The following is a 57150-nucleotide window of genomic DNA, read 5'->3' as shown; positions in this document are numbered from 1 at the left end:
ACGATAGTTATCGCGAGAATTTTCTGCCGACCGTATTTATCGCCCAGCATCCCGAAGAACAGGCCGCCCAGCGGACGAATTAAAAATGGAACGGAGAAGGTACCGAGTGCGGCAATCATCTGCACGCTTGGGTTGGCATCGGGGAAGAAGACTTTACCTAAGGCGTAGGCCACAAAGCCGTAGACGCCGAAATCGAACCACTCCATCGCGTTGCCCAGAGAGGCCGCGGTGATCGCCTTTTTCAGTTTACCATCGTCGATGATGGTCACATCCTTAAGGGTGATGGGCTTTATTTTTTTCCTTTTAAGCATATTTTTCCTCTGCTACTCCGCCTTGAATGCACGTCTCTTCGCCGAATGGCAAAGCCATTCGCAACGTGCGTCAGGAGCGGTGAATTGCTGTGCTCCTCATTTCAAGCGTAGCAGGTTTGCCTGCACTGTCTGCTGACAGAATGTACAACCGAACCTGTTGACGCCTGCTGTGGCTACTGGTGAATAAATGGAGCGGCTCATCGTCATAATTGATGAAATTGACCTGCTCCCCTTTTTTACCCTAACAGTGTTTATATCTGCGATCAACTTCACATAAATTTACCGCCTAATTACAGAGTCCCAGAAAATAAATAAGTTCATTTCCTGCCGTTTGCCCGGAAATTATTTCGTCGGTGTTGTTCCATCGCCGGCGGTTAATTTCAGCAATTATTCGGTTCTTCCCGGAATAGCGCCCCGGCTATTTTTTAGCAAAAAAACACCCGACAAAAGTGGGTGATTGCGCTATAATCATAGCCACTTTCGGCTCTCAGCCGCTGTTTAAAGGACCAACGTCCTGTTTTTCGACGACATCACGAGGAACGTCATGCAACTGCCACACTGCCCAAAATGCGATTCGACTTACACTTATGAAGACAACGGCATGTACATCTGCCCGGAATGCGCCCATGAGTGGAACCCTGCCGAAGCCACGGAAGAAAACGACGTTCTGATCGTTAAAGATGCCAATGGCAATTTACTGGCCGATGGCGACAGCGTCACGGTAGTGAAAGATCTGAAGGTTAAAGGCAGCTCTTCGATGCTGAAAATCGGCACCAAAGTGAAGAATATCCGTCTGGTCGAAGGCGATCACAATATTGACTGCAAAATTGACGGTTTTGGCCCGATGAAGCTGAAATCTGAATTCGTCAAAAAGAACTGATTTATTTCCGGGCAGGCGACGCGATTATTTTCCCCTATCGCCGTCGCCGCTCCCGATATCCTCACTGCCCTTCGCCTCCCTGCGCATCCGGTTATTTATCCCGCCAGCCGCCGCTATTTACGCTGCCGCCTGCAGCACTATTCCCGCCCCATTTTCGCGCTGCCGTCTGGCTCAATCCCGCTGTGGGCGACTACGCTTTACGGGTTACGGTCACTGAGGTATTCACCATGTCCTTAAGTCCCTACCTTGCCTTTGCGGGCAACTGCGCCGAGGCGATCGCCTTCTATCAGCAGACGCTGGGCGCCGAGCTGATGTTTAAAATGACCTTTGGCGAAATGCCGCCTTCGGCGCAGGAAGCCTCTGACGGCTGCCCGTCTGGCCAGAAGATGGCGGATGACGCCATCGCCCACGCCAGCCTGCGCATCGGCAACGGCGAGCTGATGCTAAGCGACAGCGCCTTCGGGCCCGATGTGCATTACGCCGGCTTCACCCTCGTCCTCGATCCCAACGATGTCGCTGAAGGCCAGCGCTGGTTCGACGCGCTGGCGGTCGGCGGGCGCATTGAGATGGCCTGGCAGGAAACCTTCTGGGCCCACGGCTTCGGCAAAGTCGTCGATCGCTTTGGCGTCCCATGGATGATCAACGTGGTCAAACAAGGCTGACCCCGCCAGGGCGGCCTGGCCGCCCTGTCATCCGTCTGGCATTAACTCTTCATCCTTTAGTCATCATCACTTAACAGAACTGCAACATAAACCGGTCAGGATCGGCTCACAACGCGAGGAGGCTCCTCGCCTATGCTGTGTGAGGCTTGATGACCATGCACCTGTCCAGACATCCGACCAGTTATCCCACGCGCTATCAGGAAATCGCCGCCCGGCTTGAGCAGGAGCTGCGCCACCACTATCGCTGCGGCGACTATCTGCCCGCCGAGCAGCAGCTGGCGACGCGCTTCGACGTAAACCGCCATACCCTGCGTCGGGCTATCGACCAGTTGGTTGAGCGCGGCTGGGTACAACGCCGTCAGGGCGTCGGCGTGCTGGTGCTGATGCGGCCGATCGATTACCCGCTCAACGCCCAGGCGCGGTTCAGCCAGAACCTGCTGGAACAAGGCAGCGATCCCACCAGCGAAAAACTGCTGTCGGTACTGCGCCCCGCCAGCGCGCACGTTGCCGAGGCCTTTGGCATTAGCGAGGGCGAGAATGTCATCCACCTGCGCACCCTGCGCCGGGTCAATGGCGTCGCCCTGTGCCTGATTGACCACTACTTTGCCGACCTGCGCTTCTGGCCGGTGTTGCAGACCTTCAGCCACGGCTCGCTGCACAACCTGCTCCGCGATCGGCTTGACGTCGAACTGACCCGGGTGCGTACCAAAATCAGCGCCCGTCGCGCGCAGGCGAAAGAGAGCAAGCTGCTGGAGATCCCCAATATGGCGCCGCTGCTCTGCGTGCGCACCCTCAACAGCCGCCAGGGCGAGCAGGCCGTCACCGAATACTCCGTCAGCCTGACCCGCGCCGACATGATTGAATTCACCATGGAGCACTGAATGCACTTCGATACCGCCACCCGCCAGCGCTGGATGTCCGTGCTGGCCCACAGTGAACCGCAAGATCTTCTGGCACGCATGCACGCCCTGCAGCTGGCGCCGGAGTATGAGCTGATCCGCTCTCCCGAGACAGGCCTGGTGCAGCTTCAGGCCCGGATGGGCGGTATCGGCGACCGTTTCTTCGCCGGCGACGCCACGCTCACCCGGGCGGCGGTACGTCTGGCCGATGGTACGCTCGGCTACAGCTGGATCTTAGGCCGCGACCGCCCGCACGCCGAACGCTGCGCGGCCATCGACGCCCTGCTGCAGTCGCCCCGCCATTTTCACAATTTAATGGAAACCCTGATAACCCCGCTGGAAGCGCTACGCAGCGCGCGCATTGAAGCCCGACGCGCCGAAGTCAACGCCAGCCGGGTCGACTTCTTTACCCTGGTTCGCGGAGATAACGCATGACCTTACAACCCGCTTTTACCCTGGCTGTGCAGGATGCCCAACACAGTTTTCGTCGCCTGCTGAAAGCGATGAGCGAGCCGGGGGTGATTGTCTCCCTGCAGCAGTTGCAGCACGGCTGGCAGCCGCTGAACGTCGCCTCCACCAGCCTGCTGTTGACCCTTGCCGATCACGAAACGCCGGTCTGGCTCGCCAGCGCCCTGCATAACGATCTGGTGGGACAGAATCTGCGCTTCCATACCGGCGCGCCGCTGGTGGACCAGCCGCAGCAGGCGGTCTTTGCGGTCGCCAATGACGGCATCAGCGCCGAGCAGCTCAACGTCCTCTCCGCGGGCACCGTCACCGCCCCGGAGACCGGCGTCACGCTGATCGTCCAGCTCGCCAGCCTGAGCGGCGGGCGCATGCTGCGCCTGACCGGGGCAGGCATTGCCGAAGAGCGAATGATCGCCCCTCAGCTGCCGGACTGCATCATTGACGAACTGACGGAGCGCCCGCACCCGTTCCCGCTGGGCATTGACCTGATCCTCACCTGCGGCGAGCGCCTGCTGGCGATCCCGCGCACCACCCACGTGGAGGTTTGCTAAATGTACGTTGCCGTCAAGGGCGGCGAGAAGGCGATCCGCGCCGCTCACGCCTTACAGGAACAGAAACGACGGGGCGATGGACGGCTTCCCGAACTGAGCGTTGACCAGATAAGTGACCAGCTCAATCTGGCGGTGGACCGGGTGATGACCGAGGGCGGCATCGCCGATCGCGAACTGGCGGCGCTGGCGCTCAAGCAGGCCAGCGGCGATAACGTCGAAGCGATCTTCCTGCTGCGCGCCTACCGCACCACCCTGCCGCGGCTGGCGATTAGCGAACCGATCGACACCGCCGGAATGCGTCTCGAACGCCGCATCTCGGCAGTGTACAAAGATATCCCCGGCGGCCAGCTGCTGGGCCCCACTTACGACTACACCCACCGCCTGCTCGATTTTACCCTGCTGGCAAACGGCGAAGCGCCTTCTGTGCAGCAAGCCGAGTGCGACACGCAGCCGACGCCGCACGTCTTTAGCCTGCTCACGCAGCAGGGGCTGGCGAAGGCCGAGGAAGATCGCGGCACACCGCCCGACGATATCACCCGCACCCCGCCGGTCTACCCCTGCTCGCGTTCTTCGCGCCTGCAGCAGCTGATGCGCGGCGATGAAGGCTACCTGCTGGCGCTGGCCTATTCGACTCAGCGCGGCTATGGCCGCAACCATCCGTTTGCCGGCGAGATCCGCAGCGGCTACGTGCAGGTGGAGATTGTCCCGGAAGAGCTGGGCTTTAGCGTCAATATTGGCGAGCTGCTGCTGACCGAATGCGAAATGGTCAACGGCTTCGTCGCCCCGCAGGATGAACCGCCGCACTTCACCCGCGGCTACGGTCTGACCTTCGGCATGAGCGAGCGCAAAGCGATGGCCATGGCCCTCGTCGACCGCGCCCTGCAGGCGGCGGACTATGACGAAGAGATTGCCGGTCCCGCCCAGGATGAAGAGTTTGTGCTGGCCCACGCCGATAACGTTGAAGCCGCCGGCTTCGTCTCGCATCTGAAGCTACCGCACTATGTCGATTTCCAGGCCGAACTGGCGCTGCTGAAACGCCTGCAACGGGAGAACGAACGTGGCTAACCCACTGACTGGCTATAACTTTGCTTATCTCGACGAGCAAACCAAGCGCATGATCCGCCGGGCTATTCTCAAAGCGGTAGCCATTCCCGGCTATCAGGTGCCGTTCGGCGGTCGCGAAATGCCGATGCCCTACGGCTGGGGCACTGGCGGCATCCAGCTGACCGCCAGCGTCATCGGCGAGAACGACGTGCTGAAGGTGATTGACCAGGGCGCCGATGACACCACCAACGCGGTGTCGATCCGCCAGTTCTTTAAGCGCGTGACCGGCGTCGCCACCACTGAGCGCACTGAAGACGCCACCCTGATCCAGACCCGCCACCGCATCCCGGAGACGCCGCTGGTGGAGGATCAGATCCTGATCTATCAGGTGCCGATCCCGGAGCCGCTGCGCTTTATCGAGCCGCGCGAAACCGAAACCCGCACTATGCACGCCCTGGAAGAGTACGGCGTGATGCAGGTGAAACTGTATGAAGATATCGCCCGCTTCGGCCATATCGCCACCACCTACGCCTACCCGGTGAAGGTCAATGGCCGCTACGTGATGGACCCCTCGCCGATCCCGAAATTCGATAACCCGAAAATGCACATGATGCCGGCGCTGCAGCTGTTCGGCGCCGGGCGCGAAAAGCGGATCTACGCCGTGCCGCCCTATACCCCGGTGGAAAGTCTCGATTTCGACGACCATCCGTTTACCGTCCAGGAGTGGGATGAGCCTTGCGCCATCTGCGGCTCGCGCCACAGCTACCTCGACGAAGTGGTGCTGGATGACAGCGGCCAGCGGATGTTTGTCTGCTCCGATACCGACTATTGCCGCCAGCAGAGCGAGGGGCAGAAAAAATGAGCCAGCCGTTACTTGCCGTCAATCACCTGACCCATCTCTATGCCCCGGATAAAGGCTTCCGCGACGTCTCCTTCGAACTGTGGCCGGGGGAAGTGCTCGGCATCGTTGGGGAGTCCGGATCCGGTAAAACCACCCTGCTGAAGGCGATTTCCGCCCGCCTGACGCCGCAGCGGGGCGAGGTGCTGTACCAGCAGCGCTCGCTGTACGCCATGAGCGAAGCCGAACGCCGCCGCCTGCTGCGCACCGAATGGGGGGTGGTGCATCAGCACCCGATGGACGGCCTGCGTCGCCAGGTCTCCGCCGGGGGCAACATCGGCGAACGGCTGATGGCCACCGGCGCCCGCCACTACGGCAACATTCGCGCCACCGCCGAAAAGTGGCTGCAGGAAGTGGAGATCCCGCCCTCGCGCATCGACGACCTGCCCACCACCTTTTCCGGCGGCATGCAGCAGCGTCTGCAGATCGCCCGCAATCTCGTCACCCAGCCGAAGCTGGTGTTTATGGATGAACCTACCGGCGGGCTGGATGTGTCCGTGCAGGCGCGGCTGCTTGACCTGCTGCGCGGCCTGGCGGTGGAGCTGAATCTGGCGGTAGTGATTGTCACCCACGATCTCGGCGTCGCCCGCCTGCTGGCGAACCGACTGCTGGTGATGAAGCAGGGCCAGGTGGTGGAGAGTGGCTTAACCGACCGGGTGCTCGACGATCCGCATCACCCTTACACCCAGCTGTTGGTGTCGTCGGTATTGCAGAACTGACGCTGTTTTGCCGGGCGGCGGCGGCGCCTTACCCGGCCTGCAGATACGTTATTCGTAGGCCGGGTCAGCGAAGCGCCTCCCGGCAACTCAACCCCGTGAGGGCTAACATGATCCGCGTTGAAAACATTCATAAAACCTTTGTTCTGCACCAGCAGCACGGCGTGCGTCTGCCGGTGCTGGCCGACGCCTCGCTGACCGTTAACGCCGGGGAGTGCGTGGTGCTCCACGGCCACTCCGGCAGCGGCAAATCGACCCTGCTGCGCTCGCTGTACGCCAACTATCTGCCGGACAGCGGCCATATTCATATCCGCCACGGCGACGAATGGGTCGATCTGGTCACTGCCACACCGCGCAAGGTGCTGGAAGTGCGTCAAACCACCATCGGCTGGGTCAGCCAGTTTCTGCGGGTGATCCCGCGCATTTCGGCGCTGGAGGTGGTGATGCAGCCGCTGCTCGACCTCGGGACGCCGCGTGAAGCGAGCGCCGCCAAAGCCGCCCAGCTGCTGACCCGCCTTAACGTTCCCGAACGTCTGTGGCATCTTGCGCCGTCGACCTTTTCCGGCGGCGAACAGCAGCGGGTCAATATCGCCCGCGGTTTTGCGGTCGACTATCCGATCCTGCTCCTCGATGAACCCACCGCCTCACTGGATGCCAAAAACAGTGCTGCCGTGGTCGACCTGATCCACGATGCCAAAGCGCGCGGCGCGGCCATCGTCGGGATTTTCCATGACGAAGGGGTACGCCGCCAGGTCGCCGACCGGCTGCACCCCATGGGAATGACAGCATGATTATCAATAACGTAAATCTGGTTCTCGATGACGACGTGGTACACGGTTCGCTGGAAGTCCAGGGCGGTCGCATTCTCGCCTTCGCGGAAAGCCAGAGCCGGCTGCCGCAGGCGCTGGATGGCGAAGGCGGCTGGCTGCTGCCGGGCCTTATCGAACTGCATACCGATAACCTCGACAAATTCTTTACCCCGCGACCGAAGGTGGACTGGCCGGCCCACTCGGCGATGAGCAGCCACGATGCAATGATGGTCGCCAGCGGCATCACCACCGTGCTCGACGCCGTGGCGATTGGCGACGTGCGCGATGGCGGCGATCGTCTTGAGAATCTGGAGAAGATGGTCAATGCGGTGGAAGAGACGCAAAAGCGTGGTCTTAACCGCGCCGAGCACCGCCTGCACCTGCGCTGCGAGCTGCCGCATCACACCACGCTACCGCTGTTTGAAAAGCTCATTGACCGCGAGTCAGTGAGCATGGTCTCGCTGATGGATCACTCCCCGGGCCAGCGCCAGTATGCCGATCGCAGCAAGTACCGCGATTACTATCAGGGAAAGTACCATCTGACGCATGACGAGATGGATCGGTTTGAAGCCGAGCAGATGGCCCTGGCCGCCACCTGGTCGCAGCCCAATCGCCAGACCATTGCCGCCATGTGCCGCGCCCGCCGTATCGCCCTCGCCAGCCACGACGACGCCACCGAGGCGCATGTGGCTGAATCCCACCAGTTGGGTAGCGTGATCGCCGAGTTTCCTACCACCCTGGCCGCGGCGCAGGCTTCACGTCAGCACGGGATGCACGTCCTGATGGGGGCGCCGAATATCGTGCGCGGCGGTTCCCACTCCGGCAACGTCGCCGCCCACCAGCTGGCGAACCACGGTTTGCTCGACATTCTCTCTTCCGACTACTACCCCGCCAGCCTGCTGGATGCCGCATTCCGCATCGCCGACGCCGAGGATAACGCCTTCACCCTGGCGCAGGCGATCCGTCTGGTCAGCAAACATCCGGCGCAGGCGCTGGGCCTTGACGATCGCGGCGTCATCGCCGAGGGGAAACGCGCCGACCTGGTGCTGGCGCACCGTCGCGGCGAGCATGTCCACATCGACCATGTCTGGCGCCAGGGAAGGAGGGTCTTTTAATGCCGGGGAAACTGATTTGGCTGGTGGGGCCCTCCGGCTCCGGTAAAGACAGCCTGCTGGCGGCGCTGCGCCAGCGCGAGCACCCGCAGCTGCTGGTGGCGCATCGTTACATTACCCGGCCCTTTAACGCCGGTAACGAAAACCATATCGCCCTCAGCGAACATGAATTTTTTACCCGCGCCGAGCAGCATCTCTTTGCCCTCAGCTGGCACGCCAACCATACTTACTATGGCATTGGCGTGGAGATCGACCTCTGGCTGCACGCCGGCTTCGACGTGGTGGCCAATGGCTCCCGCGCCCATCTGGCGCTGGCGCGGGAACGCTACGGCGAGGTGCTGGTGCCGATCTGTCTCGCCGTCTCGCCGCCGGTGCTGCGCCAGCGGCTGGAGCAGCGCGGCCGGGAAAATGCGGTGGATATCGCCCAGCGTCTGGACCGCGCCGCGCGCTATAAGCCGGACGATTGCCTGACGCTGAATAACGACGGCAGTCTCCGACAATCGGTCGATGAATTTTTCCGCCTGCTGCGCAGCCACGCGGTGCGCGAAGCGGATCCGCTGGTATAAACCAAAGGTGACACGATGAGCCTGACCCTCCGCTTAACCGGCACCGGCGGCGCTCAGCTGGTGCCGGCCTTTGGCTGCGATTGCGCGGCCTGCCGCCGCGCCCGCCGCGAGGAAAGCCATCGCCGACGCCCCTGCAGCGGGGTGGTGACGTTCAACAGCGCAGTGACGCTGCTGGACGCCGGCAGACCGGATCTGATGGAACATCATCCCGCCGGCAGCTTTCAGCAGGTGCTGCTAACCCACTATCACCTGGATCATGTGCAGGGGCTGTTTCCGCTGCGCTGGGGCGTGGGCGCGCCGATCCCGGTCTACGGCCCGCCGGACGACGCCGGCTGCGACGATCTGCTCAAGCACCCCGGCCTGCTCGACTTCAGCCATACCGTCACGCCGTTTGTGGTGTTTGAGCTGCAGGGCCTGCGGGTAACGCCCCTGCCGCTCAACCATTCGAAGCTCACCTTCGGTTATCTGCTGGAGTCGGCCCACAGTCGGGTAGCCTGGCTCTCGGATACCGCCGGGCTGCCGGACAAGACGCTGAAGTTTTTACTCAGCAACCGCCCGCAGGCGATGATCATCGACTGCAGCCATGAGCCGCGGGCGCAGACCCCGCGTAACCATAACGATTTCAATACCGTTCGCGCCCTTAACCAGGCGATAGGCTGTCCGCGGGTGATCCTCACCCATATCAGCCATCAGTTTGACGTCTGGATGATGGATAACCCGCTACCGGAAGGTTTCGAAGCGGGTTATGACGGGATGGAAATCGTGCTGGATTAGGCGTCGGTCTGCTGCGGGGCGATCAATAGTCATCGTCCAGACGACGCTGATCGCTTTCTAACTGGCGGCGATCGCGATCGAGCTGGCGCTGGCGTTCATCCAGCTGACGGCGGCGATCGTCCAGCTGGCGTTGCCGATCGTCATGCTGACGCTGGCTGTCACGGCTCTGCTGGCGACTTCCCTGATAGCGCCCGTCATCATACCGGCCATCGTCATCGTATCTGTCGTCGTCATCAGAGCGACTGCTACCCGGGTTATAGGCGTCGTTAATGGCTTGCTGAATATTGCCGATCGCGTCATCGATAATATCGGCGCGGGCGGCCAGGCTGGTCAGCGACAGAGTGCAAAAGAGCAGTGCGATTGCGTAACGTTTCATCGGGGCCAATCTCATCAGAGTCCTGCCGCTACCTTAATCATCGGCATGCCGCCCGGGTAGCGGAGGAATCTCAAATCCTCGCGTACGCTGCACTCAGCGCCTGCGCCAGCTGGGTGCGGGTAAAGGGCTTACGCAGCCACTCCACCTCCGGCAGGGCCGGGTTCTGCGCCGGGCGCAAATCCTGACCGCTGATCAGCAGCACCGGCAGCGCCGGAAAGCGGCGTCGGGCGGTATGGATCACATCGGCGCCGCTCAGCGCGCCGGGCAGCATCAAATCGCTGATCAACAGGGCGATATCCGGCGAGGCCTCCAGCAGCTGCAGCGCCTCTTCCCCGCTGGCGGTTTCCAGCGTCAGCCAGCCCAGCTGATGCAGCTGTTCGCACAGCGTCTGGCGAACATCCTCTTCATCCTCCAGCACCAGCGCCAGCCGCTCTCCCGCCGGGATGGGTTCGTCTTCCACCGGCGCCACCGCCTTCCCGACCTCGGTCATCGCCCGGGGCAGCTGCAGCCGCACCGTCGTCCCCTGCCCCGGCGCGCTCTCCAGCGCCACCCTGCCGCCCGACTGGCGCACAAAGCCATACACCATCGACAGCCCCAGGCCGCTGCCGCTGCCGGTGGCTTTGGTGGTGAAGAAGGGTTCAAACACCCGGGCTTTCACCGCCTGCGACATGCCGCTGCCGTGATCGATCACCTCCAGGGCCACCATATCCTGCCGCTGGCCGCTGCTGCGAGTGACCCGCTGATTCCAGGTGCGAATTTTAATGACGCCCGTGCGCCCGGCCATGGCGTCGCGGGCGTTCATCACCAGGTTGATCAGGGCGTTTTCCAACTGGCCGACGTCTATCCATGCCGGCCATGCCGGCGACTGCGCCTCAATCTCCAGGCTCAAGGTCGCCGGCAGGGAGTGGCGCATCAGCTCGCTGAGGTTCTCCAGCAGCGGCGCCATCGCCACCGCCTGGGGATGCAGCGCCTGCTTGCGCGAAAAGGCCAGCAGCCGCTGGGTCAGAAGCGCCCCGCGTTCCGCCGCCTTCAGCGCCCTGGTGAGGCGCGGCGCATCCTGCGCATTCGGCTCCACCAGCTCAAGGCTGCCGATGATCACCGCCAGCAGGTTGTTAAAATCATGCGCCAGGCCTCCGGTCAGCTGGCCGACGGCCTTCATCTTCTGGCTGTGCAGCAGCGCCTCCTCCAGCTCCTGGCGCTTAATCCGATCGATCTCCATTTGGGTGGTCTTCTCTTTCAGCAGCCGGGTGGTATGCTCCAGCGACGCCGTATTGCGGGCGAAAACGTTAAAGGCGCGCGCCAGTTCGCCCAGCTCGTCGCGCCGCTGCAGGGCCGGCACCGAGACGTTCGGCTCTCCCTGAGCCAGCCGCGACATCGCCCGCGAGATAGCGGTCAGGTTAGAGCCCAGGTTACGGTAGATGTACCACCCGGCGCAGCCGGTGATCGCCAGCGCCAGCAGCGCGGAAAGCAGAATAAACATGCTGATGGAGCGCAGCTCCCGATGGCTCTGCGCCGCCCGCTGTTCGGAGGCTTCCGCCACCCGGGTCACGTACTGATTGATGTCGTCGTTAAGTAGCGCGACCAGCGCTTTGATGTGGTACATGTACCAGCTGATCGTCAGGTCGCTCTCCTCCAGCTGGGCCGACAGCGGGGCAAGTTTCGCCAGCTCCCGGGTGACGTCGGGGAGAACAAACGCCAGCGCGGGATCGGCGCTATGGGCCGGCAGGTCGCCGCGCAGCTGGTCGAGCTGCAGGACGATCGACCGCGGCGTGACGGTATGGATCGCGGCGACGATCAGCCGGTCCATCTCGGCCAGCCGGCGAGGATCGATCGCCCGCTCCCCGCCGCGATCGTTAAGATCGGCGAGATGGCGCAGGTTGCTCTGATTCTGGTAAAGCGAACTCAGCAGCGCATTGCGCTGCAGATGGCGGCGCTGGCCGCGCTCCAGCATCTCCGCCACGCTCTGCTGCAGCGCGTTGCTGCGGCGAATAATACTGGCCACCAGCGCCTGCTCCTGCTGCGCCAGCGGGGCCGCCGCCAGCTGGGCCAGCGAGTGCTTCAGCGCCTGCTGCGTCGCCAGCAGCCGTTCCGCTTCGCTTTTGTACTCCAGCGCGCCCACCACCTGCGACAGGCGCACCGCGGCCGTGGCGACATTCGCCGTGTCCCGCGCCAGATCCATACTGCCGCGCATATCGTTGAGGGTCTGGCGCTGCACCTGCTCCTGCAGCTGGCTGGCGTGGTGAAAGCCGAACACCGCCACGCCGCTCACCAGCAGGGTGACGACCACCATCAGCAGATTAAAGGAGAGCAGGCGGCCACGGGCGCTGGTGAAAAACGGGTGTCGGCGAGCGGTCATAGCAACTCCGGTGAAGGAACGGTCGGCATATAGGCGTGACGGTGCAGAAAATGACGCCGCGTAACTGTGATCGCGGTTAACTATTTATCACTATGACAAATATGAATGGATTCTGACATCCTGCATTTATTTTCCGGTGGTGGACTGCTGCTATTGTTCTCGCAGACAGGAGCGCCGTGATGACCGCCACCCCGGTACTGGAAATGCGCCATATCGCCAAAGCTTTTGGCAAATTCTACGCGCTAAAGGGCGTCGACCTGACGGTCTGGCCCGGCGAGATCCACGCCCTGATGGGGGAGAACGGCGCCGGAAAAAGCACGCTGATGAAGATCCTCGCCGGCGCCTATACCGCCACCAGCGGCGAGATCCTGATCGACGGAAAACCGCAAACGATCCGCGGCCCCAAGGACGCGCTGGCCGCCGGGATCACGTTGATCTACCAGGAGATGCAGCTGGCGCCGAACCTGACCGTCGCGGAAAACATTTTCCTCGGCAGCGAGCTGGCGCGCGGTGGCCTGGTGCAGCGCAAAGCGATGCTCAGCCAGGCGCAGGCGGTGATCGACCGTCTCGGCGCCCAGTTCAAGGCCAGCGACCGGGTGATGACCCTGACCATCGCCGAACAGCAGCAGGTGGAGATCGCCCGCGCTCTGCACCGTCAAAGCCGCATTCTGGTGATGGATGAACCCACCGCCGCCCTCTCCTCGCGAGAAACCCAGCGCCTGTTCGACCTCATCCTGCGCCTGCGTGACGAGGGGATGGCGATCATCTATATCAGCCACCGTATGGCGGAAGTGTATGAGCTCTCCGACCGGGTCAGCGTCCTGCGCGATGGGCAGTATGTCGGCAGCCTGGTGCGCGACAAGCTCAATGCGCCGGAGCTGGTGCGCATGATGGTCGGCCGTCCGCTCAGCGATCTGTTCAATAAAGCGCGCGATATTCCCCGCGGCCAGCCGCGCCTGCGGGTCGAAGACCTGACCGATGGCGGCAAGGTTAAGCCCAGCAGCCTGGTGGTGCATGCTGGCGAAATCGTCGGCCTCGCCGGGCTGGTCGGCGCCGGACGCTCCGAGCTGGCGCAGCTGATCTTTGGCGTGCGCAAAGCCACCGGCGGGGTGATCGAGATCGACGGCGAGCCGGTGGTGATCCACTCGCCGCGCGAAGCCATCGACCATGGAATCGGCTTTCTGACCGAAAATCGCAAAGAGCAGGGCCTGTTTCTCGAACTGGCGGCCCAGGAAAACATCACCATGGCGACGCTGGAGCGCGACGCGACCTGGGGGATGCTCAATCGCCGTAAGGCGCAAACTATTTCCGATGACGCCATCCAGCTGCTGAACATCCGCGTGCCTCACGCCCAGGTGCGCGCCGGCGGACTGTCCGGCGGCAACCAGCAGAAGCTGTTAATTTCGCGCTGGGTGGCGATTGGCCCACGCATTCTGATCCTCGATGAACCCACCCGCGGCGTCGACGTCGGCGCGAAAAGCGAGATTTACCGCATCATGAACGACATGGCGCGCCAGGGCGTCGCTATTCTGATGATCTCCAGCGAACTGCCTGAAGTGGTGGGCATGAGCGACCGGGTCTATGTGATGCGCGAAGGGACTATCGCCGGCGAGCTGCAGTCCGGCGATATCAGCCAGGAACAGATCATGACGCTGGCCACCGGCGTGAACGATTCTCACCTTAAGGCAGGGCAACTATGAGCATACCGAAAGAGACCTCCGCGCCGGTCGCGACATCCGCTTCGGCGAAAAAAATGCTGATGGGCGACCTGATGCAGACCGTCGGCATTCTGCCGATCCTCATCCTGATCGTCGCCGTTTTCGGCTTTATCGCCCCCAACTTCTTCACGGAAAGCAATCTGCTGAATATCACCCGCCAGGCCTCGATCAACATTGTGCTGGCGGCGGGAATGACCTTCATCATCCTCACCGGCGGCATTGACCTCTCCGTCGGCTCCATTCTCGGCACCACCGCGGTGGCGGCAATGGTGGTCTCGCTGATCCCGGAGTTGGCGTTGCTGTCGATTCCGGCGGCGCTGATGCTCGGCCTGCTGCTTGGGCTGTTCAACGGCGCGCTGGTGGCCTTCGCCGGGCTACCGCCGTTTATCGTCACCCTCGGCACTTACACGGCGCTGCGCGGCGCCGCCTATCTGCTGGCCGACGGCACCACGGTAATCAACTCCGATATCAGCTTCGAGTGGATCGGCAATGACTACCTCGGCCCGGTGCCGTGGCTGGTGGTCATCGCCCTGGCGGTTATCGCGGTGTGCTGGTTTATCCTGCGCCGAACCACCCTTGGGGTGCATATCTACGCGGTGGGCGGCAACATGCAGGCGGCGCGGCTGACCGGCATCAAAGTCTGGCTGGTGCTGCTGTTTGTCTATGGCATGAGCGGCCTGCTCTCCGGCCTTGGCGGGGTGATGAGCGCCTCCCGGCTGTACAGCGCCAACGGCAACCTCGGGGTCGGCTACGAGCTGGACGCCATCGCCGCGGTCATTCTCGGCGGCACCAGCTTCGTCGGCGGCATCGGCACCATCACCGGTACGCTGGTGGGGGCGCTGATTATCGCCACCCTCAATAACGGTATGACCCTGATGGGGGTCTCCTACTTCTGGCAACTGGTGATCAAAGGGGCGGTGATCATCATTGCGGTGCTGATCGACAAATACCGTACCCGACACCATCAAAGTGCATAACAACACCATCTTACCTGCGAGGAAAAGCGAATGCGTTTAAAACCGATAGTCACCGCGCTGTGTGCTGGCGCGCTACTGGCCGCCTCCCCCTTTGCGTCGGCCAAAGAGCTGAAAGCGATAGGCGTGACAGTGGGCGACCTTGCCAACCCGTTTTTTGTGCAGATCACCAAGGGCGCGGAGCTGGAAGCCCGCAAGCTGGCGGGGGATAACGTCAAAGTGACGCTGGTCTCCAGCGGCTACGACCTGGGCCAGCAGGTGGCGCAGATCGACAACTTTATCGCCGCCAGGGTCGATATGATTATCCTCAACGCCGCCGATTCGAAAGGCATTGGCCCGGCGGTGAAGCGGGCCAAAGAGGCCGGGATCGTGGTGGTGGCGGTTGACGTTGCCGCCGAAGGGGCCGACGCCACCATCACCTCCGATAACACCCAGGCGGGCGAGCTGGCCTGTAAATACATTAGCGACCGTCTGAACAACAAAGGCAACGTGGTGATCATCAACGGGCCGCCGGTCTCCGCCGTACAAAACCGCGTCGAAGGCTGCGAAACGGAGTTCAAAAAACACCCGGATATTAAAATTTTGTCCTCCAACCAGAACGCGAAAGGCAGCCGGGAAGGCGGACTGGAGGTGATGACCTCCCTGCTGGCGGCCAATCCGAAGATTGACGGCGTGTTCGCGATCAACGATCCGACGGCGATTGGCGCCGATCTGGCGGCGAAACAGGCGCAGCGCAGCGAGTTCTTCATCGTCGGCGTCGACGGCAGCCCGGACGGCGAAGAGGCGCTGAAGCGTAAGAACTCGCTGTTCGTCGCGACGCCAGCGCAGGATCCGCAGGTGATGGCGGCGAAGGCGGTGGAGATTGGCTACAACATCCTGCAGGGCAAACCGGCCCCAACCGCGCCGGTGCTGATCCCGGTGACCATGATCGACAAAAACAACGTCAGCTCTTACAAAGGCTGGACCGTGAAATAAGCGTAACCCGGCGCACAATCGTTCCGCCGATTGTGCGCTACGCTTAACGAGTATGACGGCGCGGAGTAGCGATCATGGAACGTAAAGGGATTATTGCCGCAGGCAACATGCTGGTCGATCATGTCCATCAGATCAGACAGTGGCCGGAGCGCGGCTGGCTGGTGGAAATTATTCACAGCGAACGCGCCACCGGCGGCGCGCCGCTGAATGTCCTGCTGACCCTGGCCAAAATGCACGCCGGACTGCCGCTGCAGGCGGTCGGCCTGATTGGCGAGGATAACGATGGCGACTATATTACCGCCATGCTCGATCAGTACCATATCAATCGCCAGCTTGTGCAGCGCACCAGCTCCGCCCCCACCTCGATGACTCAGGTGATGACCGACGCCGAAGGCCAGCGTACCTTCTTTCACTCTCCCGGCGCCAACCGCCTGCTTGACCTTCCGGCCTTTGAGCCGCTGGATGCGCCGCTGAAAATTTTCCATCTCGGCTATCTGCTGCTGCTTGAGAGTCTCGATCGCCCCGACGAAGAGTACGGCACCCGCAGCGCGCGGTTGCTGGCGCAGATGCGCGAGCGAGGCTATGAGGTTTCCCTCGATCTGGTGTCGCGCAAGGGCGACCCGCGCTACCGCCCGCTGGTCCTGCCGGCGCTGGCGCATCTTGACTACCTGACCATCAATGAGCTGGAAGCCAGCGAGTTTAGCGGGCTGGAGATTCGTCTACCCAACGGCGAGCCGCACGTCGCCCATATCGCCCGCGCCGCCAGCGCATTGCTTGACGCAGGCGTGCGCCAGCGAGTGGTGATCCACTGTCCGGAGGGGGCATGGGGCGTCTCCCGTACCGAAGCCGGGCGCTGGGTACCGTCATGGCGGCTGCCGCCGGAGGAGATTGTCGGCAGCGTCGGCGCCGGAGATGCCTTCTGCGCCGGCCTGCTGTACGGCAGCCACGAACGCTGGCCGTTAACCGACAGTCTGCAGCTGGCTCATGCCTGCGCCCGCGCCAGCCTGCAGGCCGCCAATGCGATCGACGGCGCCAAAACGCTCTCTGAGCTGCAGGCGTTTATTCAGTTGCAGAATAGTGAGAGGGGTTAACACCGCCAGCAATGGGCAGGCCGGTTAGACAGCCCCCGCCCTACGCCGCCTTCTCGCTGTGGGTCACGTCGGCGGAAAAGACATAGCCCAGGCCGCGCAGCGTTTTAATCAGCGTCGGCTGATGCGGGTTCAATTCGATTTTGCGCCGCAGGCGCATGATCAGCACATCGATGGTGCGGTCGAACACCTCGGTGCTTTCGGTATGGGTCAGCGCCAGCAGCTGTTCGCGGTTCAGCACCCGGCGGGCGTTCTGCGCCAGCGCCAGCAGCAAACCGTATTCTCCCTGGGTCAGCGGGATCGCCTGCTGCTGTGGGTTATACAGCTCACAGCGGGTGGTATCCAGCCGCCAGCCGTTGAACGTCAGGCCGGCGACGCCGCCCGGCGCCTCGCTGGCCAGCGCCCCGCTGCGCCGCAGCACCGCCTTCACCCGGGCGACCACCACCCGCGAACTGAACGGTTTGGCGATGTAATCATCGGCGCCCATCTCCAGGCCCACCACAACATCGGACTCGCTGCCCAGGCCGGAGAGCATCACCACCGGCAGCTCAGGCCGCGTGCGCTGCAGCTGCTGGAGCACCTGCAGACCATGGGTATCCGGCAGGATCATATCCAGCAAAACCAGCGCGATGTCCGCCCGCTGCGCCACCGTCGCCAGCGCGTCGCCGCCGGTCTGGCAGACCAGCACCTCAAACGCGTGCGCGCCGAGCACATCGCTGAGCAGCTCGCCCATCGCTATGTCGTCATCAACCACTAAAATGACCGGTTTCATCTTTGCCTCTGCCCGCGGGGGAGTTAGTGTCAGTCTGATCGATTCTGCAAGGCTGCGCCGACAAATTCCTCTTCCGGTGACATTTTTTCAAGCGCCGTCACATCTCCAGGGTATCGACACGTCAAATCTGTCGACAGGCTGTTTTTCGTCAGCATTTCGCCCAAAAAAGCCACGTATCATCAAGGAATACCCACAATGAAAATATGGCATAGAAGATGCATAGTGACGGCGCGATAGCGCAAACGCGCCCATTGAATAACTGGAGCAAGACCGATGAAAAAAGTCGTCACGGTTTGCCCGTATTGCGCATCAGGTTGCAAAATCAACCTGGTGGTCGATAACGGCAAAATCGTTCGGGCTGAAGCGGCGCAGGGGAAAACCAACCAGGGAACCCTGTGCCTGAAGGGCTATTATGGCTGGGACTTTATTAACGATACCCAGATCCTGACGCCGCGCCTGAAAACCCCCATGATCCGTCGTCAACGCGGCGGCAAGCTGGAAGCTGTCTCCTGGGATGAGGCGCTGGATTACGTCGCCACTCGCCTCAGCGCCATTAAAGCCAAATATGGCCCGGATGCGATCCAAACCACCGGCTCCTCCCGCGGTACCGGTAATGAAACCAACTATGTGATGCAAAAATTCGCGCGCGCCGTTATTGGTACCAATAACGTCGACTGCTGCGCTCGCGTCTGACACGGCCCTTCGGTTGCAGGTCTGCACCAGTCGGTCGGTAATGGCGCCATGAGTAATGCCATCACGGAGATTGATAACACCGATCTGGTGTTTATCTTCGGTTACAACCCGGCGGATTCCCACCCTATCGTGGCGAATCACGTCATTAACGCTAAACGCAACGGGGCGAAAATTATCGTCTGCGACCCGCGCAAAATTGAAACCGCGCGCATCGCCGATATGCACATTGCGCTGAAGAACGGCTCGAATATCGCGCTGCTCAACGCCATTGGCCACGTGATTATTGAAGAGGATCTGTACGATAAATCCTTCGTCGCCAGCCGTTCCGAAGGCTTCGAGGAGTATCGCAAAATCGTTGAAGGCTATACGCCGGAGTCGGTGGAGGAGATCACCGGGGTCAGCGCCCAGGAGATCCGCGCCTGCGCCCGGATGTACGCCAGCGCCAAATCCGCCGCCATTCTGTGGGGCATGGGCGTGACCCAGTTCTACCAGGGCGTGGAGACCGTACGTTCGCTGACCAGCCTGGCGATCCTCACCGGCAACCTCGGCAAGCCGAGCGTCGGCGTCAACCCGGTGCGCGGCCAGAACAACGTCCAGGGCGCCTGCGATATGGGGGCGCTGCCGGATACCTATCCGGGCTATCAGTACGTTAAGTTCCCGGAAAACCGCGAGAAGTTCGCCAAAGCCTGGGGCGTCGACAGCCTGCCGGCACATACCGGCTATCGCATCAGCGAGCTGCCGCACCGCGCGGCGCACGGCGAAGTGCGGGCGGCGTACATTATGGGTGAAGATCCGCTGCAGACCGATGCCGAACTCTCGGCGGTGCGCAAAGCGTTCGACGATCTGGAGCTGGTTATCGTCCAGGACATTTTCATGACCAAAACCGCCTCCGCGGCCGACGTCATCCTGCCGTCCACCTCGTGGGGCGAGCACGAAGGCGTGTATACCGCAGCGGACCGCGGCTTCCAGCGCTTCTTTAAAGCGGTAGAGCCGAAGTGGGATCTGAAAACCGACTGGCAGATCATCAGCGAAATCGCCACCCGGATGGGCTATCCGATGCACTACAACAACACCCAGGAGATCTGGGACGAGTTGCGGCATCTGTGCCCGGACTTCTACGGCGCCACCTACGAGAAAATGGGTGAGCTTGGCTACGTCATGTGGCCGTGCCGCGATGAGTCCGACGCCGATCAGGGGACGTCGTATCTGTTTAAAGAGAAGTTCGATACCCCGAACGGGCTGGCGCAGTTCTTCACCTGCGACTGGGTCGCGCCGATCGATAAGCTCACCGACGAGTACCCGATGGTGCTGTCGACGGTGCGCGAAGTCGGCCATTACTCGTGCCGTTCAATGACCGGTAACTGCGCGGCGCTGGCGGCGCTGGCGGATGAGCCTGGCTATGCGCAGATCAACACCGCCGACGCCCAACGGTTAGGCATTGAGGATGAAGCGCTGGTGTGGGTGAATTCGCGCAAGGGTCGGATCATCACCCGCGCGCAGGTCAGCGACCGGCCGAACAAAGGGGCGGTCTACATGACCTACCAGTGGTGGATTGGCGCCTGTAACGAGCTGGTGTCGGAGAACCTGAGCCCGATAACCAAAACGCCGGAGTACAAGTACTGCGCGGTCAACGTTGAGCGGATTGCCGATCAGCGCGCGGCGGAACAGTACGTGATCGACGAGTACAACAAGCTGAAATCCCGCCTGCGCGAAAGCGCGATGGGTTAAGGTTCGGCGGCCTGATCCGGCTCGCGCGATGCGTAGGCCGGATCTGGCGCAGCCGCCACCCGACACACAAGCGGCGCCGTGCCCGCAGCCTGTCGCCCGGCGGCGCTGCGCTTGCGCGGGCCTACGGTTGGCAGGCGCGTCTCCCTTCCCAGGCCGGATCAGGCGCAGCCGCCACCCGGCATCTCAGCGGCGCCGTGCCCGCAGCCTGTCGCCCGGCGGCGCTGCGCTTGCGCGGGCCTACGGTTGGCAGGCGCATCTCCCTCCCCAGGCCGGGTCAGGCGCAGCCGCCACCCGGCATACAAGCGGCGCCGTGTCCGCGTACCTGCGGTAGGTAGAGCGAATCCGCTCTACCTACCGATCCCTGTCATTTTCTTCTTTTTCGCCTCCCTTTATACTGCGCGCTATGTTCCTTGCTGATAATAAATACAAATGAAATACCTCTTTTTATTTTTACTGGTCATTACCAGCGGCGCAGCGGTGGCCACCGAACCGGGTAGCCGGTATCAACAGCAGGCGGAAGCCGGCGATCGACGCGCGCAATATTACCTTGCGGATACCTGGGTTAGCTCCGGCGATTATCAGAAAGCCGAATTCTGGGCACAGAAAGCAGCGGCGCAGGGCGATGGCGACGCGCTGGCCCTGCTGGCGCAGCTAAAAATTCGCAATCCGCAGCAGGCGGACTATCCGCAGGCCCGCCAGCTGGCGGAAAAAGCCGTCGAGGCCGGCAGTAAATCCGGGGAGATCGTCCTCGCGCGAGTGCTGGTGAACCGTCAGGCTGGCCCCACCGACGTGGCGCACGCCATCACGCTTCTGCAGGATGCCGCCCGGGACAGCGAAAGCGATGCGGCGGTAGACGCCCAGATGCTGCTGGGGCTGATCTACGCCAGCGGCGTGCACGGTCCGGAAGATGATGGGAAAGCGAGCGCCTACTTTAAAGGCAGCTCGGCGCTCTCGCGGACCGGCTATGCCGAATACTGGGCCGGGATGATGTTCCAGCAGGGAGAGAAAGGCTTTATCGAACCGAATAAGCAGAAGGCGCTGCACTGGCTTAACGTCAGTTGCCTGGAGGGGTTTGATACCGGCTGCGAAGAGTTTGACAGGATCAGTAAAGGATAAGAAAAAGCCCGGCGCTCGCGCCGGGCTTTGTGTTTTATTGCGCGGTTTTATCAAACTTGCCCAGCACTTCGCGTTCATACGCCAGCGCTTTTTTGCGGTCGAACTTATGCTCCCACTTGGCGATAACCAGCACCGCCAGCGCATTGCCCACCACGTTCAGCGCGGTACGCGCCATGTCGAGGATACGGTCGACGCCGGCGATAAAGGCGAGGCCCTCCAGCGGGATCCCGACGCTGCCCAGGGTGGCCAGCAGCACCACAAAAGAGACGCCCGGCACGCCGGCGATCCCTTTCGAGGTCACCATCAGGGTCAGTACCAGGGTGATCTCCTGCCAGATGGAGAGGTCGATGCCGTACAGCTGGGCGATAAAGATCGCCGCGATGCTCTGATACAGCGTTGAGCCATCGAGGTTAAAGGAGTAGCCGGTCGGCACCACGAAGCTGGTGATCGACGCCGGCGCGCCATAGGCTTCCATTTTCTCGATAATACGCGGCAGCACGCTCTCGGAGCTGGCGGTGGAGTAAGCCAGAATCAGCTCATCTTTCAGGATGCGGATCAGGATCCAGATGCTCAGGCCGCACAGGCGGGCGACAATCCCCAGCACCACCAGCGCGAAAAACAGGATCGCGAAGTAAACCAGCAGCACCAGCTTGGCCAGCGGCCACAGCGAGGCGAAACCAAAGGTGGCGACGGTCACTGAAATCAGGGCGAACACCCCGATCGGCGCATAGCGCATCACCATATGGGTGACTTTGAACATGGTTTCGGAGATGGAGCGGAAGACCGTCACCAGCGGCTCACGGTGCGTCGCCGGCAGCGAGGAGAGCCCCAGACCAAACAGCACCGAGAAGAAAATAATCGGCAGCATATCGCCTTTCGCCATCGACGCCACGATGTTGGTCGGCACCAGCGACAGGATGGTGCCCATCAGGCCATGCGCATGGCTCTGCACCTCAGCGGTGGTGTTCTGGTATTTCGAAATATCAACCGCCGCCAGCTGCGACATATCAATGCCCGTTCCCGGCTGGAAGACGTTGGCCAGGGTGATACCCAGCACGATCGCCACCGTGGTGATCACTTCGAAATAGATAATGGTTTTGGCGCCGATCCGGCCTAACTGTTTGGCATCGCCCACGCCGGCAATCCCGACCACCAGGGTCGAAATTACAATCGGGACTACGATCATTTTAATCAGATGGATAAAGATATCGCCCGCCGGCGTCAGCAAATTGCTAATCAACCAATCGCGACTTTCGGCGTGGTAATGCAGATAACTGCCCAAAAGGATACCCAGCACCAGGGCTAGCAAAATTTGCCAGGCCAGACTGACTTTTTTTGTTTTCTTCACTACTGACTTCCTCAATGAAAGGCACCATTCCTTTTCGTCATGGTACCCACTGCAGGGGGTATGAATTGTGTTGCGTTGCTTTGTGGGGTTATTTAACGCGCAATATCAGTATCATTTGCACGGCATGCTGCGCAAGCCTTTAAGAATAGGGCTTTCTTCTGGTTTTCTGCATAAAGTCACGAATTTTCCCCAGTTACAATGCATAAGTATTTGTAATAAAAAATATTTCACATCTTCCGTTTCTATAAATTCATTTACGCAATTATTTCACTTCAAAGTTTCATTTGACGAAATTTCACTCAGTTGAATCATTGCGTGATCTGCCCCCCAATTAACAAACAAAGCTGCCAAAACCCCTACTATTAACGTTTGTTTGACATATATTTAACAAGTTCAAAGGAGAAAAAAAGCCATGAGCCAAATACACAAACACCCTATTCCCGCTAACATTGCGGAACGTTGCCTGATTAACCCGGATCAGTACAAGGCGCAGTATCAACAATCCATAACCGACCCTGATACATTCTGGGGCGAGCAGGGCAAAATCCTTGACTGGATGCGCCCCTACACCCGCGTGAAGAATACCTCCTTTGCGCCGGGTAACATTTCCATCAAATGGTATGAAGACGGCACCCTGAACCTCGCCGCCAACTGCCTCGACCGCCATCTCGCCGAGCGCGGCGATCAAACCGCCATCATCTGGGAAGGCGACGACGCCAGCCAGAGCAAGCACATCACCTACCGTGAACTGCATGCGGACGTCTGCCGCTTCGCCAATGTGCTGCTCGGCCTCGGGATTAAAAAAGGCGACGTGGTCGCCATCTATATGCCGATGGTGCCGGAAGCCGCGGTGGCGATGCTGGCCTGCGCCCGCATCGGCGCCATCCACTCGGTGATTTTCGGTGGCTTCTCGCCGGAGGCGGTGGCCGGACGCATTATCGACTCCAGCTCGCGCCTGGTGATCACCGCGGATGAAGGGCTGCGCGCCGGTCGCGCCATCCCGCTGAAGAAAAACGTCGATGACGCGCTGAAAAACCCGAACGTCAACAGCATCGAACACGTCGTGGTCCTGAAACGTACCGGCGGTAAAATCGACTGGCAGGAAGGCCGCGATCTGTGGTGGAGCGATCTGATGGCGAACGCCAGCGCCGAACACCGCCCCGTCGAGATGAACGCCGAAGATCCGCTGTTCATCCTCTATACCTCTGGCTCCACCGGTAAACCGAAAGGGGTGTTGCACACCACCGGCGGCTATCTGGTCTACGCGGCCACCACCTTTAAATACGTTTTCGATTACCACCCGGGCGATATTTACTGGTGCACCGCCGATGTCGGCTGGGTCACCGGCCACAGCTATCTGCTGTACGGCCCGCTGGCCTGCGGCGCCACCACTCTGATGTTCGAAGGGGTGCCGAACTGGCCAACCCCGGCGCGTATGTGCCAGGTCGTCGATAAGCATAAGGTCAGCATTCTGTATACCGCTCCGACGGCGATCCGTGCCCTGATGGCGGAAGGCGACAAGGCTATCGAAGGCACGGACCGCTCCTCACTGCGCATTCTCGGCTCGGTCGGCGAACCCATTAACCCGGAAGCCTGGGAGTGGTACTGGAAGAAGATCGGTAACGAGAAGTGCCCGGTGATGGACACCTGGTGGCAGACCGAAACCGGCGGCTTTATGATCACCCCGCTGCCGGGGGCGATTGAGCTGAAGGCTGGCTCCGCTACCCGCCCGTTCTTCGGCGTTCAGCCGGTGCTGGTGGATAACGAAGGGCTGCCGCTGGATGGCGCCACCGAGGGCAATCTTGCCATCGCCGACTCCTGGCCCGGCCAGGCGCGTACCCTGTTCGGGGATCATGAGCGCTTTGAGCAAACCTACTTCTCCACCTTCAAAAATATGTACTTTAGCGGCGACGGCGCGCGCCGAGATGAAGATGGCTATTACTGGATCACCGGCCGCGTGGATGACGTTCTGAACGTCTCCGGCCACCGTCTGGGTACTGCCGAGATCGAATCGGCGCTGGTGTCGCACCCGAAAATCGCCGAAGCGGCAGTGGTCGGTATTCCGCACAACATCAAGGGCCAGGCTATCTACGCCTACGTGACGCTCAATCACGGTGAAGAACCGACGCCGGAGCTGTATGCGGAAGTGCGTAACTGGGTGCGCAAAGAGATTGGCCCGCTGGCGACGCCGGATGTTCTGCACTGGACCGATTCGTTGCCAAAAACCCGCTCGGGCAAAATCATGCGCCGCATTCTGCGCAAGATCGCCGCGGGCGACACCAGCAACCTCGGCGATACCTCGACTCTCGCCGATCCTGGCGTAGTGGAAAAACTGCTCGAAGAGAAGCAGGCCATTACCATGCCTTCTTAAGTAAGGACCGATTCCCTACACCCTCTCCCCCACCGGGGAGAGGATAAAAATAAGTCCCTCCCCCAGGATTTCACTCGCAGGAACGCCGTCAGCGAACCGTATCCCGGCCTTTTACGCCGGAGGGGTTGCTGTCGCCAGCGTCCGCTGCGTGGATGACGAAAGGGAGACCTCTGGAGACGCTAAGATGAATGAACAACTTTGTCAGCGGATAGAAAATAGTGCGCATTTCAGGGAGCTGGTGGCATCACGGCAACGGTTTGCCGCCATTCTGTCAGTGATTATGTTAGTGATCTATGTGGGCTTTATTCTGCTTATCGCCTTCGCGCCAGGCTGGCTCGGCACGCCGCTGCACGCCGGGACCAGCGTCACCCGCGGGATCCCGCTGGGCATCGGGGTGATCGTCATTTCGTTTGTTCTCACCGGTATTTATGTCTGGCGGGCCAACGGTGAATTCGACCGTTTGACCAAGAGCGTTCTCAACGAGGTAAAAGCATGATCAAGAGAGTCCTGACGGCGCTCGCCGCCACGCTGCTGCCCCTCGGCGTTCAGGCCGCAGACGCCATTACCGGCGCGGTACAGCGCCAGCCGACCAACTGGCAAGCGATTGTCATGTTCCTGATTTTCGTCGCCCTGACCCTGTACATCACTTACTGGGCGTCAAAACGGGTGCGTTCGCGCAGCGATTACTACACCGCCGGCGGCAATATCACCGGTTTCCAGAACGGGCTGGCGATTGCCGGCGACTTTATGTCGGCAGCGTCGTTCCTTGGTATCTCCGCGCTGGTGTATACCTCCGGTTACGACGGTCTGATCTACTCGCTGGGCTTCCTTGTCGGCTGGCCGATTATCCTGTTTCTGATTGCCGAACGTCTGCGTAACCTTGGCCGCTACACCTTTGCCGACGTGGCGTCCTATCGTCTCAAACAGGGACCGATCCGCACCCTCTCCGCCTGCGGCTCGCTGGTGGTGGTGGCCCTCTATCTGATCGCCCAAATGGTCGGCGCCGGCAAGCTGATCCAGCTGCTGTTCGGTCTTAACTATCACGTTGCGGTGGTGCTGGTGGGCGTCCTGATGGTGCTCTATGTCCTGTTCGGCGGCATGCTGGCGACCACCTGGGTGCAGATTATCAAAGCGGTTCTGCTGCTGTTCGGCGCCAGCTTTATGGCCTTTATGGTGATGAAGCACGTCGGCTTCAGCTTCAATAATCTGTTTACCGAAGCGATGGCCGTCCACCCGAAAGGCGCGGCGATTATGAGCCCGGGTGGGCTGGTGAAAGATCCGATATCCGCGCTCTCCCTTGGCCTCGGTCTGATGTTTGGTACCGCCGGCCTGCCGCATATCCTGATGCGTTTCTTCACCGTGAGCGACGCCAAAGAAGCGCGTAAAAGCGTGTTCTACGCCACCGGTTTTATGGGCTACTTCTATATTCTGACCTTTATCATCGGCTTCGGCGCCATCATGCTGGTCGGCGCGAACCCAGTGTTCAAAGACGCGGCCGGGCAGCTTATCGGCGGCAATAATATGGCGGCGGTGCATCTGGCGGATGCGGTGGGCGGCAACCTGTTCCTCGGCTTTATCTCCGCGGTCGCCTTCGCCACCATTCTGGCGGTGGTCGCTGGCTTGACGCTGGCGGGCGCCTCAGCGGTGTCGCACGACCTGTACGCCAACGTCTTCCGTAAAGGGGCGACCGAGCGTCAGGAGCTGAAGGTCTCCAAAATTACGGTGCTGATCCTCGGCGTGGTGGCCATTCTGCTGGGCATCCTGTTCGAAAATCAGAATATCGCTTTCATGGTCGGCCTGGCGTTCTCTATTGCCGCCAGCTGTAATTTCCCGATCATTCTGCTGTCGATGTACTGGTCGAAGCTGACCACCCGCGGGGCGATGATCGGCGGCTGGCTGGGTCTGCTGACGGCGGTGATTCTGATGATCCTCGGCCCGACCATTTGGGTGCAGATCCTCGGTCATGAGAAAGCGCTGTTCCCGTATGAATACCCGGCGCTGTTCTCCATCGCTATCGCGTTCATCGGTATCTGGCTCTTCTCCGCGACCGATAACTCACCGGAAGGAATGCGCGAGCGCGAGCAGTTCCGCGCCCAGTTTATCCGTTCGCAGACAGGGATTGGCATCGAGAAAGGTCAGGCGCATTAATCTTCTCCCCCTTCCCCGGCATCGTCCGGGGAAGGGGCTTATTCTGCCCCCGTCAGTTGTAGGTGAAGGTGATCACCCCTGCTGCGTTTGCTGAACCTGCTGTCACTATACTTCCCGTCTTATAATAGTTTGTGGAAAAAGCGAGCGACTGCTGAGCGGCTGCCCCGCCAGGACTGTCGGGATGGGTGAAATAGCTATAGCTGGCATCTGCGCCGTCGTTCGTTACCGTCGTACGGCTCGAGGTATAGAGGCTGATGTCGGTATTCAATGGCAGCGCTTCGCCATCCAGATTCAACTGGACCCCCACCCCGGTGGCAACATTCTCTTCTGCCGTTAAGGCCATTACGGTGTTATCCGGATTATCCCCACTCGCTTCCGCCGCCACCACCCGCATCGAAACATTGGTTCCCGGCTCGCAAAAGAGATTCATGGACTGCCGCGCTGATCCTACCTTCGTCGCGCTATTAAACTCGCCGGTATTGATGCTGCCCATGGCAAAACTAAGATTATTGCTACTGACATCGCACCCCATCGGGATCATCTGGATGCTGGTGGTTCCGCTGATATGCAGTTGGGAAATCGCTACCGAGCCTGACTTATCCTTTGCCGATACCGTCGCCACCGGGTCGTTAAAGGATAATGTACTATTGCTGGCAATCGCGCCGCCAGTCGCTACCAGCTGCAGCTGATACGCCGGGGTGTAATGTGTGGAAGCGTAGAAATCTAAAAAGCCATTAGGTTCACCGAGTTTAAAGTTGGCATCGCCGATATAATGCACCTGCGAGTCGGGAGTGAAATCATCTGTATCGTTCTCATATTCACCACTGATATTAAGCCACACTTTAACGCGTATCCCGATCCCCTGCACCGAGGTGGTATAGATGTTATCGCCGACCAACGCCCCGGCATTGCTCGAAGACCAGGCAAACACCGCGTAAATTTGCCCCTGGCAATTGAGCATAAACGTTTGCGCGTGATTCATTTTCCCGGAATCGTATAGCACCGTACCCGCGGTATAATTTCCGGCGTTGATCAGTATTTTTTCCGGCAGGTTAGTCATCGAGATATCGCCATAACTTTTCCCCTCACATAACGCCCAGCTGTAGGAGGGGATCAGCACCACAATGAAAAATAAAATAAGCTTTTTCATAAACTTCCCTGTCGAAATGATTATTTATAAGCCACATCAAACGTGGCGGTAAAACCGACAATGCCGGGACTCACCTGGCCATAAGGTGAGTACATCCGTGCCGCCATGGTGAACGTGTGGATGTCCGCTTCGCTATCAAAGGTGAAGAGATACTGGTTACCGGGGCCCAGCGGCTGCTGGTCGGCCATGCTGAGCAGTTGCAAACCAATGCCGCTGGCCCCGCTATTGCCTGTCATATAGCTTTTATAGATCGAAGTATGGGCTTCATCGAAACCAGCCCCACTGAATGTGATCGTCACTGCCGACGCATAGGCGGAACAGTTGGAAAAGAGCAGCTTAACCGGCACGCTGGCGCTGCTCGATCCCGCTTTTCCGGAGAACGTCTGATAGGGAACGGTGCCCAAATCAATACGATTCGACGGCTCCACAGCCACCTCACAGGAGGGCGCTTCGATCGTGCCCGTAACCTTAAAATTGACCGTGCTGTTGCTCTCGTAAGCCAACCCGGGAGCGGAGAGCAGTAAAAGGCTAGCCAGTACACAGCCCCCTGCTCCGCAGTCTTTAATGCTCATATCAGCCCTTTTTTCCTGTTGCGAACGTGCGGCCATTATCGGCAGATGGCCTGATAAAACTGAATATTGTCGCTCAGCGTGGTGCTGGAGAAATCATAATGAGCGGTGCACTGCTCACTGCTTTTGTCCCCCCAGCGTGCTAGCAGCTGGCCTTTTTTCTGCAACCCCGTCAGGTAAACCTGCCCCTCATCGCCAACGATATTGCTGCGCGAGACGCTGGTGTTAGGCCGGGCGTTATCGAGGGTCACCAGCGCGCCGAAGGGCACCACCCCGCTGCGGGTGCGCAGTGTGAGCATCGCCTTATAGCCAATTCGCGTGTCATACTGCACTTTGACGATCGCGTTGCGCGTCGGTACCACCGTTCTGGCAACGTTATCCACTTCAGCGCCGGGGATTTCCTGTTCATCCAGCGCCAGGCTATTACGATGGTATGGACGGACGTAGGGCACCACGGCATATCCGGTGGAATCCGTCGTCACGTTTGTCTGGCCGCGCACCGTCACATCGCTGACGCCGGGGGTCTCGACCAGCGCCGAACTCTCCCCCAGAAAGCGTGACAGCGTGAGCCCACCTGAATGGGCGACCATGCCGCCGCGCAGCGAATAGTTGTAGTGATTACTGTAGCGGTCGTAGCCATAGCCGCCCGCCACGTCGCCTTTTGCCCCCTGGTAGTTGACGCTGAGGTTGCCGGAAGTGCTCTTATCCTGGGTGTTGTACCCTTCCAGCACGCTCCAGTTCAGGGAGCGATCCTCGAACGCTGAACCGTTAAGTCCCACGCTGTGCGTGGTGTCGTTATGGCGGCCATGGTTCATGGTGTAATTCGCCGAGAGTGAGTCTCCCAGCGGAATGCTTAACGTCAGGGAGACGACCGTATCGCTGGCCGGCCGGTTATGACCGCTGTCATCGGTGTTCTGCACGTTGCGGTTATAGGAATAGTTAATAAAGTAGGAGGCTTTGCCGATTGCTCCGCTATAGCCCACCCCGACCGACGCCATGCGCGAGTTGTCCCAGTAGGTTTCATTGATCAGCGACAGCGAAAGTGAGCCATAGCCAAACAGCGTCTGTGACACCGAGGCGTCAAAACGGCCTTTCGTTCTGCCGTTGCTGGTACAGCAGTCATACTGAGTGGAAGCGTTATCGACAAAATCCTGAAACGAATAGTATCCCGCGGTGGAATAGCGATAACCGGCCACGGAAAAGTTGGTCCCGGTCTGGAGAAAACTTTTGCTAAAGCGGACGCGATAAGATTGCCCCTGTTCTTTACTGGTCGATGTGGCCGCGGCGTTAGCGTTGACATCAGCCCATGACTGAGAACCATCAAATGAGAGGGCGCCGATAGTCCCAAGATTAAAACCGGCGCCTAACAGCAAGTTGGTGTATTTATCTTCCGCCTGCTGAAAGCCGCTATAAAGAGTAACGTTGCTGGTCACGCCATAAACCAGAGAGGACTGAATAAAGTTATATTCTTTATCGTCGGAGCTACCTGAGCGCGTTCTGCCGCTGCTCAGCGCATAGTCCATCTGGCCCTCGCGCTGCAGGATCGCCAGCGAGGCGAATGGCACCACAAAGTTTTGCTCGCTGCCGTCAGACTCTTTAATGCTGACGTACAGATCGCCGGCGCTGCCGGTGGCGTAAAGATCTTTTATTTCAAAGGCGCCGGGTGCAACGGTGGTTTTATAAATGCTATAGCCATTCTGATAGACCGAGACCTCAGCGGTGGTACGCGCAATACCCTTGATCGTCGGCGCAAACCCGTGAAGGCTATCCGGCAGCATCTCTTTATCTGAGCTGAGCTGTAGGCCGGTAAAGCTCATGCTGTCGAAGATGCCGGACGACGTATAGGTGTTGCCCACCACCAGTTGACTGCGCAGGGTTTGGATATCGCGGGTGATATAGGAGTATACCGACTCCCAGCGACTGCTATTGTCGCTGTGGCTATAGGTGCTGTAGTTGCGCAGGCGCCACGGCCCCAGGTTCACGCCAGGCTGCAGGCTGATAAACTGGCTGTCGATAGTCGCGCCGTTATGTCGCGGGGTATTGCGCTGACCGGAAATGCTGTAGTTGAGAATACCGGCGTTAATCCCCTGCTGCCACTGGCTCTCGGGCACATAGTCCCTGGGGCGGTTCAGCATGGCGGCTTGTGGGACGGTAAAATCTATCCGCTGTTGGGCAAGTGAAACCGTAAACGTCACGCCCGGGATCGCCGACAGCTGAGCACAGGTTTCTCCTGCCTCGAACAGCTTCGGATAGGCGACGGTATTGATGAGCCATGAATGAAGAAACTCCGTAGAAAGACAGGGAGTCACCGTTGCGTTTGCACCAGCGTCAGGGTTATTTACCTGAAACAGGAGCGATTCAGAACCGACATACTTATCATTGATGAAAACATCCAGGTAATAAGTGCCCGGCGGTACGCCATCTTGCGAAAAATAAGACAGATCAACTGAAGCCGCACTATTAGCGGTGACTTCGAGTAGGTTTGGGTTGAAATATTCGCCGGCCTCAGCGCAAGTAGGTAGGGTACTCAGGCACAGAAAAATAGCGACGCAGAGACTTTTTGTTTGAAATAGCGGCTCAACGCTACTGAATAAGAGCGGTATATTTCTTCCCTGACATACCATAATCATTAATCACGCTCCATGTGATTTCTTTTTTTCCTGCCGAGGACAGGTTACTCCTGACGGGTATTTTTAAAGTCGAAAACGGGGCTGCAAACCATGCACCAGAAATATTTTTACCGTTAACACTAACCTGCGAGAAATTCATATACACTGGTGAACTATTTTTTACCGTTAGGGACGCCCCTTCTTTACCCCATTGTAATTTGTCGGCATAGCTTTCTGGTGTATTACCTTTTAACGCGGCAGGCCGGTAAATTAATTTTATTTTCGAGTTGATAGCAAACTGCACGACATTTTTATCAGGAATATATTCCGTCGCCGGGATCCCTTTAATATTTAGCCAAAACATGGATTCGCGGTCGTCTGGTAACATCTTTCCTGAACGGACAATACGCACAAATCCTTTTTCTCTGGCTTTAAGACGAAATAGCGGTGGTGTAATAATAAATGCATCTTTTGCTGGTGAAGCAGCATCAACCACAGAGAGCCAGGACTGCACGATATTGCTGTTCTGATCTTTATTCTCAACGCTAATAACGGCGTTATTCTTCGTACCATCAAAGACAAGGCGCGTACCGCCAACCACCACGCTGGCTTGCGCGATAGAAGACGACAGCACTAAACCAACCACAAAAAAAGGATATCTCATACGCTTAAATAAGGGGAATAACAGACGATCCCCCTTTCTCCCTTCAATAAAATGCAGAATTAATGATAGGTCACGTTATAAGTTACCGTTGTCTGAACGGCACCCTTTGTCGGTTCACCAGAGCCCGATTTCACCATCTTAACGGTGAACGGAATCGTTGCGGCACCGGAGGAGATATCGACATCGGAACCTTCTTCGTTATTTTTCATCAGGCTACCGGCTTCGTCATACAGCGCCACAGCGACGCCCGTTGCTGCGTCTTCCGTAGCCTGGTTTTTAAAGTAATCGCTATTCGCGGTATCGGAAACCCCGCCGAAAGTCACGCGGGCGGAGTTATTTCCCCCCTCTTCCACCGTCGGGCAATCCGCTAAGCTAAAGGAGAAATTTTTGGCTGCGCCGAAGGTATACGCTTTCAGGTCCGCCACCGAGGTGGTACCCATATCAATGGCAGTCACACCGCCATCGATGGTCGCCGTACAGGTAGTATCTGAAACAATGCCATTAAAGGTAATGGTGTTATCAGCCTGGGCAACGGTAGACAGCGCGCTGCAGGCAGAGAAAATCAGGGCACCTGCCAGAAATTTTTTACTCATCTTCATATTTATTCCCATATCCATTATAAACGACAATCAGTCCGTCAATTGCTTTATGCAGCGATATTAGAGAATGAAATTCAATCAGCGCGGCGTCATGCCGGCATTTACATGCTATCGGCTTGATGACAGGCACTATTATGCAGAAATAAACGACCCACTATGAATCCATTCAATAATACAAGCTCGCGTAAAAAGAATAACTAACACATGGTAAAAATTCAATTATCAACAGATATGCTATTTTTTAAACAACGCGTATTAAAAGATTAGCGGCGCGACATAAAAAACCTTAAAAATCACTTGGATAAGCAGTTATATAATTCGTGAAAATAATAAAAACACTGAATTATATTTAGATTGCAATTAAATAATCGACGCCAATGAAATATTTTCTTACAAATTCAGGAGAAACATAAGAATCGACTTAATCTTTTATGATGAGTAATAACGGGTATAAACAAAAACAGGGGAAAATAGTCCATAACTATTCTCCCCCTCAATATTTCATAATATCCGGTTACGGGACCATGTTAAAACAGCAGCCAGCGCACGACCGGCGCAGCCAGCACGACGACCACACCTGAGAGCATCATCACCAGGCTGGCCACTACGCCCTCCTGCTGGCCCAGCTCATAGGAGCGCGCGGTTCCGGCACCGTGGGAGGCCGCCCCGAACCCGGCCCCTTTCGCCATCCCTTCCCGGATAGCAAGCCGTAAAAACAGCATGTCCCCCACCGCCATACCAAAGACGCCGGTGATCACCACAAACAGCGCCACCAGATCGGGTTGACCGCCGAGCGGTTTCGCCGCCGCCAGGGCAAAAGGCGTGGTCACCGAACGCACCGCCAGGCTACGCTGTATTTCGTCAGACAACATCAATCCGCGCGCCAGCCACACGGAACTGGTCACCGCTACCACCACCGCCGTCACCACCCCTGCGCTGAGAGACATCCAGTGGCGTTTGATCACCGCGATATTTTCATAGACCGGGACGGCAAAGGCGATGGTCGCCGGGCCCAGCAGCCAGAGCAGCCAGTGGGTCTCTCCCATATAGCTCTGATAAGAGATATGGCCTGCCACCAGGATCAGCACCAGCAGGATCGGCGTAAATACCAGCGGCATCAACGGCAGTTTATGAAAACGGCGATACAGTTTTTTATTAGCGTAATAGAGGCCCAGCGTCGCCGCCAGACACAGGATACTTAGCGTGGTATCGCTCATTTTTTTATCCTGTTCACTTCGTAACGATAAACCTTGTCAACGACCCAGGCCGTAGCGCCGAGCACCATCAGCGTGCTTAACGCAATGACCAGGAAAATACGCCATCCGTCGACCATCAACAGCTGGGCATAATTGACCACCGCCACCACCGCCGGGACGAAAAACAGCAGCATCTCCGCCAACAGCCAGCGGGCGCCGGCGCGAACCCAGTTGAGGGGGATCACCCGGCAAACGATCATCAACAGGAGCATCACCATGCCCACTAAGTTGGCCGGCAAGGGTACCTGCCACCTGTTCACCAGATATTGTGCGAAGATGAATAACCCGACGTAGAGCAGCACCTGTATCGGGATCTGAAGTCGCTGCGCCACAGCAGGGGCAACGCGAGCTGGCGCGAAGGCCATGAGCGATAGTCCTGAAAAAAGAAGTCAGGCATGCAGTATAGAGAGCCGCCGACGCGGACAGAAATGAATTAAAATCATTGCAGGTATAGTCTCAGGGAATAATTATGGATATCCGAACGCTGCGCTATTTCGTTGAAGTGGTTCGTCAGCAGAGTTTTACTCGCGCGGCGGAAAAGCTGTTTGTCACACAGCCCACCATCAGCAAGATGCTCAAAAATCTCGAAGATGAACTGAACTGCACGCTGTTGATCCGCGACGGCCGCAAACTGCTGCTTACCGATACCGGGCGCGTGGTTTTTGAACGCGGCCAGGCGATCCTCGGCGAGTTCAGCCAGCTGGAGTCAGAGCTGAGCGATATCAATCACCTGCATAAGGGGGTGCTGCGTCTTGGCATTCCGCCGATGGTCGGGATGCTGATGGCGGAGCCGATCAGCCGTTTCCGCCAGCGCTACCCGGGCGTCGAGCTGAAAATCGCCGAGTTTGGCGGCCTGACGGTCCAGCAGGCGGTCAGCAATGGCGAACTTGATATGGCGATGACCGCCCTGCCGATCGAAGAGGGCAGCAGCCTCACCACCCTGCCGTTGTTCAACCACCCGCTGTGCGTCCTGACGCCCAGGAGCGCGGCGTGGGAAGGCAAAACGTCGCTCTCGCCGGCGGAGCTGGCGGCGCATCCGCTGGTTATCTACAACGAGGAATTTGCCCTCAGCCAGCAGCTGATGCGCCTGTTTAGCGAGCACGACGTGAAGCCGCGGATCGCTGTGCGCAGCGGCCAGTGGGATTTTCTCGCCGCCATGGTGCAGGCCGGCATTGGCGTGGCGATCCTGCCGGAGCCGATTTGCCAGCGTCTCGACCCGCAGAACTTTTGCTGGATCCCATTGCAAAGCGAGCTGCGCTGGGAGCTGGGGATGATTTGGCGGGAAGGCGTGTATATGTCGCGCAGCGCTGAGGCCTGGCTGGCGTGCAGTAAAGCGTTCTGGCTGGAATAACGCCTGGCGGCGCCAGGCTGGTGCGCATCGGGTGGATACCGCGGAGGTTGTCGGCCAGGTAAGGCGTCAGCTGCCCGCGGGCACACTTGCGTTACGAAAGATCACCCGGCGGCGCTACGCCACCGGGTCTGACGATCACTGATCTTCGATCAACAGCGCTTCCAGCAGGTCGAGGTCGTGCAGCAGCTTCTGCAGCGTCTCGTTACTAATCTGCCGGGTGGCGCGCAGATGGTACAGCTCACCGCGCTCAGAGCGCAGCGCCGCCAGGCGGAAGCGCCGCTCCAGGCTCTCTTCGAGCATCGAGGTTTCCACATCGTTACGACCATCGGCGCGGCGGCGCAGGTTACCGATCACCCGCGAACTGACTTCGGTCAGCAGCTGGTTATCGATATTCTCTTTGGTATCCGCCGCCAGCCGCTCTTCCATCTTCTGGATCGCCACAATCGCCACGTCCGCCGTCGCCGCGCGCGCCAGACGCTCCTCTTTCCGCTGCTGCACATTATCGCTCGATTCAATGTGGCGCAGCAGGATCGGCAGCGCAATCACCCCAACGAACAACGAGAACAGGATCACCCCGGCGGCGAGGAAAATCAGCTCATAGCGCGCCGGAAAGACATTCCCGTCCGGCAGTAGCAGCGGAATAGAGAGCACACCGGCGAGGGTAATCGCCCCGCGCACCCCGGCAACGGAGGAGATCAGTAGCTCGCGCGTGGTCCAGGAGCCAAACTCCATCGGCTTCTTCTTCAGGAAGCGCTGGCTAAGCTTACGCATCGACCACAGCCAGCCAAAACGCACCAGCATCAGCGCGGCATAGATCAGGATGATGTCGGTAAACAGCATCCAGGTCTCGACATTGGGGTCGGCTTCCGCCGCCACCAGCGAGCTGGAGAGGATATCCGGCAGCTGCAGGCCCAACAGCAGAAACACCATGCCGTTAAAGACAAACTCCAGCATCGCCCATGTGCTGTTGGCGCGCAGGCGCATCGCCAGCGGCGCGGTACGCATCACGCCGGAACGGGTGATGGTCATCCCTGCCGCCACCGCCGCCAGAATGCCGGAGACGCCGATATGTTCGGCAATCAGATAGGAGGCAAACGGCAGCAGGAACAGCAGGACGATCTGCGTGGCGGGCTCGTCACCGCCCCAGCGGCTGAGGAAGCGCATCGAGCGGCCATACGACCAGCTCACCACAAACCCGGCCAGCACGCCGCCAATCGCCACTTTCAGAAACTCGACGGTGGCGCCGCCGACGGTAAAGACCATGGTGCCCATCGCCACCGCGACGGCAAACTTGAGCGAGACCAGGCCGGAGGCGTCGTTCATCAGCGCCTCACCCTGCAAAATGCCCATGATTTTTTTCGGTATCCGCCCTTCCCCGACGATACCCGAAAGCGCCACGGCATCGGTCGGCGACAGCACGGCCGCCAGCGCGAACGCCGGGATCAGCGGAATGCCCGGCACAATCCAGTAGATCAGAAAGCCGATGCCGACCACCGTCACGACCACCAGCGCCAGCGCCAGGCCGAGGATCTCGCGACCGTGCTCAATGAATTCACGAGTCGGCGTTTTCCAGCCGTCGGCGAACAACAGCGGCGGGATAAACAGGACCAGAAACAGCTCTGGATCAAATTCAACATGCAAACCAAAGGTCGGCCACGCCAGAAGCGCGCCAATGGCGATTTGCATCAGTGGGAGTGGAACCTGAAAGGGCAGTACGCGCGTCACTACCCCGGAGAGTGAGACCACAAGGGTCATGATGAGGATGGTAAAGAATATTTCCATGTGTTCCCTGTTTGCTGCGTTTTCTTTTATACCTGTGAGGCGTCTTGCCTTTGAATCATACGCTACCCAGATTAACGCAAATGGAAACAGGATGTGGCTTAAAAATAAAACGGGCGGCCTGAGCCGCCCGTGAGGAGCACAAAGGGTTTAAATCGCCCACCCGCCGGCGTAGAACACCACCAGCGCCACAGCGATAATCACCGTGCCGAGGTTCAGCTTGCGCCACTCGCCGGAGACCAGACGGCCGATCACCAGGGTCGCGAAACCGATCATGATGCCGGTCACGATGTTGCAGGTCAGCACGATAAACACCGCGGTGATCAGGCCAGCCATCGCGTCAACAAAGTCATTGAAATCGATCTTCGCCACGTTGCTCAGCATCAGCAGGCCGACGTACATCAGCGCCGGCGCGGTCGCGTAGGCCGGCACCAGATAAGAGAGCGGAGAGAGGAACAGGATCAGCAGGAACAGGACCCCTACCGTCACCGCGGTCAGGCCGGTTTTACCGCCGGCTGCCGTACCCGCCGCCGATTCGATATACACCGCCGCCGGCGCCGCCCCGACTAAGCCAGAGAAGACGCTGCTCAGGGAGTCGGTGGTCAGCGCTTTACCGCCGTTGATGATCTGTCCGTCTTTGTCCAGCAGGTTCGCCTGACCAGCCACCGCGCGGATGGTGCCGGTGGCGTCAAAGACCGCCGTCATCACCAGGGCCAGTACGCTGGGCAGCACGACCGGATTCAGCGCGCCGACGATATCCAGACTGCCAATCAGCGAGTTGCCCTGGTCATCGCTCAGGGATGGCATGGCGAAAATCCCGGAGAAATGGACGTTAGGATCGAAAATCAGGCCGACAATCGACACGCCGATAATGGTCAGCAGAATACCGCCCGGTACCTTCATTTTTTCCAGACCGATGATCACCGCGAGGCCAATCAGCGACATTACCACCGGGAAGCTGTCAAAGTTCCCCAACGCCACCGGCAGACCGTCCAGCGGGTTTTTGATCACCAGGCCAACGCCATTGGCGGCAATCAGCAGCAGGAACAGACCGATCCCGATCCCGGTACCGTGGGCCACGCCCTGCGGCAGGTTGCGCAAGATCCAGCTGCGGATGCCGGTTGCCGAGATCACCGTAAACAGGACGCCCATCAGGAATACCGCGCCGAGCGCCACCGGAATACTGATGTGCTGCCCCAGCACCAGGCTGAAGGCGGTGAAAGCGGTCAACGAGATAGCGCAGCCGATGGCCATCGGCAGGTTTGCCCATAATCCCATCGCCAGCGAGCCAACGCCCGCCACCAGACAGGTAGAAACAAACACCGCGGCCGGCGGGAAGCCCGCTTTTCCGAGCATGCCCGGCACCACGATGACGGAGTACACCATTGCCAGAAAGGTAGTAAGACCTGCAACAATCTCCTGACGCACGGTGCTACCGCGCGCCGAAATTTTAAACCAGGCGTCTAATGAACCGCCGGTACGCGCTGAAGGCGTAGACATAGAAAACTTCCCCTGAAAATTTTTATTGTTCGTTGATATGCGTGGTGGACCTTCCACTGCCAGTTAAACGCGATCTCCTTGTACCGAATCGCAGCGCCAGGGGGGCCGCAAAAAAGCAAACGTTTAACTCCGCGCATACACTACGGTGTGTCAACCTTATCAACTCCCCCCGGCTAGCAGAAAAAAGAGGGAGTAAAACAGAAAGGCAAACGATTATCCGGCCTTTAGATAACCCTTTTCAACCGATGTTTATCGTATTTCGCTAAATTTCGCTTATGACGAACAGAAAATAACCAGCCGATGCGCAAACGTTATCGTCCATGCGCAATCCGCTAACAATTTTTTAGTGAGTTGCTTTCATTTAGCCGCGTCATCGGATCCGCTGATACTTCAGGCGCCGGGTAAAGTGAAGGGGCCGCCGCGCTCGATAGCCCGCTGCCAGGCCGGGCGCTGTTCCACCCGCTGTCGCCAGGCCTCAATATGGCGAAGATCATGCATGCCGCCGCGGGCCAGCAGCGCCATCACCGGGAAGCTCATCTGGATATCGGCCATGCTCAGCCGATCGCCGGCAAACCATGGCCGCGTGGCAAGATGGTCGTCAATGAACCGCGCATGGGTGGCCAGCTGAGGATCGAGCCACGCTTTCTGGATACCTTTGCCCAGCAGCGAGCCCAGCGAGCGGACGCCAAAGGGCACCGGGGGTTTGCCGAGGCTGGCGAACACCAGCTTCATTAACAGCAGCGGCATCAGCGAGCCTTCGGCATAGTGCAGCCAGAAGCGGTACTGCAGTTTGTCATCCGCGCCCTGTGGCTTCAGCAGCCCATCGCTGTCCCAGCTCTCCTGCAAATACTCAAGGATCGCGCCGGACTCCGCCAGCACATAGCCGTTGTCTTCCAGTACTGGCGATTTCCCCAGCGGGTGGATTTTCTTCAATGCCGCTGGCGCCAGCATCGACTTTTCCCGCTGATAGCGGACTATCTGATAAGGCAGCTGTAGCTCCTCCAGCGCCCACAGTACGCGTTGCGATCGTGACTGATTAAGATGATGTACCGTCAGCATGGGCCTCTCCCGTGGTTTGTTCAAATTAACTATAGGAACAGGCGCGGATTGCCGGGAAAATTTCGGCAAAATAGTGAGGAAAAAACGGCGGCGGATGCCATAGTTAAAGTGTCGACGCAAACCGGAACCTCCATCAACAGATTGCGCAATACTGAGGGACGTCGACGTCGGGGGAAACCCTCTCGTGAACCAACGAGATAATGCGAAAGACCAAGACCGGAAAACAACTAAAGCGCCCAGTTGTGGCGCTTTAGTTTTATCACTCCTCCTCCAGCAGCCGGGCGCCGGTCCCCTCTTCCCCCAGTTTATCGCCCGGGTTGCGTAGCGGGCAGTCGCGCCGCGATAAACAGCCGCAGCCGATGCAGCCGTCGAGCTGGTCGCGCAGCGCCGTCAGGGTGTGGATACGCCGGTCCAGCTCCTCGCGCCACTGTGATGACAGCATTTTCCACTCTTTTGCGCTGAGATTGTGCCCTTCCGGCAGCACGCCAAACGCGTCGCCGATGGTGGCCAGTGGGATGCCGATACGTTGCGCAATTTTGATAATCGCCACCGCGCGCAGGACATCGCGCCGGTAGCGCCGCTGATTGCCGGCATTCCGCTGGCTGTGGATCAGCCCTTTACTCTCATAAAAATGGAGGGCCGAGACCGCCACGCCGGTTCGTTTTGCCACTTCCCCGGGCGTCAGCAGCATTTTGATGCGGGGTGATTTCTTTTCCATAAAGCGCTTTACCTCAAGTTAACTTGAGGAATTATACTCGCCCGCAGACAAAACGACGAATCGAGAATTGAGAGAGGCCGCTTTATGTCCCATCAGGATATTATTCAAACACTGATTGAATGGATTGATGAACATATCGATCAACCACTTAACATTGATGTAGTCGCCAAAAAGTCAGGATACTCGAAGTGGTACCTGCAGCGGATGTTCCGCACCGTGATGCATCAGACGCTGGGGGATTATATTCGTCAGCGCCGTCTGCTGCTGGCGGCGGAGGCGTTGCGAACCACCCAGCGGCCGATCTTTGATATCGCCATGGATCTGGGCTACGTCTCGCAGCAAACCTTCTCGCGAGTCTTCCGCCGGGAGTTCGACCGCACCCCCAGCGACTACCGCCATCAGATCTCAGCGTGACGCGACGGCTGAGGCACGTTCATAGGCGCGGGCGCATTGGCTAACCACTGCATAAACTCCCGCGCCGGCATCGCTTTCGCAAACAGCCAGCCCTGGCAATACTGCACGCCGCGCTTGTAGAGCCAGCTTACCTGCTCAGGCGTCTCCACGCCTTCCGCGATAGTCTTTAGACGTAACCCGCGCGCCATCTCGATGATGTGTTCGGCAATCAGGTGGCTGGTGTTGTTGGTGGTCAGCGTATCAACGAAGGTTTTATCGATTTTAAGGATATCGACGTTCAGGGCGTGCAGATTATGCAGATTCGAATAGCCGGTGCCGAAATCATCGATGGCAATTTCATAGCCCGCTTCGCGGAACGCCTGAATCACCGGCGTAGTCTTCGGTACGTCGATAAACCCCCGCTCGGTTACTTCGATTTTGATCTGCCCGATACAGACCGCATAGCTGCGCGCTTTCTCACTGATCTGTGAAATCAGCCGCGCCGAGTGGAAATCCGACGCAGAGAGATTGATCGCCACGTACAGCTGAGGATGGCTGGCAAGAAACTCTCCCATTTCGTAAAACAGCTCATCCACCACATAGTCCGTCACCTGGGCAATCATGCCTTCATTTTCCGCCAGCGGAATAAACTCCGCCGGGTTCATCACCGGACCGTCAAACCCTGGCCAGCGCAGCAGCGCTTCCGCCCCGACGCAGCGGTTATTTTTAATATCGATAATCGGCTGGTAGTGCAGGCGCAGCTGGCGGCAGCTCAGAGCCCGCTGCAGCATATTGCGCGGCGAGTGATACTGACGGCGGGTGCGCGACCACACCAGCACCAGTAAAATACTGCAGATGATCCCCAGCGGCAGCGTCAGGCTGGCCTGGTCACAAAAGTTGTGATAATAGCTGGCCCGCGAGGTGGACATAATGACGGCGATCGGCCGGATAGCAGAGCGGGCTATCGTATACACCCGGCCATTCTGATTAAAAAAGGTATCGCCTTCGCGAATTAACGCATGGAGCTCTGCGGGCTCGACATTGTTACTTACCGAGAAAAAGAGGTTGGTTTTGGTATCGAACACGCCATAGGCTAAATCGCGATCGCTGGCGATCACTGAGCTGAACGAGAAGGGATTGACCACCACCACATAGGGTCCCTTCTGCATATAATTCATGGCAAAGCCGGGATAAAACGGCGTGTCCCGGTAATAGTAAATCGCGACATCCGGCTTTTTGGTGTAATTGGCCGCCGGCATCCGCCAGCCGGTTTGCTGATGAACGGACGTTGAACAGATAAAGCGCTGACCGTTAGCGTAGATCAGATCTTCCACATACAGCAGGCCGCGAACGATATGCAATAAATAACGCTGATGGTCCGCTGAGCACAGCTCCCCGCGATACTGGCTGGCTTTCGCCCGGGCCTGATCCGCTTCGCGGATGACCATTTCCGTTTTTTGCAGCGCCAGCTGCGAAAATGAGTGTAATTGATCAATGGTTTCGGCTTTTGCCCGCAGTTGGGCAAACCACAATGCCAGTACCACTGGCAATAAAATAACCAAACCCGTTCCGATGAGCCTTAGCGCCTTATGCGGCGTACTGTCACCCATTTACGCTTACATCCATGCGATATGCCTTAATTAAGGTAGCCCAAACACGTTAGCAATCGCGACTGCGATAGACATCAGCCGATTTCCGCCAGCCCTCACGGGCGTCAGCTTTACCACTGACAGGGAAGAATAATACTTATTTATCAGGTATTCGGAAGATATTCCGCCAAGATTAAGAATAGACGCGCTTCTGACTCGGTTTCTCCGTGTATTAAACAAGAACAAGTAATAAAACCCGCAGAATAATAATCATTAGCAAGAGAATGAAAATAAGATCATCGGAGGTTACATACTAATATCCACATAAATAACAGTGTTATTAAGCGCAGCGAAAGCTCATTTTTTGACTGGTGAATAAAGCGCCAAGTGTGATATAGTTCACACAAGTTGATGAAACAGAAATGGCGTTTCATCACTCTCTAGTACGCCAGTTGAGACCAGAGCGCTATGCCATCGTCAGTCGCGCCAGGTCGTCCATGGCTCCCCGACTTTCTTTGAGGACAGGTTAATGGCTTCCATTACTACCAGTGTTGTGTTGTTGCGCTGGCCCCTGGTGAGCGCGGTACTGATGTTTCTTGCCAGTTCACTGAATATCCAACTTCGCAAAAGCGATTATGCCGGTCTGGCGGTGATCTGCAGCTGCCTCGGCCTTGCCGCCGCCTGCTGGTTCGCCACCGGTTTGCTCGGCATCACCCTGCTCGATATTGCCAAAATCTGGGGCAATATCAAAGATGTGATGATTGAAGTCATGAGTCAGACACCGCCAGAATGGCCAATGATGATGACCTGAGGTTAAAAAGCTTCCCACCGGGAAGCTTTTTCGTTTTCTGCAGCCCTTATTTCCCCAGCTTCGCCATCATCTCCGGACGCATAAATTTATGGATCACCACCATAAAGAGCAGCGATGGCGCCAGTAAAATCAGCGCGGTAATCGACGAGACCTGATAGTTACCCGACATGCTGGCGTTATAGAGCAGCAGCGGCAGCGTAGTGACATCCGGCGCCCCGACGAAGAAGGTGCCGGTAAACTCATCCAACGACTCCAGAAAAACAAAGATGCTGGCGGCAACGATCCCCGGCGCCGCCTGCGGCAGCACGATGTGCCAGAAGGTATACATCGGTCCGGCGCCCAGGTTACGCGATGCCCGCGCCAGCAGCGGGTCGATGGCTGAAAACGCGGCCACACAGATCCACACCGAGTACATCAGACCGTGGACGCTATGCACCAGCACCACCCCCGCGATAGTTCCGTTCAAGCCCCACTGGTAAAACAAACGGGCAATATTCATGTATACCGTCAGGTTGGGAAAGGCCTGCGGGAGGAGAAACAGCAGCATAAACAGCACCCGCAGCGGCATTTTCCGCCGGGAAAGCGCATAGCCGGCGGGAACGGAAATCAGCAAACAGACCACCACCGACAGCAGGGCGATCAGTACGCTGGTTAACAGCGAGCTGGAGACATCGCTGTACGGATTGAAGACCTGATACCAGTACTTCAGGCCCCACTGGCTGGGCAGCGAATGGGGAAAATACCAGCTTTCCGCTACGGTCCAGATCAACAGGTTCAGAAGCGGGCCAAACATCGCCAGCAGCATAAACAGCAGTAGCAGGGTCTGCAGCACCGGGCTGGCGTTCACTTTACGGCGTCCTCTTACCCACCATGACGGAGAGGAAGCAAGGTGCAGCGCTTTCATCCTTCACCGCCTTTTTGCTGCAGGCTGTGGCGCAGGTAAAACCACGACAGCGCGCCGCAGATCGCCAGCGACACCACGCCAAGCGCATTCGCCACCGCATAATCACCATAGGAATTGACGCGAAACGCCATATCCACGGTCAGCATCGTCGGCGTCCCCACGCCGATCATCAGCGGTACCGACAGCACCGACATCATGGTTACCGTCGACAGCACCAGCGCCACTCCGATGGTCGGCAGGACCTGCGGCAGCATAATATCGAACAGCAGCCGCGGCCGGGAGGCGCCAAGATTACGTGCGGCGAGGATCTGCGACGGCTCCAGCGCCGCCATCGCTCCGCAGATCAACAGCGTAGCAAAGGCCAGCTGCTTCCAGACAAAGGTAATGACAATTCCCTTCCATCCCAGCCAGGAGAGGGTCTCCAGCGGCCTGACCAGATCGGCCGCCACCAGCGCATTGTTCATCAGGCCATTTTTGGCGAGAAAAGTGCGCATCATCTGGGCGACGACAATAAAGGGGATAAACAGCGGCAAGCGATACAAAAAACCCAGCAGGCGAACAACGGGCCGGCAAGGCGACAGCGCAATCACTGCCGAGAGGGTAATGGCGATCAGCGCTAACAACGCCACTGAGATCAGCACGATAAGCAGCGAAAAGAGCACATCGTTGGCGTAAAGCGCATAGACCTTGCGAAAATGATCGAGGGTGAACGACTGTCCCGGCGCGGTAAACGCCGAGACCAGCGAAAACCCCAGCGGATACAAAAACAGGACCGCGATCATCAGCGCGGCCGGGGCAACCAGCAGCAAATATTTCAATGAACTGGACATAAAGGACCTGGCGTTGGCACAAGCAAGCGCCCGGGTCGGCGACCCGGGCTGGAAAAAGGGTTAATTGGCCACCTGGCTTTCGTAACCCTCTTTGATATCGTCAAAGTAGGGGGCGATCGGGAAGCTTTTGCCATACTTCGCCAGGGCTTCAGGCGAAATTTCGGCAAACAGCTTTTGCCAGGTCGCCGCATCCAGCTTCGGCTTCACCTGCCCGGCGTCGATGCCCGGGTACCAGTTGAACTGCTTAACGATCCCCTGCGCCTGCACTTCCGGGCTGGTGGCCAGCGCGATAAAGTCGCGCGCCAGCTGCGGATTCGCCGCTTTCGCTGGGATGACGTAATACATCGGCTGACCCGGCATACCCGGGGCCAGTAAAGCGAGCTTTATCGATGGCGGCAGCTTGCCCTGATCTTTCCAGCTATAGAACATGTCGACCCATACCGGGCCCATGGCGATCTCTCCCCGACTTAGCATATCGAGCGTTCCGGCGTTGCCCGGAGTGAAAGTGACATTTTTATTAAACGCTTTCAGTTTCGCATAGGCCTGCTGCCAGCCCTTTTCGACGCTTTTATCATAAGGCGCGGAGGAGAGGCGCTCGGCGCCGGTCCCGTAGGCGTAGATCCAGCCCACCACAAAGCTAACGCCGGACATGCCGTTCTTGATGCCGTTATAGCCAAAAGCCTGCGGATGTTTCTGCGTCCACGCGACCAGCTCGTCATACGACGCCGGTGGCGTACTGACGAGATCGCTGTTCCAGGCGATAGCGGTCTGGCTTAAGAACATCGGCATGACGTATCCGTCGACGTTAACGCCGAGCGCCTGGGTGGCGCTCGGCGAGCTCACCATGCCGCCGGTCTGAATATCCTGGCGATATTTTTGCAGCAATCCCTTTTCCACCTGCTCGCCCCCCGCCTTCTGATGCACCACGGCGACGTCGATATCCCACTGCTGCGCGCCGCTCTCCTGTTGAGCGCTCAACTTCTCGCTGATTTTATTCGACCCGGCGTCGCCAGGGCCGGTACCGATCACCCGCACCTTGACGCCGGGATGAGCGGCTTCAAATTTTGGCCCCAGCCAGGTTTTCACGTAATCCACCATATTCTGATCGCCCGCGGTAGCGACGTTAAGAAAGGTGTCGGCCTGGGCGCTAACGCTCAGGCAGAGGGTCGTTAAGATCGCTGCTTTCGTCTTAGTAAACATGGATTGTCCCCAGAATGAACACGCTGATATCACTGTGATAGTGGTAAAGGAAAAATATGGAGGGCCGGCATGGGCACATGGAGCCTGACGCGGCTTTTCGTTGGCCAGCACTGAGCGGAGTCGGCCTGCAGCAGGCGGTCATGGCAGCGCACGCTGTGGCGATACAGATTGCCCAGAAACGCGCTTTGCTCCACCATCCCCTCCAGGGCGAGCCCCTCCTGCGGCGCGGGCTGCGTTAATTCGCCGAGCGTGGCATCGGCGCTGCGGAAATAAATGACTTTTTCACCCTGCTGAGCTGCGGATAAACCGGATATTGCGGCAGCAGATATTTCATCAGAGGTTATTTTATTATCGGCGCCCATAAAATCAGCGACGAAGGGTGTCGCGGGTCGCTGATATATTTGTTGCGGCGTGCCGGTTTGCTCAATTCGCCCCTGGTTTAATACTGCAATACGGTCCGCCATCACTAATGCCTCCTGTTGATCGTGGGTGACAATTAACGACGTAAAGCCGAGTTTCTTTTGCAGAGATTTAATTTCATGGCGCACATTGAGCCGCACTTTGGCATCCAGATTAGATAACGGCTCATCCAGCACCAGCACCTGAGGCTCTATCGCCAGTGCCCTCGCCAGCGCCACCCGCTGCCGCTGGCCGCCCGACAGTTCAGTCACCTTCACGTCAGCCAGCCCGTCGAGATTGACGATCCGTAGCAGCTCCGCCACTCGCCGTGTGATGTCCGCCCCGCGCCATTTGCGCAGCTTCAGGCCATAGCCAATATTGCGCGCCACCGTCAGGTGCGGCCACAGGGCGTAGCTTTGAAACACCATGGTGATATTGCGCTGCTCCGGCGCCTGATGGGTGATCGCTCGGCTGGCGATGGAGATCTCCCCGCTTTCCACCGGAATAAAACCGCAGAGGGCATTCAGCAGGGTGGTTTTTCCACATCCCGAAGGACCAAGCAGCGCGATCATCTCCCCCTGCTCGACCGCCAGATCGATATTATGTAAAACCACTTTATCGCCATAACTAATTTTAAGGCCGGAGATCTTTAAATAACTCATATTCGCTACCTGACAGCGCTGTTGCGGGCATTTTTTATTGCTGTGAACACGTGTTCATTTAGCTGTAAAAAAAATGCAACGTTAACTCGACATGATGTGAGCCTACTTTGTCGGGTATTTATGACAATTTAATTAAGCGGCAAAAAATTTTGGCGAGGGTAAATGAAAATAGATGTGCTTGGCTGCGGGAGCGCCTTTTCCTGCACGCAAAATACCTCCGCGCTGCGGGTAATCGACGCGGACAACAAACAGTGGTTAATCGACTGCGGACCCACCGTTCCCCGCGCGCTCTGGCAGCGCGGCGGCGGGGTCAACGATATCGACGCGATCTACTTCACCCACGTTCATCCGGACCACTGCACCGGTCTGACGGCGCTGCTGAATTACTGGAAAAGCGGCTCCCGCCAGAAGCCGCTGATTATCTACTGCCAGCCGACGCAGCAGCCGGTGCTCATGCAGCTGGCCGCGCTGGCGAACTGGCCGCAGGCGGAGCTCGGTTTCACCATCGACTGGCAAGCATGTCGCGAAGCCTGGACGTGGCAGGACTGGCAGATCCGCACTGCCCCCACCCAGCATGAGCTGAGTAATCGCGCCATCCGTATCACCATTGCCGGGCAGACGCTGTTTTACAGCGGCGATGGCCGGCCGACCGCCGACTCGATGGCCCTGATGGCCGGCGCCGGGCTGGCGTTTCAGGAGTGTGCCTCGGTGGCGGCCCTGGACGATGACGCCTCTCATGGCGATTTCCCCTCTTGCCTGATGCTGTTCAGAACGCTGCAGCTCCCGGCGCTGGGGCTCTATCACTGCGAGGACGCTGCCCTGCCGGGGCTGAAGCAGGCCTGCCAGCCGTGGCCGGGGTTATTCGTTTCCCGGGATGGGCTCGCCTTAACGTTGCCGCGTCCCCCGTTTACCGACGAGGCGCACATCCTATGAGCGCCGCATCACGTAAAGCCAGCGTCACCGCCCAGGATGTCGCACGGCGTGCGGGCGTCTCCCGGGCGGTGGTGTCCCGGGCGTTGAGCAGCAACGGCAGCATCTCTCCCGATGCCCGGGCGCGGGTGTTGCGCGCCGCCGAAGAGCTGGGGTATCAGGTTAACTTCCTCGCCCAGGGGCTGAACCGCCAGCGCAGCCACTTAATCGGCGTGATCGTCTCGCGCATCAGCGATCCTTTTCGCAGCGCCCTGCTTGATGCCTTGCTCAACGAGATCCAGCGCCAGGGCTTTCAGGCGCTGGTGAGCGAGATCCATAGCGAGCAGGATCTGGCGCATACCCTGCGCCGTTTCACGCAGTTTCGCGTCTCCGGGGTTATCGTTACCTCCGGCCAGCCGCCGGAAGCGCTGGTGAACGAGTGCGTTCACCAGCATATTCCGGTAGTGGGCATTAACCGTCAACCGACGATCCCCGGGGTGGATTATGTCTGCTCTGATAACGCCGCCGGCGCCGAACTGGCCGCTAACCAGCTGTTGCGCAGCGGCTGTCGGCGCTTCGGCTGGCTCAATACTCTCCCTTCCACCTGGGCCGGGCGCATGCGCGGTGAAGCATTCAGCCGGGCGCTACAGGCGCGCGGAGTGGACATCGAACGCGACCTGGCGCACCTCGCCTGTCCGGAAGAGGGCTACGTCGGCGGTGAGCAGGCCGCGGCGCTCGCTGACGAGGTGCCTGAGGGGATCTTTTGCGCGAATGCCCAGCTTGCCTGTGGCTTTCTTGATGGGATGCGCCAGCGCGGCAAACAGGCGCCTGAGGATTTTCAGCTGATTGGTTTTGATAACACGCCGCCGACCGCGCAATATAGCTATCAGCTCACCACCCTACATCAGGATGTGGCGGCGATTTCCCGCCAGGCGCTTGCCCGGCTGCTGGAGCGCACCGCCGACCCTTTACAACCTTCACGCACCACCTGGGTGGAGGTGACATTAATTCACCGGCGCACGTCGCCCTTTGTTATCTGAGAGCAGGACTATGACGGAAGCACAACGAGAGTCATTATGCGCCTTAATTCGCCAGGCTGGCGCCCACGCCCAGGCGCTACGCGATGCGGGATTACAGGTCGATAAAAAATCGCGCCAGGATTTTGTGTCGCAGGCGGATCTCGCGGTAGAACAAGAGATTAAAGGCTGGCTGCAGGCCCATTTTCCCCAGGAGGGTTTCCTCGGCGAGGAGAGCGGTTTCGCCGGCGATGCACAGACCGTCTGGGTGCTCGACCCTGTCGATGGCACCACCAACTTTATCCTCGGTATGGATTACTGGTGTATCTCGCTGGCGCGAGTGTGCCAGGGTGAGCTGACGCTTGGCATTATCTACGCCCCCGATCGCGATGAGTTTTTCTTCGCCGGTCGCGGCGAAGGCGCGTATCTCAACGGCCAGCGCCTGACGCTACGCGAACCGGATCCGGATGCGGTGGTAGTGGGTATGGGCCGCTCCAGCCGCGCCCCGGCCAGCGACTACGCCTGGGCCATCACCACCCTGCTCGACGCCGGCCTGGAATATCGCCGCTTCGGCGCGGGCGCCCTGATGCTGGCGCATGTCGCCGCCGGCCAGCTCCATGCCTATTATGAAGCGCATATGAACAGCTGGGACGCGCTGGCAGGCATGCTGTTGATTGAGGAGGCGGGCGGAACGTGCAATGCGTTTCTCGCCAATGAGGGGCTGCGGCGAGGTAACCGCGTGCTGGCCGGCTGCGCAGGCGTCCAGCCACGACTGGCCGCCCTGCTGGAGAAATGACGCTACACCGCCCCCGGCGTGGCCTGACTAACGCCAGGTTTCGCTGCGGGGAATATTATTCGGGCAGCGCTTAATCGCGCAAAAGGACTGGTAAAAACAGGAGTCAGACCGCTCGCCGCCGGCATGGTACGGGCACGATGGCCGCTCGCGTAATATTTCCCACTGCGCCTCGTCGTACACCGCAATATTGTAGATTTTTAATGAATGATACTGGTCATTAATTAAAACTCTTGAGGAATAGAGCTTCATCGTCTCGCCGGGCAGCAGGATCACATCGGCCTCGTACCACATAATAAATTTTAAGAAACGCAGACTGGATATCGCCGAAAAGGCGATGCCGGATTGCGGGCAGATCAGAGTATTAAGAATAGTCCATTTCATATTCCTTCCTTATATAAATGCTACAAATTGTTACCGCATATAGTGATAGCATTCATTAATATAAACTGCAAGCATCCCTGACAATTATGTGACTTAAGACAATTCCTAACAACATACTCCATTATTAGTAACGTTTACTTTTCGTCGAGAGATTAATGATTAGACCCTATAAAAACAGAAACAAATCAACCTAAAAAAAGAAAATACAATAAAAAATAAGATTAAATAAAAATAATTGACAATATGTATTAGTCCCTTTGGATGAGCCTTCATCCATTCGTATCAGACGATGTGGCGCTGAGCGTCGCCAAAGCTTCCGCCGGCAGAGAGGACGACGGCAGCCAGCTATTTATTGCGCGGTTGCCTCGGCGTACGACAACAGACCCGCGCAGCCATCAGGCCGCGCTCGGGTAAATGTCTTTGGTATACCGCCATAGCGAATATCTTCGCGATAATATCGCCATGGCGATTGATCTTATTTAGCTCAATCCGTATGTCGGGGTACCGTCTACAGAATATTGCCACGCCGGTCTAATAAGCCCCGCTGGGGCCTTACCAGGTTTTGCCGATATTAAACTGAAACTGCTCTGCTTTATCGCCATCATACTTTTTAAATGGCTCTGCCCATGAGAAGACCAGTGGACCGAGAGGAGACATCCACTGCACGGCAATCCCAGCGGAGAGACGAATATGACTCGGATCGCCGTAGTCAGGGATCCCTGCCGCCTGCGTCTGCGCGGTGTTTTGCCAGGAGGTGCTCCAGACCGTCCCCGCATCAACAAACAGCGAGGTTCGCAGACTATCGGCATATTTGTCATTCACAAAGGGGGTTGGAATGATAAATTCGCTGTTCAGCACCGCCATGGCATTCCCGCCGACCGCATCAGATGAGGAGTCCAGCGGGCAGGCGCTATAGCTGCTTTCGCTGCCGTTACAACGGTAATAGGCCGCTTTAGGCCCGATGGTGTTAGATGAGAAGCCGCGCACTGTCGACGAACCGCCAGCGTAAAAGTTATCGTAGAACGGCACACTTTTGCCGTCTAACCCGCCGGCATAGCCTGCGCGCAGGCGTTCCAACCAGATCCAGCGCTTATTCTCGTTCAGCGGCAGATACTGGGCAGTGTCAAAGGAGAGTTTGTAATAACTGTTATCCGAGCCGGGGAGGGTCAGTTTTCCGCTAAGGCTGCTTTTGTTTCCCGCTCGCGGGAAAAAGCCGCGGTCGAGGTCGTTGTAACCCCATCCAATACTCACAAAATAATCGTTGGCGCTATATTTCGCGCCGCTGTCGCCATCTTTCGTCACCACGCTGGGCTCGATTCCGCGAGAGCTGAGGTAGCGCCAGGTCGACAGCTCCGGATCCATATTAGTCAGCCGATTATGAACATAATCCAGTCCCAGGTTAAGGGAGTGATTTTCGCTAATTGGAAACCCCAGCGTACTGCCTAAGCCGTAGCTCTGCTGGTTATAGCTCCCGGCGTCCGCATCGGAAGCATCATAGCTGTTATAAAAAATCTTTCCGCCCAGGCTAATGCCATCGACGGTAAACCACGGATTCGTCGCCCCCAGTTCAAGATAAGACTGATAGCTGTTGCGCGTCCCGTTGAAGCTAACGCTGTTGCCCGTTCCCAGCCAGTTATCCTGAGTCACGCCAAGCTGATAGCTCACGCCGCTGTCCGTTCCAAATCCCAGGCCCACGTTAAATGAGCCGGTGTTGCGCTCCTTCACCTTGTAGACCACATCGACCTGATCCGCCGTCCCACTAACCGGAACGATCTGCTGTTCAACGTTCTCAAAAAAACCCGTTCGGTCAAGACGTACTTTCCCTTGCTCGACTTTTTCGTTGTTGAGCCACGCCCCTTCCATTTGACGCATTTCACGACGCAGCACCGCGTCCCGGGAGGTGTCGTTACCGGAAAAGCGGATCTGGCGTACCGAGTAGCGGCGACCCGCGTCGACCTGAATATGCAGCGTCATACGGTGATGCGCATCATCGATTTCCGGCGTGGTCGTCACTTGCGGCCAGGCATAACCATACTTGCCGAAACGCTTTTTGATCTCATTTTCAATCGTGGTGACTTGCGCCCCGCTATACCATGCCCCCGCCAGCGGCTGGGCAAGGGCCTCGATCTCCGGTCCATGCTGCGCCAGGTCGCCTGTCACCTGAGTTCGGTCGACCCGATAACGTTCGCCTTCATTGAGGGTGATGGTGATATACAGGGATTTTTTATCTGGCGTCATACTGACCTGCGTGGACTGGATAGCAAAGCGCGCATAGCCGCGATCGAGATAAAAACTGCGCAGCGTTTCCAGATCGGCTTCCAGCTTCTGTTTCTGGTATTTTTTATCCGCTACCACGTTCCACCACGGCACATTATCGCGTAGCTGAAGCTGGTCCAGGAGCGTCTTTTCTCGAAACGCCTGATTACCGATAATGTTTATTTGTGCGATTTTCGCCGATACGCCTTCCTGAAAGACGAACGTTAAGTCAACGCGATTACGCGGTAACGGGGTCACCACAGCGTGAACCTGCGCACTGTATTTCCCCGCGCTGTAATAGAAATCCTGCAACCCCTTTTCTATTTCGCTGAGCGAATTTCTATCCAGTGCGCTACCTGCAAAAATACCTGTCGCGGTGAGATTCTCCGTTAACGCATCATCCTTCACCGACTTATTCCCGGAAAAACTGATGCTGGCAATAGTGGGCCTCTCCTTAACCTGCACCACCAGCGTTTTCCCATCGCGCAGGATCTGCACATTCTCGAAATTGCCGCTCGCATACAGCGCGCGCACCGCCTCGCTGACTTCCTCTGGCGTCACCGTTTCTCCCGCGTGCAACGGCATACTTAATAGCGCCGCCCCGACGGTCACGCGCTGCAGCCCTTCAAAACGGATATCATCAACTTGATATGATGTTGCGGCGTACAACGTTAAAGGGGTAATCAATAATCCGCTGATGATATGAGTCTTTTTTAACATGAATGTGTCGTCTACGAGATAATGAGCAATAGCAGTTATCTGCTGGCGTTGAGCTTATTTGTTCAGATTGCGTATCTAAGATATGCGACAGAATTAACCTGAGCGAGACGCAGAATTACATGCAATTATGGCGACAAAATGGAGAAAAAAAGGATGTTAAATCATCTTTAAAAATATATTTAAGGATGGAACTTTTCCTGAACTCCGTGGTTCTAATGGCCAACACCAGAGCTATATTTAGATTTGCCTGAACGGTTTTTATTGAAAAAGCCCCCTTTCTTGCTAATGGAAAGGGGGAAGGATCTCGTTAGGAATGTTGTTCTCTGGAATCACCAGGAACAGGCACAATCATATTCTTAAAGCCAGCAGATATAATGAAGAGAAATTGAATAAATTATGCAATCGACATCACAACATTCTTTCATGTATTTACCGCCAGATGACAATGGCGAAAATCTCCATATTTTCCTCAAAATAGCAGAATACAGTAGGGACGCCTTATCAAGGCATCAAGGAAAGTCTATCGTTATCTACAATAGCCAAGCAGTGGCGCCTCGCCAGGGAAGGTGAGGAATAGGCTTCACCATCCTGCCGCCTCCCATCATCAATTACAGGGAATTGCGTATGTCACGCTTACTTAAAACGATCTTACCCATCATTATCTGCACCCTCTTTGGGTTATCGTTCGCTTCGCCAGCGCAGGCTGCCTCCAGTCTGCCGATTGTTCTCCCCGCGCTGACATGCGATGCGCTGAGCGCTACCGACTTCAGCGCCGCCGTTGGCGCAAAGGTCACTATCAACCACACTGAAATGCAAACCTCCGCGCAGGGAAGCTGGTGCAAGGTGAGCGCCACTATCGCCCCCCAGATTGGCGTGCAGATTGCCCTGCCGACCCAGCGCTGGAGTCAACGTTTCTTGCAGGTCGGCTGCGGCGGACTGTGCGGGAGCATTAACCTGAGTCTGTCGAATGCCAGCGGCTGCCTGCCGGCAATGAACGGCGAGTTCGTGGTGGCAGCAACCGATATGGGGCACCATGGCAGTATGATGGATGCTTCATGGGCCGAGGATCCGCAAAAGCGCATCGATTTTGCCTGGCGCGCCAACCACCTGACCGCAGTGCTGAGCAAAGCAGTGATTCAGATGCTTTACCGCCAGCCGCCAAAATACGCGTACTTTATGGGCTGCTCAGACGGCGGTCGCGAAGCATTGATGGAAGCACAGCGCTTTCCGCAGGATTTTGACGGTATCAGCGCTGGCGCGCCTGCGGCCTTTTTCCAGTTTCAGAATTCCTTCTTCCACGGCTGGAATGTGGCCGCCAATCAGCGTCCCGACGGTACCGCTGTCTTGTTGAAAGATCGCTTACCTTTGATTCACCAGGCCATACTGGCTCACTGCCCGACGCTTTCCGGCGTGCAGGACGGCATCCTGCAAAACCCGTATGCCTGTCAGTTCTCTGAGACTTGGCTCCCCCGCTGTCCTGCCAACGCTCAGGACCGTTCCGCCTGCCTGACACAGGAAGAGATTGAGGTAGTGAAAAAGCTCTACCGCGGCGCTTACGACAGCCACAGCGCCCAGTTCGTCGCTGGCGGTCTTCCGCTGGGCTCCGAGCTACGCTGGCCGGTGCCGGAGATGCCGACCGGCCACTCAATGTCGGAAATGATGGTACTACCGGCTCTGCAATCCGTGCTCCTGCCGGGAGGAAAACAGAAGATCCATTCGATGCGGGATTTCCCACTTAATCAGCAGAATTTTGACGCCGTCGCTCAACTGGCACCGCTCTATAACGCGGCAAATACCAATCTTCATGCCTATCAACAGCGCGGCGGCAAGCTTATCCTGTGGCACGGTCTGGCCGATGACTCCGTCAGCCCAGCCTTTTCTATCGCCTATTACCGCGGCGTAGAAGCAGAGATGGGCCATGCCGCAACGGATACCTTCCTGCGGTTATTCCTGCTGCCTGGGGTAGCACATTGCGGTAATGGCGAAGGTTACGATCAAATTGATCTCCTTACCCCGCTGATGCGCTGGACCGAGGAAGGCATCGCGCCGCAAGAGCTTATGGCCGGAAAACGGGCGTCAGCCGCCGCCAGGCTGCCGCCGATGACAGAAAAACCAGATGCGCAAACGCAGTTTCACGGCGTGCAGAAAATCAGTCAGCCTTACGCTGACGCCACTCCAGCCGTTATCGCAACGCGTCCGGTGTATCCCTTCCCAGCGATTGCCCGTTATAACGGGCGCGGCGACGTGAATGACGGCGAAAATTATCATGCAGAGCAATCAACCGCGTTTGGTCATCTGCAGGTGGCAAAACCCGCCAGCGACTATATTGGCCCTGATAACCAAAAAAATTATCAGGTTCGCCGCGGCGAGCTCACCGTTCAATAAACCCGGGGCTCCTCATTGAGGAGCCATTCGTTTTTGGGATTGGCCTCAATCATGCGTAGCAAAACGCTCCAGCAATCGGTACTAAACGACCTGATCCTTTGGATCGATAATAATCTGGATAAGAAACTAACCGTCGACGATCTGAGCGATATTTCTGGTTATTCTCCCTGGCATTTATTTCGGCTCTTCCGTTATTATTTTGATCGTTCGCCGATGGAGTATATCCGCCAACAGCGTATGTCGCTCTGTCGCCGTTTATTGCTGACGACGCCTGGTTACCGTATTGTCGATATTTGTATTATGGTTGGTTATGACGATCTCAGTGCGTTTAATCGTACCTTCAAAAAATATCATGCGCTCACACCCACCCAATATCGTCACCGGGTCACGCGACAAAAATAAGGAAGGTCCCCCTCCTCCGCATCGCTGCGGTTGGGAATGGAAGGGGGACAGGGGGTATTGCAGAAGGGAAATAGCAGGATGCTATTATCGAGCCCGGTCGGGATCAACGACCTTGCGCGACGGAAATCAGTATAAAAGGATATTTTGAGCTAATAATGTAGAGGGCGTGAAGATTTTGTCACCATTTATAATTGTCTCCGCCGCTCTCATCTGAAATAAAAAAACCGGGCTGCGCTGCACCCGGTTTCATTCTCCTCAGCACCATTAGAAATGAGTATTTACGCTCATAAAGAAGGTTCGCCCCGACTCGTTATAGGTCTCAGCACCCGCACCATAAAGGTAAGCCCCCGTCGTCGCGTTTCCAGTCGTTTGCGCATTCCCTGCCCGATAGTGGCGGATATCAAACAGGTTATCTATCCCACTGGTGAAGCTCAGATTTTTGTTCACATCCCAGGTCGCGCTGAGGCCGACAATGCTGTATGGGCTGACTTCGTTTAGTTCGCTGCCGCTGACCGCCTCGCCCTTATAATTAAAGCGTTTTGGTTTCTGACGGCCATACCAGGTAAAGGTGCTCTGCAGAGAGAGATCTTCACGAACCTGCCAGCTCAAAGTCGAGTTCAGGGTAAACTGCGGGATCACTGACAGCCGGTCGCCTGTCGTCTTATTCTTGCTCTGCAGCATCCATGTCAGGTTATTGCTCCAGTTAATCGTCTCCCCCACTGGAAGATTCAGCGTTCCTTCCAGGCCTTCCACTAACGCTTTTGGTACGTTTTCCCACTGATAGATATTGGTGGTACCGTTGCTGGCAGTGCCCACCGCCGCATACCCTGACTCAATCTTGTTGTGATAGTCGTTACGGAACCAGGTAATTCCCGCCTGATAGCCATCATGCT

Annotated in this window: 53 protein-coding genes and 1 pseudogene (2 of these 54 cut by a window edge); 29 read left to right on the top strand and 25 right to left on the bottom strand. The window is 58.0% G+C overall.

Features of this window, described 5'->3' with window-relative positions; genetic code table 11:
- Positions 1-311 carry the start of a glycine betaine/L-proline transporter ProP gene (gene proP, locus ACOI6Z_RS20335; protein WP_023291673.1) on the bottom strand. The gene continues 1192 nt to the left of window position 1, outside the view, so the window shows 311 of its 1503 coding nt (coding positions 1-311); it begins with the start codon at positions 309-311; its stop codon lies off the left edge, out of view.
- 544 nt (positions 312-855) lie between these two features.
- On the opposite strand from proP, the gene ACOI6Z_RS20330 reads away from it, so the two are divergent.
- The 12 genes from ACOI6Z_RS20330 to phnP all read left to right on the top strand — a co-directional run bounded on the left by ACOI6Z_RS20330 (position 856) and on the right by phnP (position 9687).
- Positions 856-1191 carry a zinc ribbon domain-containing protein YjdM gene (locus ACOI6Z_RS20330; protein ID WP_023291672.1) on the top strand — a complete coding sequence of 112 codons (336 nt, stop codon included), beginning with the start codon at positions 856-858 and terminating at the stop codon, positions 1189-1191.
- A 227-nt stretch (positions 1192-1418) separates the two neighbouring features.
- A complete protein-coding gene (yjdN, locus tag ACOI6Z_RS20325) occupies positions 1419-1853 on the top strand; it encodes a VOC family metalloprotein YjdN (RefSeq protein WP_023291671.1) in 435 nt (144 codons plus the stop codon).
- Between the two features lie 155 nt (positions 1854-2008).
- On the top strand, positions 2009-2734 hold the full coding sequence (gene phnF, locus ACOI6Z_RS20320; RefSeq protein ID WP_023291670.1) for a phosphonate metabolism transcriptional regulator PhnF: 726 nt from the start codon (positions 2009-2011) through the stop codon (positions 2732-2734).
- Complete coding sequence (gene phnG, locus ACOI6Z_RS20315; RefSeq protein WP_032454588.1) at positions 2735-3187, top strand: phosphonate C-P lyase system protein PhnG; 453 nt, start codon at positions 2735-2737, stop codon at positions 3185-3187. It begins immediately after the preceding gene.
- Complete coding sequence (phnH, locus tag ACOI6Z_RS20310; protein WP_008807244.1) at positions 3184-3768, top strand: phosphonate C-P lyase system protein PhnH; 585 nt, start codon at positions 3184-3186, stop codon at positions 3766-3768. The genes phnG and phnH overlap by 4 nt, the downstream gene beginning before the upstream one ends.
- Positions 3769-4833 (top strand): carbon-phosphorus lyase complex subunit PhnI, encoded by a 1065-nt coding sequence (locus tag ACOI6Z_RS20305; RefSeq protein WP_050533647.1) that lies wholly within the window; start codon positions 3769-3771, stop codon positions 4831-4833.
- On the top strand, positions 4826-5674 hold the full coding sequence (locus ACOI6Z_RS20300; RefSeq protein ID WP_002885202.1) for an alpha-D-ribose 1-methylphosphonate 5-phosphate C-P-lyase PhnJ: 849 nt from the start codon (positions 4826-4828) through the stop codon (positions 5672-5674). Before ACOI6Z_RS20305 ends, ACOI6Z_RS20300 begins: the two co-directional genes overlap by 8 nt.
- Positions 5671-6429, top strand: coding sequence for a phosphonate C-P lyase system protein PhnK (gene phnK, locus ACOI6Z_RS20295; protein ID WP_023291666.1), 759 nt, complete (start codon positions 5671-5673; stop codon positions 6427-6429). Before ACOI6Z_RS20300 ends, phnK begins: the two co-directional genes overlap by 4 nt.
- Positions 6430-6536: 107 nt before the next feature.
- On the top strand, positions 6537-7217 hold the full coding sequence (gene phnL / locus ACOI6Z_RS20290; RefSeq protein ID WP_023291665.1) for a phosphonate C-P lyase system protein PhnL: 681 nt from the start codon (positions 6537-6539) through the stop codon (positions 7215-7217).
- A complete protein-coding gene (phnM, locus tag ACOI6Z_RS20285) occupies positions 7214-8350 on the top strand; it encodes an alpha-D-ribose 1-methylphosphonate 5-triphosphate diphosphatase (protein ID WP_044525153.1) in 1137 nt (378 codons plus the stop codon). The genes phnL and phnM overlap by 4 nt, the downstream gene beginning before the upstream one ends.
- Complete coding sequence (gene phnN / locus ACOI6Z_RS20280; protein ID WP_004206368.1) at positions 8350-8913, top strand: ribose 1,5-bisphosphokinase; 564 nt, start codon at positions 8350-8352, stop codon at positions 8911-8913. Before phnM ends, phnN begins: the two co-directional genes overlap by 1 nt.
- Positions 8914-8928: 15 nt before the next feature.
- Positions 8929-9687 (top strand): phosphonate metabolism protein PhnP, encoded by a 759-nt coding sequence (gene phnP / locus ACOI6Z_RS20275; RefSeq protein ID WP_004206367.1) that lies wholly within the window; start codon positions 8929-8931, stop codon positions 9685-9687.
- 22 nt (positions 9688-9709) lie between these two features.
- On the opposite strand, the gene yjdP is transcribed toward phnP, so the two are convergent.
- Positions 9710-10063, bottom strand: coding sequence for a DDRRRQL repeat protein YjdP (gene yjdP / locus ACOI6Z_RS20270; protein ID WP_004206366.1), 354 nt, complete (start codon positions 10061-10063; stop codon positions 9710-9712).
- Between the two features lie 70 nt (positions 10064-10133).
- Complete coding sequence (locus ACOI6Z_RS20265) at positions 10134-12419, bottom strand: ATP-binding protein (protein WP_065813069.1); 2286 nt, start codon at positions 12417-12419, stop codon at positions 10134-10136.
- Between the two features lie 179 nt (positions 12420-12598).
- On the opposite strand from ACOI6Z_RS20265, the gene ACOI6Z_RS20260 reads away from it, so the two are divergent.
- The 4 genes from ACOI6Z_RS20260 to ACOI6Z_RS20245 all read left to right on the top strand — a co-directional run bounded on the left by ACOI6Z_RS20260 (position 12599) and on the right by ACOI6Z_RS20245 (position 17177).
- Positions 12599-14119 (top strand): sugar ABC transporter ATP-binding protein, encoded by a 1521-nt coding sequence (locus ACOI6Z_RS20260; protein WP_044525151.1) that lies wholly within the window; start codon positions 12599-12601, stop codon positions 14117-14119.
- Positions 14116-15114, top strand: coding sequence for an ABC transporter permease subunit (locus ACOI6Z_RS20255; protein WP_023291658.1), 999 nt, complete (start codon positions 14116-14118; stop codon positions 15112-15114). The genes ACOI6Z_RS20260 and ACOI6Z_RS20255 overlap by 4 nt, the downstream gene beginning before the upstream one ends.
- A 30-nt stretch (positions 15115-15144) precedes the next feature.
- On the top strand, positions 15145-16086 hold the full coding sequence (locus ACOI6Z_RS20250) for an ABC transporter substrate-binding protein (protein ID WP_032454582.1): 942 nt from the start codon (positions 15145-15147) through the stop codon (positions 16084-16086).
- Between the two features lie 74 nt (positions 16087-16160).
- Positions 16161-17177 (top strand): carbohydrate kinase family protein, encoded by a 1017-nt coding sequence (locus tag ACOI6Z_RS20245; RefSeq protein WP_032454581.1) that lies wholly within the window; start codon positions 16161-16163, stop codon positions 17175-17177.
- A 40-nt stretch (positions 17178-17217) separates the two neighbouring features.
- On the opposite strand, the gene ACOI6Z_RS20240 is transcribed toward ACOI6Z_RS20245, so the two are convergent.
- The gene (locus ACOI6Z_RS20240) at positions 17218-17946 is read right to left on the bottom strand and encodes a response regulator (protein WP_044525150.1); all 729 of its coding nucleotides are present in this window, start codon (positions 17944-17946) and stop codon (positions 17218-17220) included.
- 273 nt (positions 17947-18219) lie between these two features.
- Between ACOI6Z_RS20240 and fdhF the strand changes: the two genes are divergently transcribed.
- Both fdhF and ACOI6Z_RS20230 read left to right on the top strand, forming a co-directional pair.
- Complete coding sequence (gene fdhF, locus ACOI6Z_RS20235; RefSeq protein ID WP_077625397.1) at positions 18220-20367, top strand: formate dehydrogenase subunit alpha; 2148 nt, start codon at positions 18220-18222, stop codon at positions 20365-20367.
- Positions 20368-20796: 429 nt separating this feature from the next.
- A complete protein-coding gene (locus ACOI6Z_RS20230; protein WP_023291654.1) occupies positions 20797-21483 on the top strand; it encodes a tetratricopeptide repeat protein in 687 nt (228 codons plus the stop codon).
- Positions 21484-21517: 34 nt separating this feature from the next.
- On the opposite strand, the gene gltP is transcribed toward ACOI6Z_RS20230, so the two are convergent.
- Both gltP and ACOI6Z_RS20220 read right to left on the bottom strand, forming a co-directional pair.
- Positions 21518-22831, bottom strand: coding sequence for a glutamate/aspartate:proton symporter GltP (gene gltP, locus ACOI6Z_RS20225; RefSeq protein ID WP_004206354.1), 1314 nt, complete (start codon positions 22829-22831; stop codon positions 21518-21520).
- A gap of 111 nt (positions 22832-22942) precedes the next feature.
- Positions 22943-23143 (bottom strand): annotated as a pseudogene (locus tag ACOI6Z_RS20220) (hypothetical protein).
- 100 nt (positions 23144-23243) lie between these two features.
- Between ACOI6Z_RS20220 and acs the strand changes: the two are divergent.
- From acs to actP, 3 genes are all read left to right on the top strand, one after another.
- Positions 23244-25202, top strand: a complete 1959-nt coding sequence (acs, locus tag ACOI6Z_RS20215) for an acetate--CoA ligase (RefSeq protein WP_004206352.1) — start codon at positions 23244-23246, stop codon at positions 25200-25202.
- Between the two features lie 184 nt (positions 25203-25386).
- Positions 25387-25698: a DUF485 domain-containing protein gene (locus tag ACOI6Z_RS20210; protein ID WP_004206350.1), complete on the top strand. Its 312-nt coding sequence runs from the start codon at positions 25387-25389 to the stop codon at positions 25696-25698.
- A complete protein-coding gene (gene actP / locus ACOI6Z_RS20205) occupies positions 25698-27350 on the top strand; it encodes a cation/acetate symporter ActP (protein WP_025999225.1) in 1653 nt (550 codons plus the stop codon). The genes ACOI6Z_RS20210 and actP overlap by 1 nt, the downstream gene beginning before the upstream one ends.
- 52 nt (positions 27351-27402) lie before the next feature.
- Here the strand turns inward: actP and ACOI6Z_RS20200 are convergent, their stop codons facing one another.
- From ACOI6Z_RS20200 to ACOI6Z_RS20170, 7 genes are all read right to left on the bottom strand, one after another.
- Positions 27403-28500, bottom strand: a complete 1098-nt coding sequence (locus ACOI6Z_RS20200; RefSeq protein ID WP_420687509.1) for a type 1 fimbrial protein — start codon at positions 28498-28500, stop codon at positions 27403-27405.
- Between the two features lie 20 nt (positions 28501-28520).
- A complete protein-coding gene (locus tag ACOI6Z_RS20195; protein ID WP_044525147.1) occupies positions 28521-29072 on the bottom strand; it encodes a fimbrial protein in 552 nt (183 codons plus the stop codon).
- Between the two features lie 35 nt (positions 29073-29107).
- Entirely contained in the window at positions 29108-31699 is a 2592-nt protein-coding gene (locus ACOI6Z_RS20190) for a fimbria/pilus outer membrane usher protein (protein ID WP_065813070.1), read from the bottom strand.
- Positions 31653-32342, bottom strand: a complete 690-nt coding sequence (locus ACOI6Z_RS20185) for a fimbrial assembly chaperone (RefSeq protein ID WP_065813071.1) — start codon at positions 32340-32342, stop codon at positions 31653-31655. The genes ACOI6Z_RS20190 and ACOI6Z_RS20185 overlap by 47 nt, the downstream gene beginning before the upstream one ends.
- Positions 32343-32401: 59 nt before the next feature.
- Positions 32402-32959 carry a fimbrial protein gene (locus ACOI6Z_RS20180; RefSeq protein WP_072096590.1) on the bottom strand — a complete coding sequence of 186 codons (558 nt, stop codon included), beginning with the start codon at positions 32957-32959 and terminating at the stop codon, positions 32402-32404.
- A gap of 509 nt (positions 32960-33468) precedes the next feature.
- Positions 33469-34158 (bottom strand): LrgB family protein, encoded by a 690-nt coding sequence (locus ACOI6Z_RS20175; RefSeq protein ID WP_044525144.1) that lies wholly within the window; start codon positions 34156-34158, stop codon positions 33469-33471.
- A complete protein-coding gene (locus ACOI6Z_RS20170) occupies positions 34155-34562 on the bottom strand; it encodes a CidA/LrgA family protein (protein ID WP_004206336.1) in 408 nt (135 codons plus the stop codon). The genes ACOI6Z_RS20175 and ACOI6Z_RS20170 overlap by 4 nt, the downstream gene beginning before the upstream one ends.
- Before the next feature lie 104 nt (positions 34563-34666).
- Here ACOI6Z_RS20170 and ACOI6Z_RS20165 point away from each other — a divergent pair, with 104 nt between their 5' ends.
- Positions 34667-35548 (top strand): LysR family transcriptional regulator, encoded by an 882-nt coding sequence (locus tag ACOI6Z_RS20165; protein ID WP_048296441.1) that lies wholly within the window; start codon positions 34667-34669, stop codon positions 35546-35548.
- Positions 35549-35683: 135 nt separating this feature from the next.
- On the opposite strand, the gene ACOI6Z_RS20160 is transcribed toward ACOI6Z_RS20165, so the two are convergent.
- From ACOI6Z_RS20160 to soxR, 4 genes are all read right to left on the bottom strand, one after another.
- Positions 35684-37330 carry a Na+/H+ antiporter gene (locus ACOI6Z_RS20160; RefSeq protein ID WP_004206334.1) on the bottom strand — a complete coding sequence of 549 codons (1647 nt, stop codon included), beginning with the start codon at positions 37328-37330 and terminating at the stop codon, positions 35684-35686.
- Positions 37331-37477: 147 nt separating this feature from the next.
- Positions 37478-38827, bottom strand: coding sequence for an NCS2 family permease (locus ACOI6Z_RS20155; protein WP_004206333.1), 1350 nt, complete (start codon positions 38825-38827; stop codon positions 37478-37480).
- A gap of 390 nt (positions 38828-39217) precedes the next feature.
- Positions 39218-39886: a glutathione S-transferase family protein gene (locus ACOI6Z_RS20150; protein WP_023291647.1), complete on the bottom strand. Its 669-nt coding sequence runs from the start codon at positions 39884-39886 to the stop codon at positions 39218-39220.
- 259 nt (positions 39887-40145) lie between these two features.
- A complete protein-coding gene (gene soxR, locus ACOI6Z_RS20145; protein WP_004206331.1) occupies positions 40146-40604 on the bottom strand; it encodes a redox-sensitive transcriptional activator SoxR in 459 nt (152 codons plus the stop codon).
- An 84-nt stretch (positions 40605-40688) separates the two neighbouring features.
- Between soxR and soxS the strand changes: the two genes are divergently transcribed.
- Positions 40689-41018, top strand: coding sequence for a superoxide response transcriptional regulator SoxS (gene soxS / locus ACOI6Z_RS20140; RefSeq protein ID WP_004206330.1), 330 nt, complete (start codon positions 40689-40691; stop codon positions 41016-41018).
- On the opposite strand, the gene ACOI6Z_RS20135 is transcribed toward soxS, so the two are convergent.
- Positions 41003-42607 carry an EAL domain-containing protein gene (locus ACOI6Z_RS20135; RefSeq protein ID WP_064157759.1) on the bottom strand — a complete coding sequence of 535 codons (1605 nt, stop codon included), beginning with the start codon at positions 42605-42607 and terminating at the stop codon, positions 41003-41005. The genes soxS and ACOI6Z_RS20135 overlap by 16 nt on opposite strands.
- Positions 42608-43115: 508 nt before the next feature.
- Here ACOI6Z_RS20135 and ACOI6Z_RS20130 point away from each other — a divergent pair.
- Positions 43116-43397 (top strand): YjcB family protein, encoded by a 282-nt coding sequence (locus tag ACOI6Z_RS20130; protein ID WP_002885064.1) that lies wholly within the window; start codon positions 43116-43118, stop codon positions 43395-43397.
- 46 nt (positions 43398-43443) lie between these two features.
- Here the strand turns inward: ACOI6Z_RS20130 and ACOI6Z_RS20125 are convergent, their stop codons facing one another.
- Genes ACOI6Z_RS20125 through ACOI6Z_RS20110 form a run of 4 tightly spaced genes read right to left on the bottom strand, consistent with a single transcriptional unit; the run spans position 43444 to position 47392 of the window.
- Entirely contained in the window at positions 43444-44301 is an 858-nt protein-coding gene (locus ACOI6Z_RS20125; RefSeq protein ID WP_044525142.1) for an ABC transporter permease, read from the bottom strand.
- Positions 44298-45131 carry an ABC transporter permease gene (locus tag ACOI6Z_RS20120; protein WP_044525141.1) on the bottom strand — a complete coding sequence of 278 codons (834 nt, stop codon included), beginning with the start codon at positions 45129-45131 and terminating at the stop codon, positions 44298-44300. Before ACOI6Z_RS20120 ends, ACOI6Z_RS20125 begins: the two co-directional genes overlap by 4 nt.
- Before the next feature lie 60 nt (positions 45132-45191).
- Positions 45192-46331, bottom strand: a complete 1140-nt coding sequence (locus tag ACOI6Z_RS20115; protein WP_044525140.1) for an extracellular solute-binding protein — start codon at positions 46329-46331, stop codon at positions 45192-45194.
- A gap of 29 nt (positions 46332-46360) precedes the next feature.
- On the bottom strand, positions 46361-47392 hold the full coding sequence (locus ACOI6Z_RS20110) for an ABC transporter ATP-binding protein (protein WP_048296440.1): 1032 nt from the start codon (positions 47390-47392) through the stop codon (positions 46361-46363).
- Between the two features lie 162 nt (positions 47393-47554).
- On the opposite strand from ACOI6Z_RS20110, the gene ACOI6Z_RS20105 reads away from it, so the two are divergent.
- The 3 genes from ACOI6Z_RS20105 to ACOI6Z_RS20095 are packed head-to-tail and all read left to right on the top strand — an operon-like array spanning position 47555 to position 50113.
- Entirely contained in the window at positions 47555-48325 is a 771-nt protein-coding gene (locus ACOI6Z_RS20105; protein WP_044525138.1) for an MBL fold metallo-hydrolase, read from the top strand.
- Entirely contained in the window at positions 48322-49341 is a 1020-nt protein-coding gene (locus ACOI6Z_RS20100; protein WP_050533637.1) for a LacI family DNA-binding transcriptional regulator, read from the top strand. Before ACOI6Z_RS20105 ends, ACOI6Z_RS20100 begins: the two co-directional genes overlap by 4 nt.
- A 10-nt stretch (positions 49342-49351) precedes the next feature.
- Entirely contained in the window at positions 49352-50113 is a 762-nt protein-coding gene (locus ACOI6Z_RS20095; RefSeq protein ID WP_044525136.1) for an inositol monophosphatase family protein, read from the top strand.
- A gap of 27 nt (positions 50114-50140) precedes the next feature.
- Here ACOI6Z_RS20095 and iraM read toward each other — a convergent pair whose 3' ends face one another.
- Together iraM and bamA are read right to left on the bottom strand one after the other, a co-directional pair.
- Positions 50141-50494: an anti-adapter protein IraM gene (gene iraM, locus ACOI6Z_RS20090; RefSeq protein ID WP_023291644.1), complete on the bottom strand. Its 354-nt coding sequence runs from the start codon at positions 50492-50494 to the stop codon at positions 50141-50143.
- 552 nt (positions 50495-51046) lie between these two features.
- The gene (gene bamA, locus ACOI6Z_RS20085; protein ID WP_065813072.1) at positions 51047-53470 is read right to left on the bottom strand and encodes an outer membrane protein assembly factor BamA; all 2424 of its coding nucleotides are present in this window, start codon (positions 53468-53470) and stop codon (positions 51047-51049) included.
- Positions 53471-54094: 624 nt separating this feature from the next.
- Between bamA and ACOI6Z_RS20080 the strand changes: the two genes are divergently transcribed.
- Both ACOI6Z_RS20080 and ACOI6Z_RS20075 read left to right on the top strand, forming a co-directional pair.
- The gene (locus ACOI6Z_RS20080) at positions 54095-55855 is read left to right on the top strand and encodes a tannase/feruloyl esterase family alpha/beta hydrolase (RefSeq protein WP_049013106.1); all 1761 of its coding nucleotides are present in this window, start codon (positions 54095-54097) and stop codon (positions 55853-55855) included.
- 33 nt (positions 55856-55888) lie between these two features.
- Complete coding sequence (locus ACOI6Z_RS20075) at positions 55889-56257, top strand: helix-turn-helix transcriptional regulator (RefSeq protein WP_048296437.1); 369 nt, start codon at positions 55889-55891, stop codon at positions 56255-56257.
- Between the two features lie 264 nt (positions 56258-56521).
- Here ACOI6Z_RS20075 and ACOI6Z_RS20070 read toward each other — a convergent pair whose 3' ends face one another.
- Positions 56522-57150: the 3' portion of a TonB-dependent siderophore receptor gene (locus ACOI6Z_RS20070; RefSeq protein WP_065813074.1), read on the bottom strand. It continues 1630 nt past the right edge of the window; 629 of the gene's 2259 nt are visible here — the last part of the coding sequence; its start codon lies beyond the right edge, outside the window; it ends in the stop codon at positions 56522-56524.

This window comes from Klebsiella sp. C239 (assembly GCF_048822715.1).
Taxonomy (GTDB): Bacteria; Pseudomonadota; Gammaproteobacteria; order Enterobacterales; family Enterobacteriaceae; genus Klebsiella; species Klebsiella quasipneumoniae.
Note: the sequence above shows the minus strand (reverse complement) of the source record. Positions and strands in the feature narration are given on the sequence as shown.

Excerpts from the sequence above, each read along its gene's own strand:
- ACOI6Z_RS20330 (WP_023291672.1), top strand. The coding sequence starts at position 856 with ATGCAACTGCCACACTGCCCAAAATGCGATTCGACTTACACTTATGAA.
- yjdN (WP_023291671.1), top strand. The coding sequence starts at position 1,419 with ATGTCCTTAAGTCCCTACCTTGCCTTTGCGGGCAACTGCGCCGAGGCG.
- phnF (WP_023291670.1), top strand. The coding sequence starts at position 2,009 with ATGCACCTGTCCAGACATCCGACCAGTTATCCCACGCGCTATCAGGAA.
- phnG (WP_032454588.1), top strand. The coding sequence starts at position 2,735 with ATGCACTTCGATACCGCCACCCGCCAGCGCTGGATGTCCGTGCTGGCC.
- phnH (WP_008807244.1), top strand. The coding sequence starts at position 3,184 with ATGACCTTACAACCCGCTTTTACCCTGGCTGTGCAGGATGCCCAACAC.
- ACOI6Z_RS20305 (WP_050533647.1), top strand. The coding sequence starts at position 3,769 with ATGTACGTTGCCGTCAAGGGCGGCGAGAAGGCGATCCGCGCCGCTCAC.
- phnK (WP_023291666.1), top strand. The coding sequence starts at position 5,671 with ATGAGCCAGCCGTTACTTGCCGTCAATCACCTGACCCATCTCTATGCC.
- phnL (WP_023291665.1), top strand. The coding sequence starts at position 6,537 with ATGATCCGCGTTGAAAACATTCATAAAACCTTTGTTCTGCACCAGCAG.
- phnM (WP_044525153.1), top strand. The coding sequence starts at position 7,214 with ATGATTATCAATAACGTAAATCTGGTTCTCGATGACGACGTGGTACAC.
- phnN (WP_004206368.1), top strand. The coding sequence starts at position 8,350 with ATGCCGGGGAAACTGATTTGGCTGGTGGGGCCCTCCGGCTCCGGTAAA.
- phnP (WP_004206367.1), top strand. The coding sequence starts at position 8,929 with ATGAGCCTGACCCTCCGCTTAACCGGCACCGGCGGCGCTCAGCTGGTG.
- yjdP (WP_004206366.1), bottom strand. The coding sequence starts at position 10,063 with ATGAAACGTTACGCAATCGCACTGCTCTTTTGCACTCTGTCGCTGACC.
- ACOI6Z_RS20265 (WP_065813069.1), bottom strand. The coding sequence starts at position 12,419 with ATGACCGCTCGCCGACACCCGTTTTTCACCAGCGCCCGTGGCCGCCTG.
- ACOI6Z_RS20260 (WP_044525151.1), top strand. The coding sequence starts at position 12,599 with ATGACCGCCACCCCGGTACTGGAAATGCGCCATATCGCCAAAGCTTTT.
- ACOI6Z_RS20255 (WP_023291658.1), top strand. The coding sequence starts at position 14,116 with ATGAGCATACCGAAAGAGACCTCCGCGCCGGTCGCGACATCCGCTTCG.
- ACOI6Z_RS20250 (WP_032454582.1), top strand. The coding sequence starts at position 15,145 with ATGCGTTTAAAACCGATAGTCACCGCGCTGTGTGCTGGCGCGCTACTG.
- ACOI6Z_RS20245 (WP_032454581.1), top strand. The coding sequence starts at position 16,161 with ATGGAACGTAAAGGGATTATTGCCGCAGGCAACATGCTGGTCGATCAT.
- ACOI6Z_RS20240 (WP_044525150.1), bottom strand. The coding sequence starts at position 17,946 with ATGAAACCGGTCATTTTAGTGGTTGATGACGACATAGCGATGGGCGAG.
- ACOI6Z_RS20230 (WP_023291654.1), top strand. The coding sequence starts at position 20,797 with ATGAAATACCTCTTTTTATTTTTACTGGTCATTACCAGCGGCGCAGCG.
- acs (WP_004206352.1), top strand. The coding sequence starts at position 23,244 with ATGAGCCAAATACACAAACACCCTATTCCCGCTAACATTGCGGAACGT.
- ACOI6Z_RS20210 (WP_004206350.1), top strand. The coding sequence starts at position 25,387 with ATGAATGAACAACTTTGTCAGCGGATAGAAAATAGTGCGCATTTCAGG.
- ACOI6Z_RS20200 (WP_420687509.1), bottom strand. The coding sequence starts at position 28,500 with ATGAAAAAGCTTATTTTATTTTTCATTGTGGTGCTGATCCCCTCCTAC.
- ACOI6Z_RS20195 (WP_044525147.1), bottom strand. The coding sequence starts at position 29,072 with ATGAGCATTAAAGACTGCGGAGCAGGGGGCTGTGTACTGGCTAGCCTT.
- ACOI6Z_RS20190 (WP_065813070.1), bottom strand. The coding sequence starts at position 31,699 with ATGATTATGGTATGTCAGGGAAGAAATATACCGCTCTTATTCAGTAGC.
- ACOI6Z_RS20185 (WP_065813071.1), bottom strand. The coding sequence starts at position 32,342 with ATGAGATATCCTTTTTTTGTGGTTGGTTTAGTGCTGTCGTCTTCTATC.
- ACOI6Z_RS20180 (WP_072096590.1), bottom strand. The coding sequence starts at position 32,959 with ATGGATATGGGAATAAATATGAAGATGAGTAAAAAATTTCTGGCAGGT.
- ACOI6Z_RS20175 (WP_044525144.1), bottom strand. The coding sequence starts at position 34,158 with ATGAGCGATACCACGCTAAGTATCCTGTGTCTGGCGGCGACGCTGGGC.
- ACOI6Z_RS20170 (WP_004206336.1), bottom strand. The coding sequence starts at position 34,562 with ATGGCCTTCGCGCCAGCTCGCGTTGCCCCTGCTGTGGCGCAGCGACTT.
- ACOI6Z_RS20165 (WP_048296441.1), top strand. The coding sequence starts at position 34,667 with ATGGATATCCGAACGCTGCGCTATTTCGTTGAAGTGGTTCGTCAGCAG.
- ACOI6Z_RS20160 (WP_004206334.1), bottom strand. The coding sequence starts at position 37,330 with ATGGAAATATTCTTTACCATCCTCATCATGACCCTTGTGGTCTCACTC.
- ACOI6Z_RS20155 (WP_004206333.1), bottom strand. The coding sequence starts at position 38,827 with ATGTCTACGCCTTCAGCGCGTACCGGCGGTTCATTAGACGCCTGGTTT.
- ACOI6Z_RS20150 (WP_023291647.1), bottom strand. The coding sequence starts at position 39,886 with ATGCTGACGGTACATCATCTTAATCAGTCACGATCGCAACGCGTACTG.
- soxR (WP_004206331.1), bottom strand. The coding sequence starts at position 40,604 with ATGGAAAAGAAATCACCCCGCATCAAAATGCTGCTGACGCCCGGGGAA.
- soxS (WP_004206330.1), top strand. The coding sequence starts at position 40,689 with ATGTCCCATCAGGATATTATTCAAACACTGATTGAATGGATTGATGAA.
- ACOI6Z_RS20135 (WP_064157759.1), bottom strand. The coding sequence starts at position 42,607 with ATGGGTGACAGTACGCCGCATAAGGCGCTAAGGCTCATCGGAACGGGT.
- ACOI6Z_RS20130 (WP_002885064.1), top strand. The coding sequence starts at position 43,116 with ATGGCTTCCATTACTACCAGTGTTGTGTTGTTGCGCTGGCCCCTGGTG.
- ACOI6Z_RS20125 (WP_044525142.1), bottom strand. The coding sequence starts at position 44,301 with ATGAAAGCGCTGCACCTTGCTTCCTCTCCGTCATGGTGGGTAAGAGGA.
- ACOI6Z_RS20120 (WP_044525141.1), bottom strand. The coding sequence starts at position 45,131 with ATGTCCAGTTCATTGAAATATTTGCTGCTGGTTGCCCCGGCCGCGCTG.
- ACOI6Z_RS20115 (WP_044525140.1), bottom strand. The coding sequence starts at position 46,331 with ATGTTTACTAAGACGAAAGCAGCGATCTTAACGACCCTCTGCCTGAGC.
- ACOI6Z_RS20110 (WP_048296440.1), bottom strand. The coding sequence starts at position 47,392 with ATGAGTTATTTAAAGATCTCCGGCCTTAAAATTAGTTATGGCGATAAA.
- ACOI6Z_RS20105 (WP_044525138.1), top strand. The coding sequence starts at position 47,555 with ATGAAAATAGATGTGCTTGGCTGCGGGAGCGCCTTTTCCTGCACGCAA.
- ACOI6Z_RS20100 (WP_050533637.1), top strand. The coding sequence starts at position 48,322 with ATGAGCGCCGCATCACGTAAAGCCAGCGTCACCGCCCAGGATGTCGCA.
- ACOI6Z_RS20095 (WP_044525136.1), top strand. The coding sequence starts at position 49,352 with ATGACGGAAGCACAACGAGAGTCATTATGCGCCTTAATTCGCCAGGCT.
- iraM (WP_023291644.1), bottom strand. The coding sequence starts at position 50,494 with ATGAAATGGACTATTCTTAATACTCTGATCTGCCCGCAATCCGGCATC.
- bamA (WP_065813072.1), bottom strand. The coding sequence starts at position 53,470 with ATGTTAAAAAAGACTCATATCATCAGCGGATTATTGATTACCCCTTTA.
- ACOI6Z_RS20080 (WP_049013106.1), top strand. The coding sequence starts at position 54,095 with ATGTCACGCTTACTTAAAACGATCTTACCCATCATTATCTGCACCCTC.